The 57,228-nt window shown below is 71.0% G+C and carries 46 protein-coding genes and 4 pseudogenes (2 of these 50 only partly in view); 34 read left to right on the top strand and 16 right to left on the bottom strand.

What is annotated here, in order from left to right; genetic code table 11:
• Nucleotides 1-656, bottom strand: the 5' portion of a protein-coding gene (locus ACFWBD_RS08430) for a maleylpyruvate isomerase N-terminal domain-containing protein (protein WP_385664457.1). 118 nt of this gene lie to the left of the window's left edge; only the first 656 of its 774 coding nucleotides appear in the window; it begins with the start codon at nt 654-656; its stop codon lies off the left edge, out of view.
• A 349-nt stretch (nt 657-1,005) separates the two neighbouring features.
• Between ACFWBD_RS08430 and ACFWBD_RS08425 the strand changes: the two are divergent.
• Nucleotides 1,006-1,343: pseudogene (locus ACFWBD_RS08425) on the top strand (IS5 family transposase); the annotation flags it as partial.
• A gap of 36 nt (nt 1,344-1,379) precedes the next feature.
• On the opposite strand, the gene ACFWBD_RS08420 reads toward ACFWBD_RS08425, so the two are convergent.
• Nucleotides 1,380-2,144, bottom strand: a complete 765-nt coding sequence (locus tag ACFWBD_RS08420) for a hypothetical protein (protein WP_385664454.1) — start codon at nt 2,142-2,144, stop codon at nt 1,380-1,382.
• 279 nt (nt 2,145-2,423) lie between these two features.
• Between ACFWBD_RS08420 and ACFWBD_RS08415 the strand changes: the two genes are divergently transcribed.
• The 4 genes from ACFWBD_RS08415 to ACFWBD_RS08400 all read left to right on the top strand — a co-directional run bounded on the left by ACFWBD_RS08415 (nt 2,424) and on the right by ACFWBD_RS08400 (nt 7,660).
• Entirely contained in the window at nt 2,424-4,304 is a 1,881-nt protein-coding gene (locus tag ACFWBD_RS08415) for an ABC transporter transmembrane domain-containing protein (RefSeq protein WP_385664451.1), read from the top strand.
• Nucleotides 4,301-6,145, top strand: a complete 1,845-nt coding sequence (locus ACFWBD_RS08410) for an ABC transporter ATP-binding protein (RefSeq protein ID WP_385664448.1) — start codon at nt 4,301-4,303, stop codon at nt 6,143-6,145. Before ACFWBD_RS08415 ends, ACFWBD_RS08410 begins: the two co-directional genes overlap by 4 nt.
• Nucleotides 6,146-6,838: 693 nt before the next feature.
• Nucleotides 6,839-7,309 (top strand): DUF5709 domain-containing protein, encoded by a 471-nt coding sequence (locus ACFWBD_RS08405; protein ID WP_314219354.1) that lies wholly within the window; start codon nt 6,839-6,841, stop codon nt 7,307-7,309.
• A 93-nt stretch (nt 7,310-7,402) separates the two neighbouring features.
• Nucleotides 7,403-7,660 carry a type B 50S ribosomal protein L31 gene (locus ACFWBD_RS08400; RefSeq protein WP_351755266.1) on the top strand — a complete coding sequence of 86 codons (258 nt, stop codon included), beginning with the start codon at nt 7,403-7,405 and terminating at the stop codon, nt 7,658-7,660.
• Between the two features lie 44 nt (nt 7,661-7,704).
• Here the strand turns inward: ACFWBD_RS08400 and ACFWBD_RS08395 are convergent, their stop codons facing one another.
• Nucleotides 7,705-8,499, bottom strand: coding sequence for a metal-dependent hydrolase (locus ACFWBD_RS08395; protein WP_385664444.1), 795 nt, complete (start codon nt 8,497-8,499; stop codon nt 7,705-7,707).
• A 145-nt stretch (nt 8,500-8,644) separates the two neighbouring features.
• Between ACFWBD_RS08395 and ACFWBD_RS08390 the strand changes: the two genes are divergently transcribed.
• Both ACFWBD_RS08390 and ACFWBD_RS08385 read left to right on the top strand, forming a co-directional pair.
• A complete protein-coding gene (locus ACFWBD_RS08390) occupies nt 8,645-11,158 on the top strand; it encodes a DEAD/DEAH box helicase (protein WP_385664441.1) in 2,514 nt (837 codons plus the stop codon).
• Nucleotides 11,159-11,189: 31 nt separating this feature from the next.
• Nucleotides 11,190-12,056, top strand: a complete 867-nt coding sequence (locus ACFWBD_RS08385) for an acyl-CoA thioesterase (protein WP_385664438.1) — start codon at nt 11,190-11,192, stop codon at nt 12,054-12,056.
• Nucleotides 12,057-12,066: 10 nt separating this feature from the next.
• On the opposite strand, the gene ACFWBD_RS08380 is transcribed toward ACFWBD_RS08385, so the two are convergent.
• Nucleotides 12,067-12,957, bottom strand: a complete 891-nt coding sequence (locus ACFWBD_RS08380; protein WP_385664435.1) for a DUF6397 family protein — start codon at nt 12,955-12,957, stop codon at nt 12,067-12,069.
• A 138-nt stretch (nt 12,958-13,095) separates the two neighbouring features.
• Nucleotides 13,096-13,509, bottom strand: coding sequence for a roadblock/LC7 domain-containing protein (locus tag ACFWBD_RS08375; RefSeq protein WP_385664432.1), 414 nt, complete (start codon nt 13,507-13,509; stop codon nt 13,096-13,098).
• 105 nt (nt 13,510-13,614) lie between these two features.
• On the opposite strand from ACFWBD_RS08375, the gene ACFWBD_RS08370 reads away from it, so the two are divergent.
• Entirely contained in the window at nt 13,615-14,043 is a 429-nt protein-coding gene (locus tag ACFWBD_RS08370) for a PPOX class F420-dependent oxidoreductase (protein WP_385664430.1), read from the top strand.
• 20 nt (nt 14,044-14,063) lie between these two features.
• Here ACFWBD_RS08370 and ACFWBD_RS08365 read toward each other — a convergent pair whose 3' ends face one another.
• The 5 genes from ACFWBD_RS08365 to ACFWBD_RS08345 form a co-directional block, all read right to left on the bottom strand.
• Nucleotides 14,064-14,669, bottom strand: a complete 606-nt coding sequence (locus ACFWBD_RS08365; protein WP_385664427.1) for an ATP/GTP-binding protein — start codon at nt 14,667-14,669, stop codon at nt 14,064-14,066.
• A 249-nt stretch (nt 14,670-14,918) separates the two neighbouring features.
• Nucleotides 14,919-15,329 carry a DUF742 domain-containing protein gene (locus tag ACFWBD_RS08360; protein ID WP_385556561.1) on the bottom strand — a complete coding sequence of 137 codons (411 nt, stop codon included), beginning with the start codon at nt 15,327-15,329 and terminating at the stop codon, nt 14,919-14,921.
• A 22-nt stretch (nt 15,330-15,351) separates the two neighbouring features.
• A complete protein-coding gene (locus tag ACFWBD_RS08355; RefSeq protein WP_385664424.1) occupies nt 15,352-15,789 on the bottom strand; it encodes a roadblock/LC7 domain-containing protein in 438 nt (145 codons plus the stop codon).
• The gene (locus tag ACFWBD_RS08350; protein ID WP_385664421.1) at nt 15,786-18,371 is read right to left on the bottom strand and encodes a nitrate- and nitrite sensing domain-containing protein; all 2,586 of its coding nucleotides are present in this window, start codon (nt 18,369-18,371) and stop codon (nt 15,786-15,788) included. Before ACFWBD_RS08350 ends, ACFWBD_RS08355 begins: the two co-directional genes overlap by 4 nt.
• Before the next feature lie 42 nt (nt 18,372-18,413).
• Complete coding sequence (locus tag ACFWBD_RS08345) at nt 18,414-19,208, bottom strand: MHYT domain-containing protein (RefSeq protein WP_385664419.1); 795 nt, start codon at nt 19,206-19,208, stop codon at nt 18,414-18,416.
• A gap of 152 nt (nt 19,209-19,360) precedes the next feature.
• On the opposite strand from ACFWBD_RS08345, the gene ACFWBD_RS08340 reads away from it, so the two are divergent.
• The 4 genes and pseudogenes from ACFWBD_RS08340 to ACFWBD_RS08325 all read left to right on the top strand — a co-directional run bounded on the left by ACFWBD_RS08340 (nt 19,361) and on the right by ACFWBD_RS08325 (nt 22,334).
• Nucleotides 19,361-19,960: a class I SAM-dependent methyltransferase gene (locus ACFWBD_RS08340; protein ID WP_385664416.1), complete on the top strand. Its 600-nt coding sequence runs from the start codon at nt 19,361-19,363 to the stop codon at nt 19,958-19,960.
• A 166-nt stretch (nt 19,961-20,126) separates the two neighbouring features.
• Nucleotides 20,127-20,291: pseudogene (locus ACFWBD_RS08335) on the top strand (PadR family transcriptional regulator); the annotation flags it as partial.
• 296 nt (nt 20,292-20,587) lie between these two features.
• Nucleotides 20,588-21,175: a hypothetical protein gene (locus ACFWBD_RS08330; RefSeq protein WP_385664413.1), complete on the top strand. Its 588-nt coding sequence runs from the start codon at nt 20,588-20,590 to the stop codon at nt 21,173-21,175.
• Between the two features lie 316 nt (nt 21,176-21,491).
• On the top strand, nt 21,492-22,334 hold the full coding sequence (locus tag ACFWBD_RS08325; RefSeq protein WP_385664677.1) for a transposase: 843 nt from the start codon (nt 21,492-21,494) through the stop codon (nt 22,332-22,334).
• Here ACFWBD_RS08325 and ACFWBD_RS08320 read toward each other — a convergent pair.
• Nucleotides 22,283-22,399, bottom strand: a pseudogene (locus ACFWBD_RS08320) (DUF2236 domain-containing protein); the annotation flags it as partial. The gene ACFWBD_RS08325 and the pseudogene ACFWBD_RS08320 overlap by 52 nt on opposite strands.
• A 96-nt stretch (nt 22,400-22,495) precedes the next feature.
• On the opposite strand from ACFWBD_RS08320, the gene ACFWBD_RS08315 reads away from it, so the two are divergent.
• Nucleotides 22,496-22,822, top strand: a complete 327-nt coding sequence (locus tag ACFWBD_RS08315; RefSeq protein WP_385664410.1) for a hypothetical protein — start codon at nt 22,496-22,498, stop codon at nt 22,820-22,822.
• Nucleotides 22,823-22,961: 139 nt separating this feature from the next.
• Nucleotides 22,962-23,876, top strand: a complete 915-nt coding sequence (locus ACFWBD_RS08310) for a hypothetical protein (protein ID WP_385664407.1) — start codon at nt 22,962-22,964, stop codon at nt 23,874-23,876.
• A gap of 90 nt (nt 23,877-23,966) precedes the next feature.
• On the opposite strand, the gene ACFWBD_RS08305 is transcribed toward ACFWBD_RS08310, so the two are convergent.
• Complete coding sequence (locus ACFWBD_RS08305) at nt 23,967-24,149, bottom strand: hypothetical protein (RefSeq protein WP_385664405.1); 183 nt, start codon at nt 24,147-24,149, stop codon at nt 23,967-23,969.
• Nucleotides 24,150-24,389: 240 nt separating this feature from the next.
• Between ACFWBD_RS08305 and ACFWBD_RS08300 the strand changes: the two genes are divergently transcribed.
• The 3 genes from ACFWBD_RS08300 (at nt 24,390) to ACFWBD_RS08290 (ending at nt 30,068) form a co-directional block, all read left to right on the top strand.
• A complete protein-coding gene (locus tag ACFWBD_RS08300; RefSeq protein ID WP_385664403.1) occupies nt 24,390-27,278 on the top strand; it encodes a DEAD/DEAH box helicase in 2,889 nt (962 codons plus the stop codon).
• On the top strand, nt 27,275-28,564 hold the full coding sequence (locus tag ACFWBD_RS08295; protein WP_385664401.1) for an SWF or SNF family helicase: 1,290 nt from the start codon (nt 27,275-27,277) through the stop codon (nt 28,562-28,564). The genes ACFWBD_RS08300 and ACFWBD_RS08295 overlap by 4 nt, the downstream gene beginning before the upstream one ends.
• A 160-nt stretch (nt 28,565-28,724) precedes the next feature.
• Entirely contained in the window at nt 28,725-30,068 is a 1,344-nt protein-coding gene (locus ACFWBD_RS08290) for an esterase-like activity of phytase family protein (protein WP_385664398.1), read from the top strand.
• A 58-nt stretch (nt 30,069-30,126) separates the two neighbouring features.
• Here ACFWBD_RS08290 and ACFWBD_RS08285 read toward each other — a convergent pair whose 3' ends face one another.
• On the bottom strand, nt 30,127-30,591 hold the full coding sequence (locus ACFWBD_RS08285; protein WP_385664396.1) for a hypothetical protein: 465 nt from the start codon (nt 30,589-30,591) through the stop codon (nt 30,127-30,129).
• Nucleotides 30,592-30,820: 229 nt separating this feature from the next.
• Nucleotides 30,821-31,987, bottom strand: a complete 1,167-nt coding sequence (xylA, locus tag ACFWBD_RS08280) for a xylose isomerase (protein WP_385664393.1) — start codon at nt 31,985-31,987, stop codon at nt 30,821-30,823.
• Between the two features lie 129 nt (nt 31,988-32,116).
• On the opposite strand from xylA, the gene xylB reads away from it, so the two are divergent.
• The 7 genes from xylB to ACFWBD_RS08245 all read left to right on the top strand — a co-directional run bounded on the left by xylB (nt 32,117) and on the right by ACFWBD_RS08245 (nt 40,219).
• Nucleotides 32,117-33,562: a xylulokinase gene (xylB, locus tag ACFWBD_RS08275; RefSeq protein WP_385664391.1), complete on the top strand. Its 1,446-nt coding sequence runs from the start codon at nt 32,117-32,119 to the stop codon at nt 33,560-33,562.
• A 22-nt stretch (nt 33,563-33,584) separates the two neighbouring features.
• Nucleotides 33,585-34,793 carry an ROK family protein gene (locus ACFWBD_RS08270; protein ID WP_385664388.1) on the top strand — a complete coding sequence of 403 codons (1,209 nt, stop codon included), beginning with the start codon at nt 33,585-33,587 and terminating at the stop codon, nt 34,791-34,793.
• A 327-nt stretch (nt 34,794-35,120) separates the two neighbouring features.
• On the top strand, nt 35,121-35,720 hold the full coding sequence (locus ACFWBD_RS08265; protein ID WP_385664385.1) for an N-acetylmuramoyl-L-alanine amidase: 600 nt from the start codon (nt 35,121-35,123) through the stop codon (nt 35,718-35,720).
• 116 nt (nt 35,721-35,836) lie between these two features.
• On the top strand, nt 35,837-37,105 hold the full coding sequence (locus ACFWBD_RS08260) for a GAF domain-containing protein (RefSeq protein WP_385664382.1): 1,269 nt from the start codon (nt 35,837-35,839) through the stop codon (nt 37,103-37,105).
• Between the two features lie 294 nt (nt 37,106-37,399).
• Entirely contained in the window at nt 37,400-38,923 is a 1,524-nt protein-coding gene (locus tag ACFWBD_RS08255) for an aldehyde dehydrogenase family protein (protein WP_385664379.1), read from the top strand.
• Nucleotides 38,924-39,368: 445 nt separating this feature from the next.
• Nucleotides 39,369-39,971, top strand: coding sequence for a hypothetical protein (locus ACFWBD_RS08250; protein WP_385664376.1), 603 nt, complete (start codon nt 39,369-39,371; stop codon nt 39,969-39,971).
• A complete protein-coding gene (locus tag ACFWBD_RS08245; protein ID WP_385664374.1) occupies nt 39,944-40,219 on the top strand; it encodes a hypothetical protein in 276 nt (91 codons plus the stop codon). Before ACFWBD_RS08250 ends, ACFWBD_RS08245 begins: the two co-directional genes overlap by 28 nt.
• A 105-nt stretch (nt 40,220-40,324) precedes the next feature.
• On the opposite strand, the gene ACFWBD_RS08240 is transcribed toward ACFWBD_RS08245, so the two are convergent.
• The gene (locus ACFWBD_RS08240; RefSeq protein WP_385664371.1) at nt 40,325-43,684 is read right to left on the bottom strand and encodes a S8 family serine peptidase; all 3,360 of its coding nucleotides are present in this window, start codon (nt 43,682-43,684) and stop codon (nt 40,325-40,327) included.
• A gap of 912 nt (nt 43,685-44,596) precedes the next feature.
• Between ACFWBD_RS08240 and ACFWBD_RS08235 the strand changes: the two genes are divergently transcribed.
• From ACFWBD_RS08235 to ACFWBD_RS08205, 7 genes are all read left to right on the top strand, one after another.
• A complete protein-coding gene (locus ACFWBD_RS08235; RefSeq protein WP_385664368.1) occupies nt 44,597-45,496 on the top strand; it encodes a helix-turn-helix domain-containing protein in 900 nt (299 codons plus the stop codon).
• A gap of 215 nt (nt 45,497-45,711) precedes the next feature.
• Nucleotides 45,712-46,641 carry a hypothetical protein gene (locus ACFWBD_RS08230; protein WP_385664364.1) on the top strand — a complete coding sequence of 310 codons (930 nt, stop codon included), beginning with the start codon at nt 45,712-45,714 and terminating at the stop codon, nt 46,639-46,641.
• 84 nt (nt 46,642-46,725) lie between these two features.
• Entirely contained in the window at nt 46,726-47,625 is a 900-nt protein-coding gene (locus ACFWBD_RS08225; RefSeq protein WP_385664362.1) for an MBL fold metallo-hydrolase, read from the top strand.
• Nucleotides 47,626-47,748: 123 nt separating this feature from the next.
• A complete protein-coding gene (locus tag ACFWBD_RS08220) occupies nt 47,749-49,239 on the top strand; it encodes a carboxylesterase/lipase family protein (RefSeq protein WP_385664359.1) in 1,491 nt (496 codons plus the stop codon).
• A gap of 189 nt (nt 49,240-49,428) precedes the next feature.
• On the top strand, nt 49,429-50,262 hold the full coding sequence (locus ACFWBD_RS08215) for an alpha/beta fold hydrolase (protein ID WP_385664356.1): 834 nt from the start codon (nt 49,429-49,431) through the stop codon (nt 50,260-50,262).
• A 22-nt stretch (nt 50,263-50,284) separates the two neighbouring features.
• The gene (locus tag ACFWBD_RS08210) at nt 50,285-50,863 is read left to right on the top strand and encodes a TetR/AcrR family transcriptional regulator (protein WP_385664674.1); all 579 of its coding nucleotides are present in this window, start codon (nt 50,285-50,287) and stop codon (nt 50,861-50,863) included.
• An 82-nt stretch (nt 50,864-50,945) separates the two neighbouring features.
• Nucleotides 50,946-51,383: an SRPBCC family protein gene (locus ACFWBD_RS08205; protein WP_385664353.1), complete on the top strand. Its 438-nt coding sequence runs from the start codon at nt 50,946-50,948 to the stop codon at nt 51,381-51,383.
• A gap of 119 nt (nt 51,384-51,502) precedes the next feature.
• On the opposite strand, the gene ACFWBD_RS08200 is transcribed toward ACFWBD_RS08205, so the two are convergent.
• Nucleotides 51,503-51,727, bottom strand: a complete 225-nt coding sequence (locus tag ACFWBD_RS08200; protein WP_385664351.1) for a hypothetical protein — start codon at nt 51,725-51,727, stop codon at nt 51,503-51,505.
• A 395-nt stretch (nt 51,728-52,122) separates the two neighbouring features.
• Between ACFWBD_RS08200 and thpR the strand changes: the two are divergent.
• The 3 genes and pseudogenes from thpR to ACFWBD_RS08185 form a co-directional block, all read left to right on the top strand.
• Nucleotides 52,123-52,686: pseudogene (gene thpR / locus ACFWBD_RS08195) on the top strand (RNA 2',3'-cyclic phosphodiesterase); the annotation flags it as partial.
• Between the two features lie 1,767 nt (nt 52,687-54,453).
• Nucleotides 54,454-55,920, top strand: a complete 1,467-nt coding sequence (locus tag ACFWBD_RS08190) for a non-reducing end alpha-L-arabinofuranosidase family hydrolase (RefSeq protein ID WP_385664348.1) — start codon at nt 54,454-54,456, stop codon at nt 55,918-55,920.
• Between the two features lie 1,222 nt (nt 55,921-57,142).
• Nucleotides 57,143-57,228 carry the 5' portion of a sugar transferase gene (locus tag ACFWBD_RS08185; protein ID WP_385664345.1) on the top strand. It continues 1,393 nt past the right edge of the window, so 86 of the gene's 1,479 nt are visible here — the first part of the coding sequence; its start codon is at nt 57,143-57,145; its stop codon lies off the right edge, out of view.

The raw sequence follows: 57,228 nt of genomic DNA, 5'->3' as shown, positions 1-57,228 counted from the left end.
CGCATCGCCATGTCGCCCGGCTCCGCGTCGGCGGCGAGGTCGTCGCAGCGGACGCCGTCGGCGTTGAGGGTCAGGCGCCAGGAGCGGCCCTCGGTCGTGTGCAGGTCGATGGTTGCCGGCTTGAACGGCCAGGGGACGGTCGTCGCCGAGACGGTCGTCAGGAACTCGTCGACGCCCTCGACCGCGACGTCCGTCGGCAGCGGCTGTGCGGCGCCCTGGGTGAGCTGGGCGTCGTAGGTGTGGACGGCGATCTCCTGGATCTGGTGCCGGGCCACGGCTCCGCTGGTCTCCGGGGCCTGCGAGCGGCCCCACCAGGTCCAGCAGCCGCGGTCCGGGCCGGCCTCGCGCATCGCGTCGAGCATGAGCCCGGTCGACTCGGCGAGCCAGGCGTCCAGGGCTTCGTGGTCGCGGGGCGCGGTCGGGGCGCCCTTCGGGTCCGTCCTCGCCGGGGGCTCAGCGCCCGGGCCCGCCGCGACGATGGCGGCCTGACGGCGGCGGCCGTCACCGAGGTGCTGCGCCAGTTCGCGCAGCGTCCAGTCCGGGCAGGTCGGGACCTGGACGTCAAGGTCGGGGGCGGACGCGATCGCAGCGCGGAACGCGGCCGAGCGGTCTTCGATCAGCCGCAGGACCTCGGGGAACTCCAAGATGTTTTGCACGGCGGTTGTGTATCACGGCGCTCCGGCCGCCGGGTAGCGAATTTGTCGGACGAACGCGTCGACGGCCGGGCGGAGCGCCGGCGCCGAAGCCGTCCTGAAAATCCGCGCACTGCTCGCCAACGGCGACTTCGACCGCTACTGGGCCTACCATCTGGGCCAGGAGCACCAGCGCAGCCACCAGGCCCGCTACCAACTCGCTGCTTGACCTACGAAGTCACTCCCAGCAATCCGCACCCCTGGCCGATGTCAGCGGCCTGAGTAGCGTGTGCGGCCCGGCGGCGCCAGCGCCAGAGGAGTGAAACGAGAGCTAGGCCGTAGCCTGGCGATCAGGTGAGCCGTTGATAGGACTGTGGGGCACAGGGGTGATCTGACGGATGGTCAGTGGGAGGGGCTTACGCCGCTCCTCCCGGTGAGCAACGGGCGGTGTGGCCGGTGGCGGGATCACCGCCAGGTGTCGAACGGGGTGCTGTACCGGATCCGCACCGGTGTGCAGCGGCGTGACCCGCCGGAGCGCTACGGTCCCTGGAAGACCGTTCACGAGCGGCATCGGCGTTGGTCGGCGGATGGAACGTGGGAGCGGCTGCTCCAGCGGGTGCAGGCCGAGGCGGACGCGGCCGGGGACATCGACTGGGACGTGTCGTGGACTCCACCTCCGTGCGCGCTCACCAGCACGCGGCCGGTGCCCGACACTCGCCGCCCCCGCGCGTCAAAGGGGGCTCCTCCTCATGATCGCCAGGACGGCCCCCAGTCCTTCAGCGCGTCCCTGTCGCCCATGACCACTACGGGATGCCGATCCGGGTCGAGGGTGCGCAGCAGGTATTCCATCGCCGCCCGGGACAGGCTGACACAGGCCGACGTACCGCTGCCGTGGTCCATGTGCAGCCAGATCCAACCGCCCTTGTCCTCACCCTCGGGCCGCGCCGGGTCGTCGGGCGGGGCGCCCTTGACGCGGTTGTAGTCGATGGCGATGACGTAGTCGAAGTCGTGCCAGTGCGACCTCGCCCACCAGCGCGGCGCGGCGAAGGAGTCGGACCGGGTGTACGGCAGCCTGGTGCCGGGATCGGCCAGGACACCGCCCGCGTCGGTGAGCGTGAACACCCCGACGGGACTGCGGTTGTCACCGGCGTGGTGCTCGGCGGTCCAGCCCTTCTTGCCGTTGTGCCCCTGCCAGCTCCGGACCCGCTCCCAGGCCCTGCCCCTCCTGGAGTAGAGCACGACGGTGGCGTCCGCGGAGTCCTTCCCGTCGCCGTACACCGCCACAACCTGGCGTGAAACAGCGGGGATCCGCCGCAGCAGCCGGTCACCGACACCCGGGACTCCGGTCGCCGCGGCCACACCCGGGGAGGTCCCGCCCCTCCGGCCGGCCGCACCCGACGTACCGTCACTCCCGTGTTGCACGGCCGCACCACCGCACGCGGACAAGGCCGCGAGCAGGAGGCCGCAGATCACCGGCGCGGCTCCCGCGCGCCGCGCATAGTCCTGTCGCATCGGCCCATGCTCGCACCGCTTACCGTGCGTCAGCGCCAGGTTCCGGACGTCCGGGCCGTGTCGGACAGCTGCCGGATCCGGCCGCCGCCATGGAAAACCGGTTGATTTTGACCACGCTGCGACGCGAACCTTGCACGGTTTGTTGCCGCTCCCCGCGGACTTCCCGTTCGTCCGCCGCTCCCCCACCCACCCCGTCTCCTTCCGCCCCCGTCTCCTTCCGCCCCCTTCTCCGTCTCCCTCTTCCTCTCCCCTACCGCTGACTCGAGCCACTGGGACGTCATGCAGATCCAAGACCTTCCGTACCCCGACCCGGGCGTGCCGGACGCACGCTCGGGACCCCGCTTCCTGTGGTGGCTCGGACGCAACCAGCTGGGCGGCCAGTTCACGTCCCTGGCCTGGGGGCTGCTGCACTTCGTCGCCGTCTCGGCGCAGCCGTTCTGCGTCGGGTTCGCCATCGAGGCCGTCGTGGACCGTTCCGGTACCCGGCTGGCCCTCACCGGCGGCGTGATGGCCCTGTGCGGTGCCGCCACCGCGATCGGGGACACCTTCCTGCACCGCGCCGCCGTCACCAACTGGATCACCGCCGCCGCCCGGGTGCAGCAGCTGCTCGCCCGCAAGGCCTCGCAGCTCGGCTCCGCACTGACCCGGCGGGTCGCGGCCGGTGAGGTCGTGGCCGTCTCCACGGGCGACGTCGAGAAGATCGGCTGGTTCGTGGAGGCCGTGTCCCGTTTCACCGCCGCGGCCCTCACGGTCCTGCTGGTCTGCGTCGGCCTGGTCGTGTACCAGCCGGCCCTCGGCCTGGTGGTCGCCGTGGGCCTGCCCGTTCTCGCGCTCGCGGTGCTGCCCCTGCTGCCCCCGGCGACGCGACGGGCCGACTTCCAGCGCGAGAAGGCCGGACGCGCCACCGAACTCGCCTCGGACACCGTGGCCGGCCTGCGGGTGCTGCGCGGGATCGGCGGCGAGGAACTGTTCCTCGACCGCTACCGCAGCGCCTCGCAGGAGGTCCGGCACGCGGCCGTGCGCAGCGCCCGCATGTGGTCGCTGATCAGCGCCATCCAGGTGCTGCTGCCCGGCCTGCTGCTGATCACGGTCGTCTGCTACGGCGTTCATCTGGCGCGCGAGGGCCGCATCACCGTCGGCGAACTGGTCACGGTCTACAGCTCCGTCATGGTCCTGGCCTATCCCCTCAGGCACTTCGAGGAGATCGCCATGGCCTATTCCTTCTCGCGCCCGTCGGCCAAACGCGCCGCCCGTGTGCTGTCCCTGGAGCGGGTCACCGACATCGGCGGATCACGCCCGGCCGACGCTCCCAGGGGCGACCTGTACGACCCGGCCACCGGGTTGCTCGCCCCGGCCGCCCGGCTCACCGCCGTGGTGTGCGGCGATCCGGACGCCGCCGGAGAGCTGGCGGAACGGCTGGGCGGACATCCTCCGCAGGAGAGCCCTTCGGTACTGCTCGGCGGGGTCCCGCTGAACGAGCTGCCGCTGGACTCCGCACGCGCCTCGGTCCTCGTCCAGGACAAGGACCCGGTGCTGCTGTCCGGTTCCCTGCGCGACCTGCTCGACGTGCCCGCCTCGGGTGCGGTCGACGCGGGTGCGGCGCTGGCCGCCGCCCAGTGCGCGGACGTCCTCGACGCGCTCGTGCAGGGTTCGTTCGAAGCCGACGACCCGATGGACGCCCGCATCACCGAGCGCGGCCGGTCCCTCTCCGGCGGCCAGCGGCAGCGGCTCGCGCTGGCCCGCTCCCTGTACACGGACCCCGAGGTCCTCGTCCTGGACGAGCCCACCTCCGCCGTCGACTCGCACACCGAGGCACGGATCGCCGAGGGGCTGCGCGAACTGCGGGCGGGGCGCACCACGGTGGTGTTCACCTCGTCCCCCCTGCTGCTGGACCGCGCCGACCGGGTCGTGCTCGTGCACGAGGGCGAGGCCGTCGCGGTGGGCGGGCACCGCGAACTGCTGCGCTCCGAGCCCCGGTACCGGGCCGTGGTGACCAGGGAGACCGACGAGGAAGCCGCGCCGGACCACGCACTCAAGGACGAAGAGGCCTCCCTGAGCGGTGTGTTGAAGGACCGGGAAGACAACCGGCTCGCAGAGATCGAACGCAAAGAGATCGACCGCGAAGGCATCGAACGCGAAGAGATCGAGGAGACCGCATGATCGGCGTGGCGCCGCCCGCGTACGACCCGGCGGCACCGACGACGGCGAACACGCTGCCCGTCGGCGCCCCCGCGACCGTCCGTGCCTACGTGGCCGAACTCCTGCGCCGGCACCGCCGTGCCTTTCAGCTCCTCCTGCTCGTGAACACGGTCGCCACGGTCGCCTCGATGGTGGGTCCATGGCTGCTCGGCGACCTCGTGGAACGATTGTCGGAGGGCGCGCGCGAGCTCCACCTCGAGTTCATCGCCACGCTGTTCGTGCTCGCCCTGGTCGTCCAGGCCATCTTCGTACGGCAGGTGCGGCTGCGTGGCGCGATGCTCGGCGAGCGCATGCTGGCCGACCTGCGCGAGGACTTCCTCGTCCGCTCGGTGCGGCTGCCGCCTGGCGTGCTGGAGCGTGCCGGGACGGGCGATCTGCTGTCCCGCATCACCACGGACATCGACCGGCTGGCCAACGCGATGCGCGAGGCCGTGCCCCAGCTGACGATCGGCGTGATGTGGGCGCTGCTGCTGCTCGGCGGGCTGGTCGTCACGGCGCCGCCGCTGGCGCCGGCCGTCCTGGTCGCGGTGCCGCTGCTCGTGGCCGGGTGCCGCTGGTACTTCAGGCGGGCGCCGGCCGGCTACCGCTCGGAGGCCGCCGGCTACGCCTCCGTGGCCGCCGCCCTCGCCGAGACCGTGGACGCCGGCCGCACGGTGGAGGCCCACCGGCTGGGCGAGCGCCGTATCGCGCTCTCCGAGCAGCGCATCCAGCAGTGGACCGCCTGGGAGCGCTACACGCTGTGGCTGCGGTCGGTGCTGTTCCCGGTCATCAACTTGGTGCACGTCACGGTGCTCGGCTCGGTCCTCATGCTCGGCGGGGCCTTCGTGCTGAAGGGCTGGATCGGAGTCGGTCAGCTGACGACGGGCGCGCTGCTGGCGCAGATGCTCGTCGACCCGGTGAACCTCATCCTGCGCTGGTACGACGAGCTTCAGGTGGCCCAGGTGTCGCTGGCCCGCCTGGTCGGAGTGCGTGACATCGAGCCGGACGGCGGGGACTCCGGGCTCGTGCCGGACGGGCGCGACGTGCACGCCGACCGGGTCCATTTCGGCTACCGGGAGGGCGTCGACGTGCTGCGCAAGGTGACCTTGCAGGTCTCCCCCGGCACCCGGCTGGCCCTGGTCGGGCCCTCGGGCGCGGGGAAGTCCACGCTGGGGCGGCTGCTCGCCGGGATCTACGCGCCGCGCGACGGCCGGATCACCCTCGGTGGCGCCGAGCTGTCGCGGATGACGGCGGAACGCGTCCGCTCCCATGTGGCGCTCGTCAACCAGGAGCACCACGTCTTCGTGGGCTCCCTGCGCGACAACCTCCGGCTCGCCCTCCCGCACGCGCGACTCCGCTCGGGCGAGGAGACCTCGACGGCGTCGACGGCCTCGGATCATGCCGAAGACGCCGAGGACGCAGAGCTGTGGGCGGCCCTGGGGGCGGTCGACGCGGACGGCTGGGCCCGGGCCCTGGACGAGGGCCTCGACACCGAGGTCGGCTCCGGCGGTGTCGCGCTCACCCCGGCGCAGGCCCAGCAGATCGCCCTGGCCCGACTGGTCCTGGCCGACCCCCACACGCTGGTCCTGGACGAGGCGACCTCGCTGCTCGACCCGCGTGCCGCCCGCCACCTGGAGCGGTCCCTCGCCCGCGTCCTGGACGGCCGCACCGTGGTCGCCATCGCCCACCGCCTGCACACCGCCCACGACGCCGACGTCATCGCCGTCGTCGAGAACGGCCGCATCAGCGAGCTGGGCAGCCACACCGAGCTGGTCGCGGCGGACGGAGCGTACGCGGCGCTCTGGCGGTCGTGGCACGGCTGAGGACACGGCTGAGGACACGGCTGAGGAGTGCAACAGCGGCGGCAGCGGGCCGGCACCGGTGCGAGGCCTGACAGCGCCGGTGCCTGTGCCTCGGCCGGTACCTGGGGCAGCGCCGATGCCGGTGTCCGAGCCGGCGCCGGCGCCGACCCCGGCGCTCGGGCCGGTACCAGTGCTCGGGCCGACCCCGGTGCTCGGGCCGACCCCGGTGCTCGGGTCGACCCCGGTGCTCGGGTCGACCCCGGTACCTGGTCCGGTACCGGTACCGGTACCGGCGCTAGGGCCGGTACCAGTGCTCGGGCCGGTACCAGTGCTCGGGCCGACCCCGGTGCTCGGGCCGGTACCAGTGCTCGGGCCGACCCCGGTGCTCGGGCCGGTACCAGTGCTCGGGCCGGTACCAGTGCCTGGTCCGGCGCCTGCTGCTGCCCCCTCACCGGGCGGCGACCCGCGTGCCCCGGGGACGGGAGCGGCCTCGGGTAGCGGCCGCCGCGCCCGGGTGGAGGCGGCCCGGCCCGGCCCTCGCGCGTCCTCTGGCGTTGCGCGCTCCCGAAGCGGGGTGGAACGCTGGATAGCGGCACCCGCGCGGAAGACAGTCGGGATCCCTCCTGAACACACCGCGCCCGACCGGTGCCCCGTGCGGCGGCACCCCGCCGCCGACCGCGAAGAGTACGGGGCCGTCACCCCCTGGAGGTACCCGTGAACAGTGCCGACGGATGGGGGGACGACGTCTACCAGCCCGACGCGTCCGACATCCAGGAAGACTCGGGACTGCTCGACGCCGAGGACACGCTGGAGAACGACGGCGTCGAGGACCCCCTCGACCGCGGCTGGTCCCCTCCGGACCGACCCTGGGCGGTGGAACACGACGGTGTGACCGCTGCGGAGCGCCGACAGGGCGAGAGCCTGGACCAGCGGCTCGCGGAAGAGGTCCCGGAGCCCGATGCGCCGGACGGCGACGGCCTCGGCGATTGCGACGGCACCGACGGGGAACTCCTCGACAACGAGGTCGGCTCCGCACGCTCCGGCAGGCTCGTGGCGCCGGACGAGGGAGCACACGAGGACGAGGAGAGCGCACTGATCGCCACGGACGTGGGCATCGACGGCGCGGCAGCCTCCGCGGAGGAGGCCGCGATGCACATCGTCGACGAGGACGCCCTGTCCGGCTGACCCGTCCACGGCCGCCCCGGCCGTTCCGGGTCGGCGGCCGCCGCCCTCTCCATCGCCATGGCGTCCGCCGTAGCCATCGCACGAGGAGCTCTCATGCAGCAGGACAAGCAGCCCGACTACCACGCGGTCGTGTTCCGCGACCGGACCGCCGGTTACGCCTTCCTGACCCGGTCCACCGCCACCAGCGAACAGACCATCGAGTGGGACGACGGCGAGACCTACCCGGTCGTGGACGTGGAGATCTCCTCCGAGAGCCACCCCTTCTTCACCGGCAAGGCGCGCACCGTGGACACGGAGGGCCGGGTCGCCCGCTTCGAGCGGCGCTACGGCGACGGCGGGGCGATGACCTGAACCGGTGCCGTCGCCACCGCCGACGGCAACCGTCGGGTCGCTCGTCAGATGTAGTTGAGAGCGGCCGCGCCGCCCACTCCCCCGAGCAGCATGAACACGGGCATCAGCACCTTCAGCTCGACCCAGCTGCCGGCCCGGAACCGCATCACCTTGGGCGGACCGATCGGGTACCAGCGCTTGCGCCCGATCGGGATGGGCCACAGGACCGGGCAGCCCGAGACGGTCAGCGCGTCGCCGATGTCGTGCACCAGGGCGCCCAGCACGATCGGCAGCCCCAGCCACAGGTACTGCTGGCCCGGTTCCGTGAACAGCCAGTCCGAGCCGTTGCCAGGCTTGTCCAGGACACCGGCGAGGATCCAGGCGCTGGTGGCGGCCAGCAGCCACACCAGCACGTCGCTGCTGGATCCCCGGGCCGCCCGCCACAGCAGCCCCTCGATCGCCAGCACCATGTGCACGAAGAGCAGCGCCAGGACCGCCCAGCGGCCACCGGTGATCGCCAGCGCCGAGGCGCCTCCGCCGATCATGACGGCCCACAGCCAGGTGTGCGTCAGGGTCCGGTGACCTCCGGAGCGGCGCGGGTCGCCCTGCTTCCTGGTGCCCTTGTAGACGGCGTAGGAAAGCTTGTCGACGATCTCGCACAGCCAGCGCGAGACGGGTCCGAAGGCCCGCGAGATGGTGGCTGCCTTGTGGTCGAGGTCCGGGGCGAGCGCGGCTCCGGCGCAGATCAGCGCACCTGCGAGCAGGACCGGCCAGGGCATCGTGTGCCCGGCCGCGGCGGCGGCCGCACCGACGCCGAGCCAGGCGGCCGCGCCCGACAGTGAGTGTGCTGGTCCCATCATGGCCGGTGCCCGCCCTATTCCTCGAAAGTCGCTGTCCAGTTGACCGGGTGCGTTGACGCTCCGTCGGCGACACAGCGTAGCGGTCGTGATCTTCGGGCCGGCATCCGATTCCCCCATCAGGGCCGAGGGCAGGCAAGATGGGGTCGTGACCCTCATCGATCAGCTGCCGCCGACCGCAGATCCCGACGCCCTGTACGAAGCCTTCGAGTCCTGGGCGCAGGAGCGTGGTCTGACGCTCTACCCCCACCAGGAGGAGGCGCTGATCGAGGTGGTCTCCGGGGCGAACGTGATCGTGTCGACGCCCACCGGCTCCGGCAAGAGCATGATCGCGGCGGCCGCGCACTTCGCGGCTCTCGCCCGCGACGAGGTCACCTTCTACACGGCTCCGATCAAGGCGCTGGTGTCGGAGAAGTTCTTCGAGCTGTGCAAGATCTTCGGCACGGAGAACGTCGGCATGCTGACCGGCGACGCGTCCGTGAACTCCGACGCCCCGGTCATCTGCTGCACCGCCGAGGTGCTCGCCTCGATCGCGTTGCGCGACGGCAAGAACGCCGATGTCGGACAGGTCGTCATGGACGAGTTCCACTTCTACGCGGAGGGCGACCGCGGCTGGGCGTGGCAGATCCCCATCCTGGAGCTGCCCCAGGCGCAGTTCGTGCTCATGTCGGCCACGCTCGGCGACGTGTCCTTCTTCGAGAAGGACCTCGCCCGGCGCACCGGCCGCCCCACGTCGGTGGTCCGCTCGGCGATCCGACCGGTGCCGCTGTCGTACGAGTACCGGTACACCCCGATGACGGAGACGCTCAGCGACCTGCTGGTGACGAAGCAGGCGCCCGTCTACATCGTGCACTTCACGCAGGCGCAGGCGGTGGAGCGGGCTCAGGCGCTGATGAGCATCAACATGTGCTCGCGCGAGGAGAAGGAACGGATCGCCGACCTGATCGGCAAATTCCGCTTCAGCACGAAGTTCGGCCAGAACCTCTCGCGCTACGTGCGGCACGGTATCGGCGTCCACCACGCCGGCATGCTGCCCAAGTACCGGCGCCTGGTGGAGAAGCTCGCCCAGGCCGGCCTGTTGAAGGTGATCTGCGGTACGGACACCCTCGGCGTCGGCGTCAACGTGCCCATCCGCACCGTGCTGTTCACGGCGCTGACCAAGTACGACGGCAACCGGGTGCGCACCCTGCGGGCCCGTGAGTTCCACCAGATCGCGGGCCGGGCCGGGCGGGCCGGCTTCGACACGGCGGGTCTGGTGGTCGCGCAGGCTCCCGAGCACGTCATCGAGAACGAGAAGGCCCTCAACAAGGCCGGCGACGACCCGAAGAAGCGTCGCAAGGTGGTGCGCAAGAAGGCGCCGGAAGGATTCGTGGGCTGGACGGAGAACACCTTCGACAAGCTCATCGAGTCCGATCCGGAGCCGCTGGCGTCCCGCTTCCGGGTCACGCACACGATGCTGCTGTCGGTGATCGCCCGGCCCGGCAACGCCTTCGAGGCGATGCGGCATCTGCTCGAGGACAACCACGAGCCGCGCAAGCAGCAGCTTCGGCACATCCGGCGCGCGATCGCGATCTACCGCTCGCTGCTTGACGGCGGGGTGGTCGAGAGGCTCGACGAACCGGACGCCACGGGCCGCATCGTCCGTCTCACCGTGGACCTCCAGCAGGACTTCGCGCTGAACCAGCCGCTGTCCACCTTCGCGCTGGCCGCGTTCGAACTCCTCGACCCGGAGTCGCCTTCGTACGCGCTCGACATGGTCTCCGTCGTGGAATCCACGTTGGACGACCCGCGTCAGATCCTGGCCGCCCAGCAGAACAAGGCGCGCGGTGAGGCGGTGGCCGCGATGAAGGCGGACGGCGTCGAGTACGAGGAGCGGATGGAGCGCCTCCAGGACATCTCGTACCCGAAGCCCATGGAGGAGCTGCTCTTCCACGCGTACGACACCTACCGCAAGAGTCACCCGTGGGTCGGCGACCACCCGTTGTCGCCCAAGTCCGTCATCCGCGACATGTACGAGCGGGCGATGTCCTTCACCGAGCTGGTCTCCCACTACGAGCTGGCCCGCACCGAGGGCATCGTGCTGCGCTACCTGGCCGGCGCCTACAAGGCCCTCGACCACACCGTCCCGGACGACCTCAAGTCGGAGGACCTCCAGGACCTGGTGGAGTGGCTGGGCGAGATGGTGCGCCAGGTGGACTCGAGCCTGCTGGACGAGTGGGAGCAGCTCGCCAACCCGGCGGAGATGACCGCCGAGGAGGCTCAGGAGAAGGCCGACGAGGTCAAGCCGGTCACGGCCAACGCGCGTGCCTTCCGGGTCCTGGTCCGCAACGCGATGTTCCGCCGTGTCGAGCTCGCCGCTCTCGACCACGTCGGCGAACTCGGCGAGCTGGACGGCGAGTCCGGTTGGGACGCCGACGCGTGGGGCGATGCGATGGACAAGTACTGGGACGAGTACGACGACCTCAGCACGGGCCCGGACGCCCGGGGCCCCAAGTTGCTCATCATCCAGGAGGAGCCGCAGAACGCCCTGTGGCGGGTCCGCCAGATCTTCGACGACCCGAACGACGACCACGACTGGGGCATCAGCGCGGAGGTCGACCTCACGGCCTCCGACGCCGAGGGCCGCGCTGTCGTCCGCGTCACCGCCGTCGGCCAGTTGTGAGTAACGAAGAAGGCACAGGAGAAGCGCACCGATGACGAATCCGGCCGAGAGGCTCGTCGACCTGCTCGACCTCGAGCAGATCGAGGTCAACATCTTCCGCGGCCGCAGCCCGCAGGAGTCCCTGCAGCGGGTCTTCGGTGGGCAGGTGGCGGGCCAGGCGCTGGTCGCGGCCGGCCGGACCACCGATGGCGACCGGCCCGTGCACTCGCTGCACGCGTACTTCCTGCGTCCGGGCCGGCCGGGTGTGCCGATCGTGTACCAGGTCGAACGGGTGCGGGACGGGCGGTCCTTCACGACCCGCCGGGTCACCGCCGTGCAGCAGGGGCGCACGATCTTCAATCTCACCGCCTCCTTTCACAAGCCTGAGGAAGGTCCCTTCGAGCACCAGCTGCCGCCGGCTCGCGAGGTCCCGGACCCGGAGTCCCTGCCGACGGTCGTCGAGGAGATCCGGAAGCATCTGGGCGAGTTGCCCGAGCAGTTGGAGCGGATGGCGCGCCGTCAGCCCTTCGACATCCGGTACGCGGACCCCTTGCGCTGGAGCGCCGAGGACGTCGAGGAAGCCGAGCCGCGCAGCGCGGTGTGGATGCGTGCGGTCGGGCCGCTCGGCGACGACCCGCTCGTCCACACCTGCGCGCTCACGTACGCCAGCGACATGACTCTCCTGGACGCCGTCCGCCTCCCGGTCGAGCCCCTGTGGGGTCCGCGGAACTTCGACATGGCGTCGCTGGACCACGCGATGTGGTTCCATCGGCCGTTCCGCGCGGACGAGTGGTTCCTGTACGACCAGGAGTCGCCGATCGCCACCGGCGGACGCGGGCTGGCCCGTGGGCGGATCTACGACCTGGAGGGGCGCCTGCTGGTGTCCGTCGTCCAGGAGGGCCTGTTCCGGGCGCTGTAGATCCGGCGCGTCACCCGCTCCGGCGGCGTAGCCGGTTCAGCAGACCGCGGGCCGGCCGGCCGGGCTCGTCGGGCGGGCCCGGCGGCGCGGCCGGGGGCGTCGGGACCGGCTTCGGGAAGGGCCGTGGCGCGGGCTGCTCGGCGCGTGCCTCGTCCAGGGTGCGAGCGAGGTCGTACCCGAGCCAGTCGATCTCGTCGGGGTCGTCGGCCGTCATGATCTTCTCCACGAGGTGCGCGGCCGGTGTGCCGGGCGTGCCGTGGGCCGGCGGTCCCGGCCGGAACCTGTTCAGGTGGGAGCGTTCGTAGGGGTCCTTGACGATCTCCGCGACCTGGAGAGGGTCGAGGAACCCGGCCAGGACTCCGGCGCGTTGCCAGGGGCCGTCGGCCTGCCGGTGCAGGAAGCCCAGGTGACGGCCTCGCCAGTTCCGGGGACGAAGGTCGACGCCCGCGGCCAGTTGGCTCCTCAGCACCGCGGGTGTGCGGCCGGTCAGCAGGAAGGCGTTGGTCCCGTCAGCGGCGAACTGCTCGAGTTCGTCGGCGAGATAGAGCCAGACGACGACCCGATAGCGATTCAGGTAGAACCTGACCGGCACCACCAGTCCCAGCCGCGCGAGGCGGGTGAACCGGGCCGGGGGCACGCCCATCACGTCGGCGCCTTCGCTGGTCCCCACGGCCCGCACGCTCGCGCGCAGCGTCTCGGGGAAGCGGGGGTCCGAGCGCAGACGTTCGATCTCCGCCCGGGCCACCCGACGGCCCCCGCCGCCGCCTTCGTCGGGCACGGTCCTGATGCGCCCGAGGTGCACGGCGAGGTCGAACTCGCTTCGCTTCAGATCCAGTTCCCGCGCTGCCCGGCTCGGCGCGCAGGAAGCGGAGTGTGGTCGCGTGACGGTGTTGCCGGACATGGTCGTCTCCCCCGTGGAGTGAAGTGGAGTGAGGCAGGCCCGCACGGTCCGCGATGGCCTCGGAAAAAACCGTAGCCGGAATCGCCGACATCGGGGCGAGCCTGTGGATAACTCCAAGGAGGAAGGTAAAACTGCAGGTCAGATGTCTTCCAGTGGTGCGCGGTCGGGCTGCCGGGCGTCCACGGTGAGGTGTTCTCCGACCCGGTTGACGAGCAGCGTCATCTCGTAGGCGATCTGGCCCATGTCGGCCTCCGCCCCGCTGAGCACGCACAGACAACTGCCGGTGCCCGCGGCGGTGACGAACAGCACCGCGTCATCGAACTCGATCATCGTCTGGCGCACGCGGCCCGCGCTGAAGTGACGCCCCGAGCCCTTGGCCAGGCTGTGCAGTCCGGACGAGACGGCGGCGAGGTGCTCCGCGTCCTCCCGGGGCAGTCCCGCGCTCGCACCCGCCACCAGCCCGTCGTTGGACAGGACGAGTGCGTGCCGTACATGGTCGACGCGCTCGGTCAGGTCGTCCAACAGCCAGCCCAGCCCCTGGTTCTGCGCCATGTCCCGCTCCCCGTGTGACATTCCCCGTGTGACCCTCCGCGTCGTCGGAGAATCTGCCCGCCAGCCTTCCCCAGGAGCGGCCGCCGGAGCAAGGAGGATGGCGGCATGGCACAGAAGATGACCGATGAGGAATGGCGGGCCTTCGTCGCGGACGGAACCCGCACCGGAAAGCTGTCCACCGTACGGGCCGACGGAAGTCCGCATGTGGCGCCGATCTGGTTCCTGCTCGACGGGGACGAGGTGGTGTTCAACACCGGCAAGGACACGGTGAAGGGGCGCAATCTCGCGCGGGACGGCCGGGTCGCCCTGTGTGTGGACGACGACCGGCCGCCCTTCGAGTACGTGGTGCTGCGGGGCCGGGCCCGCATCTCGGAGGACCTCGACGAGGTCCGGCACTGGGCGGCTCGTATCGCGGCGCGGTACATGGGTGAGGAGCGCGCCGAGGAGTTCGCCGCCCGCAACGGGGTTCCGGGCGAACTGCTCGTGCGTGTCGCCATCGACAAGGTCCTGGCGCAGAAGGCCGTCGCGGACTGACCGGGCCGAGGCGGGCGTGATCAGCTCACGGAGTCGAGCAGCCGGGCGGTGTGCATCCGCCCGGCGTACTCGACCAGCCGGATCAGCACCTCCTTCCCCGAGTCGCGGTCACGTGCGTCGCACAGGACGACGGGGGTGCCGCCGTCGAGGTCGAGGGCGCGCGAGACGTCCTGGGCGCCGTATGTGCGCGTGCCCACGAAGCAGTTGACGGCCACCACGAACGGGATGTGCCGGTGCTCGAAGTAGTCGACCGCGGGGAAACAGTCCTCCAGGCGCCGTGTGTCGGCGAGGACCACCGCGCCCAGGGCTCCCTGGGACAGTTCGTCCCACAGGAACCAGAAGCGGTCCTGCCCGGGAGTGCCGAACAGATAGAGGGAGAGGCCGGAACGGATGGTGATCCGGCCGAAGTCCATGGCGACGGTCGTCGTGACCTTCTGGTCCACGCCGTCGGTGTCGTCCACCGACTGTCCGGCTTCGCTGAGCAGTTCCTCGGTGCGCAGCGGCTTGATCTCGCTGACCGCGCCCACCATGGTGGTCTTGCCCACGCCGAACCCGCCGGCGACCAGTATCTTCAACGCCAGGGGGGTGGTGTCGCCGCCCGTGGTGTCGGAGTCTTCGGTGACCATGGATCACTTCTCTCGGGAGTGTCGGCAACGGTCGAGGTCGGTACGGGGGTGCCGTGGCTCGGCGCGGCGGTAGCGCGGGGTCTCGGCACCGGAGTGCGAAGTCAGCATCATGACAACCACGGCCCCTTTCCGAGGGGTTCGACCGCTATCTGCCCGATGTGACCGACTCTTGCGTGTTCGGTGTCCGAAGGCGCGCACGAGTCGGTACGCGGTGGTTCCGTACGCGTCCGGGTCCGTCTGAAGGTTCATCTACAGCGCTCGCAACCCCTCGATCACCTCGCGCAGGATCCGTTCGTCGGGCAACTGCGCGGGCGGGACCGGGCGGCTGACGGTGACGCAGCCGAGTTCCAGCAGGTCTCCGAGGAGCACTCGGACCACGCCCACGGGAAGGTCCGCACCCGCCGAGAGTTCGGCGACGGACTGGGTCTCCGTGCGGCAGAGTCCGATGAGGGCACGGTGTTCCGGTCCGAGCGCCATGCCGTCCGTGCCCGGCGCGCCCGGATCCAGGGTGACCAGGGCGATCAGGTCGAAGCGCACTCCGGTGGGTCCCGGTTTCGTGCGCCCGCCCGTCATGGCGTACGGGCGGACGAGCGGTCCGGCCTCGTTGTCGTACCACTGGCTGCCCAGCTCGCGCGGGGTGCCGGTCATGTCCTCGGTCATCTGCGTGGGTCGCTCTCTGGCCTCATCCGGCGGCGGGCGGGCGCGCGGAGAGCCGTGGCGCGCTGTACAGGTGCTCTCCGACCCGCTTGACCAGCCGCGCCATCTCGTAGGCGACGAGGCCGATGTCGGCGGTCACGGCGGTGAGGACGGCCAGGCAGGAGCCGTCGCCGGCGGCGGCCACGAACAGGAAGCCCTCGTCCATCTCCACCATGGTCTGGCGCACTCCGCCGGCGCCGAAGTGCCGGCCCGCGCCCTTGGCGAGGCTGTGGAAGCCGGAGGCGACGGCGGCGAGGTGCTCGGCGTCCTCCCTCCTGAGGTCGGTCGAGGCACCGACGGCGAGTCCGTCGTTGGACAGCACCACGGCGTGCCGTACCTCGCTCACGCGCATCACCAAGTCGTCCAGCAGCCAGTCGAGTTCGCCGGACCGCTGGCCCGACCCCGTGCTCGGGTCCTGGATCATCTGGGGTCTCCTTCGCTGCTGTCACTGCCCGGTTCGGGTTCGGGGGCGGCTCCGTGGCCGGGCTGTCGGCCGCCGCCCCGTGCCCAGCCCTTCCGGTAGGCGGACATCCGGTCCCGTACGAGCTCGGGGGTGCGCTCTTCGTCTCCGCGCGGGCCAGGTGGCTGGGCCGGTTCCTCGGCGAGTGGCCTGCGCAGTTGGGGGGCGAGGTTGGCCTGCCGTACCCGGCGCGGGAGGTCGTCCGATCCTTCGGCGTCGTCCGGGGGACGGTGCAGGCGCAAGGCGGTGACTCCGGGAGGCGGGGGGTCGGCTGCCGCCGGTTCGGCGGCCTCTACAGGGGCGGCGGCTCGTACGGGGGCGGCGGCTCGTACGGGGGCGGCTCGTACGGGGGCCACCAGCGCGGGGCGGTCGGCGGAGGCGGGGACGGCTTCCTGGCGCCGGTCGGCGGTGTGCCGGTCCGCGGCGGACACGCGCGCGTACACGCGTTCCGCGGGCTGCGGCTCGGCCTCCGCCACCTCACGGGCGGAACGCTCCGGCTTGCCGCTGTGCAGCAGCGCCGTCGGCAGCAGGACCACCGCGGTGGTGCCCCCGTAGGGCGAGCTCCGCAGATGGACCTTGACGCCGTGGCGGGCCGCGAGCCTGCTGACCACGAACAGGCCGAGCTGGTCGCTGTCGAACAGGTCGAGCGCCTCGGACTGCGCGATGCGCCGGTTGGCCTCGGTGAAGGTCTCCTTGCCCATGCCCAGGCCCCGGTCCTCGACCTCCACGGCGTAGCCGTTGCCCACAGGTTCGCCGGTGACCCGCACACGCGTGTGCGGGGGCGAGAACTGGGCCGCGTTCTCAACGAGTTCGGCGAGCAGGTGGGTGAGGTCGGCGACGGCGGTGCCGATGACGGCTGCCTCCGGGAGCTGCCGTACCTCCACGCGCGCGTAGTCCTCGACCTCGGAGACGGCGGCACGGACCACGTTGGTGAGGGACACCGGCATGCGCCAGGCCCGGCCGGGCGCCGCCCCGGAGAGGATGATCAGGCTCTCCGCGTGGCGCCGCATGCGGGTGGTGAGGTGGTCGAGCCGGAAAAGGTCGCTCAGCTCGTTCGGGTCGTCGGAGCGGCGCTCCATGCTGTCCAGGAGGCTCAGCTGACGGTGGACGAGGACCTGGCTGCGGCGGGCCAGGTTGACGAACACCCCGGAGATGCCGCTGGCGAGTTCGGCGCGTTCCACGGCGGCCCGCAGCGCCGCGCGGTGCACGGTGCCCAGGGCCTCGGCGACCTGGCCGGTCTCGTCCTCGGAAGGAGGCCCCGGCGGCGCTTCGGCGCGGACGTCGATCTCCTCCCCCGCGCGTAGCTTCCGCATGGCCTCCGGGAGTTTGCGCCGGGCGATCTCCAGGGCGCTGTTGCGCAGGCTGACCAGTTCGACGACGAGTCCGCGGCCGATGCGCACGGAGATGACGAGCGAGGCGACGACGGCGGCGAGGCCCAGCAGGACAGCGGCGCCGGCCGAGGTGAGCAGACCGCGGGTGAACGGGTCGGCGCGGTCGGCGACACCACGTCCGGCGTCCGCCTCGATCGTCCGCATCGCGTTCTGCACGCGCGCGTGCGCCTTGTCCCAGATGCCCGCGGGTGCGGCGGCGATCGCCTTCACACCGGGCCCGTTGGCGAGCGCCTTGTCCTCGGCGGCGTACAGGTCCGCGTAGGCGCTGCCGGCGGCGAGGCGCTGCCAGGCGGTGCGTTCGGGCCCGCGCAGGTCCGCGACGGCCGATTCCGTCAGGGTGCGGCGGGTGTCGACAGCGCCGGTGAAGAGCCGCAGGCGCTCTCCGTCGAGGCGTCCGGCGAGGCGCGCACCGGCGAGCACGACGCCCTCCTGGGCCAGCGCCTCGCCCGCGCGGGAGAACTCGAGCAGCACGCGCGCTTCCGAGCCGAGTTCGGCGTCCTGGACGCCGGAGAGGGCGCCGCCGACCGAGAAGGCCGCCGAGATCGTGCTCGTGTACCGGCCGTACGTCTCCTCCCAGCCGGCGCTGCCGTCGAGGACCGCGGTCCGCAGCGAGGGGAGTCCCTCGGCCCCGGAGACGAACGCCTCCAGCCGCTGGGCCACTCCCGTGGGCAGTTCCTGACCGTCGGCGACGGTGCTGTCGTCGCCGAGGCGCAGCCGGCCCACCGCGCGGTCCGTGCGTTCCGCGAGCGCCTTCAGGTCGCCGCCCTGCCCGGGAGCGGAGTCGGTCGCGTACCGCACGGCGGCCGCACGCTCGGTCTGGAGAGCGGCCACCGCGGCAGCCACGGGGGCACGGACCTGGGAGTCCACGCGCTGCAACTGGCGCAGCCCGGACACGTCCTGGGCGGTGCTGACGGTGGCGTACGCCCACAGGGCGAGCAGGGAGACGACCGGCACCATCAGCAGGCAGACGATCTTGGCGCGCACCGTGCGCGGCCTGATGCGCCAGCGCTCCGCGCGCGGGGGTATCGCGTCCGCCGACGTGTCGATCTGCTCGTCCGGGCCCTCATCGGCTGGGGGTCCGGCGTGGGCGCGGCGCCCGCGTGTGGGGGGCGGCGCGTCGGCGCCTGCCGTGGGGGTCCTACGGGGTGTACGCATGGCCTCCTCGATCGGAAGGGGATGGGGGGCGGGCCGGTCGCGTCAGGCGGGCCGGGCTTGCTGTCGGACGGTGAGGCCGTCCTCCGGTTGCTGGGCCGAGGCGGACGCCTCGCGCTCCCCCGTGGTGGGCGACAGCGCGACGAAGGCCGAGGTCAGGAAGAGATAGGAGCCGAGGCCGACCGCGAGGGGGAAGATGAACTGCATCGCCGTGGCCCCGGGCAGCGCCTCACCGGAGGGTGTGACGTGGACGCTCACGGCGAACATCGCGGTGTAGTGCATGCTGCTCACCGCCGCGCCCATGACGAGGGAGGCGAGGGTGACCGCGATGGGCGAGCTGATGTTGAGCGCCGCCCAGAGGGCCGCGGTCGCCGCGACGACGGCGATCACGACGGACAGCCCGACGCGCAGTGGGTCGTAGGTCACGTCGGCGTGCAGCCGGACGGCGGCCATGCCCAGGTAGTGCATGCTGGCCACTCCCAGGCCGGTGGTGAGTCCGCCGATCAGCAACGCGCGCGTGCGGTCGCGGCTGTAGCCGACGGCGAAGACGCCGGCGCAGACGACGACCATGGCGACGAGAAGGCTGAGCACGGTCAGCGGAACGTCGTAGCGGATGTCGGTGCCGCTGACGGCGAAGCCGAGCATGGCCACGAAGTGCATGGTCCAGATTCCGGTGCCGATCGCCGAGGCAGCGGTGATCAGCCAGTTGCGGCGCGAGCGTCCGGTGGCGCCGAGCGCGCGCACGGTGCAGCGCAGCCCGAGGGCGGCGCCGAGGCAGGCCATCAGGTACGACAGCGCGGGGGTCAGCCAGCCGAAGGCGGCGTGGTCCAGGTGTCCCATGGCCACGGGAGGCTAGTCGGGGCACAGGAGCACAAAGGGGGCGCATTTCGAAAGGTGTTGAAATGTGGCGCAGTAGTGCACCGGAACGATCGGGTCAGGCTCGAACATGTGCACCGAGGCGTCGTCCGTGTCGGTGAGGGATCATGCGGAGCATGAGCGACGACCACACACACGTTCAGGAGTTCTTCGGCGCGCGGGCCGCGGGCTGGGACAGCCGCTTCCCGGACGACGGTCCCGCCTACGCCGCCGCGGTCGGCCACCTCGGCCTGCGTGCGGGAGACCGTGTGCTGGACGCGGGCTGCGGCACCGGGAGGGCCCTGACGCCGCTGCGTGCGGCCGTGGGGCCGTCGGGAGTGGTCGTCGGGGCGGATCTGACCCCCGACATGCTCACGGCCGCCGTACGGGCCGGACGCGACGGTGCCGGGCGACTGATGCTCGCCGACGTGACCGCGCTTCCCTTTCGCTCCGCGTCGCTGGACGCCGTGTTCGCGGCGGGCCTCATCGCCCATCTGCCCCGGCCGGCGGAGAACCTGCGGGAACTGGCACGGGTGGTGCGCCCGGGCGGCACGCTGGCGCTGTTCCACCCGATCGGCAGGGCGGCACTCGCTGCCCGCCAGGGACGGCAGCTCACCCCGGAGGACCTGCGCGCGGAACCCAACCTCCGCCCGATGCTGGCCGGTTCTGGCTGGCGCCTGACCTCCTACACCGACGAGGACGCCCGCTTCCTGGCCCTCGCCGTCCGCGAGACCTGAGGGCGCACGCCTCCCCGGCGACCGCCCGCACGAAGGCGTCGGGATTGTCGGACATGGCGTTGCGGCCGGCGCCCGGCACCGTCACCACCCGCCCACCCGCACACCCGCACACCCGCACACCCGCCAGACCGTCCGCTCCGTCGAGCTCACCGGTCAGCTCGCCCTGGACGAGGACGCCCAAGCGACCGTACTGCACCGCCGACTGGCCTTCCTGGAGGAGCCGGCGAGCTTCTTCTACGAAGGTGACCGCCTGCTGCGGGCGGAGGAGCTGGAGGACCCGTTCCGGCGCGGTGTCCTGACCATCGCGCGAGCGACGTCCCGGGCCGAGATCACCCTGGCTGTGTACGGCCGCCCGCGAGGCGGGCCGGCACCTGGCGTGGGACACGAAGACGGAGAGAGGGGGCGGACGCTTCATGCTCGCGCCGGCGTTCATGAAGCCGCGCGACGCCTGGGATTACTACCGCGGTCGGGAGACCGCAGAGGTGGCCTTCCAGGCCTTCGAGCAGGTCTCTCCGCACTTCGGACCCGCCTGTGGCTGCGGCCTGCTGGGCAAGACCATCTGCCGCTGGTGCAGTCAGGAGTACGAACGCCACTGCCCCCTCCATGACGAGGGGGGCAGGTACACCGGTGCAAGACCTCCGGGACCGGGTCTTCTGGCGCTGGGTGTGGGAGCTGCAAGACCTCGGCGTCTTCGTCGCCGTGGTGGACAAGAACATCGACAACACCACCGAAGACGGCGAAGCGGCAATGCGCGAGGAGGCGAACTATGCCTTCAAGGAGTACACGCGCATCCGTGTCCGGACACAGTCCGGCATCCAGGAGAAGGCGGAGGAGGGCGGCCACCCCGGCGGCACGGCGCCGTACGGGTGGCGAATCCAGGACCAGGGCAAGCGCGGGGAGTCCCGCCTGACGCTGGACGTCTGCCCCTCTGACGGGCACTGCACAGTCATCCATGAGACGGACGTCCTGGAGCGCGCCTGGCACCTGGTCGTCATCGAGTCCAAGAACTGCCGCAAGACGGCCATGGCCCTGAACGCCGAAGGTATGCGCACGCGTACCGGCAGGCTCTGGACCGCCGGAAACCTCCGGCGCCGCATGCAGTCCAAGGCCATCCAGGAAGCGCGGATGGTCTACCGCAACCCTGAGACCGCGGGCCGCAAGAACGGCACGAAACTCGGCCTGGACGGCTCGCCGCGGCCAACGGGGCCAGCGTGACCATCGACCTTCCCCGCCTCTTCTCCGAGGCGGAGGTCGAGCGCCTGAACAAGGCGCTGGAGCGCAACGCCCGCACCCGAAAGGGTGAGAGCGGCATCCATCCGCTGTCCCGGCGGGTCTACGGCTCGTGCGGGAAGTACTACACGGGCCTTGACCGCTGCGACCGCCCCGGTCGCATGTACCGCTGCTCTGCAAGATCGAGGCCCACCCGGGCGCCAAGGTGTGCACCTGCTCGCAGGTGGACGCCGACGCCCTGGAAGGGCGCGTGTGGGGCGAGGTCTGCGCCCTGCTCCAGGATCCCGACAGGCTCACGCTGATGGCCATGGACTGGCTGGACATGGCCACGGGCCAGCAGGGAGACCACGCCCAGCGCGTGGCCGAGCTGGACCAGAAGATCGAGGCCCAGGACGAAGCGATCACCAACATGATGATCGTGGCTGCCAAGAGCTGGTCCCCCCAGGCTGCCGCCAAGGCGACCAAGGCCCTTGAAGACGAGCGCGAGGAGCTGGTGAAGCTCCGGGAAGAGGCGCTCGCCTGGCAGGCGGAGGGCGAGCTGGCCCAGCAGAGGGCCCATGATCTCCAGGCCCTGGCCGAGGTGGCCAAGACCCGCATGAAGGACATGACCGCGGCCGAGAAGGCCGAGGTGTGCGACCTCCTGGATCTCAAGGTCACGCTCGCCGGCCCGGTACCGAAGAAAGTCCGGGCGGACGACACGCTCACCGCGTGGTTCCACTCGCGGGACCGCGGCGTACCCGTCCTGGACGACAGCACCTGGGCCCTTGTGGAGCCCCTCTTCACGGCCTCTGAGCGCCGTTCACGGGCCGACCGCATTCCGCACCGCCAGGTGCTCGAAGCGGTCCTGACGAAGGCGCGTACGGGCGTCACCTGGAAGGAGCTTCCCGAGCGCTACGGGAAGACGGCCGGGCTCACCACCCGCTATCAGCGGTGGGTCGCCTCCGGCCTCTTCGAGCAGGCGATGGACGCCTTGGCGGAGTGCGAGAGCACTCCCCTGCCGGACCTGTACCCGCTGCCTCCGCTGCTGGTGGAGGGCAAGATTGATCCCCGGTTGCTCATCCGAGTTCCGGAGGCACCCGAGCAGACGGTCACGAGAGCGCGGGTGACGTCCCAGGGGAACTCGTACGCCGCGGTGAGTCGGTAGATCTCGTACGCGTCCTCGTACGGGTCCATCCGCCGGATCTGCCTGAGCCGTTCGAAGCGCTTCACCGCACCGTCCCCCTTCTGCCGCCGGAACTCCAACTCTAGGTTGAACAGCAGAAGATGAACGATCGGTCGGGGCGATGCAGGGGGAAGGCGGTCGGCATGTTCGGCAAGGCTTACGGGAGATTCCGCGACGCGATGCGCGCGTGGTCGCGTCCGGGCGGGGAGAGGCGTTCCGACAAGGAGTCGCGTGACGGTGGGAAACGGAAACGCACCCACAATCTGTTCGAGGCGGCCGCCGCGTACGTCTCGGCGTGCGCGGAGGACGATCAGGAGAGGATCGACGAGGCGGCGGGCTGGGTGTCGCCGGAGGCCCTGTCCTTCGGGGTCAACGAACTGGCCTGTCGCGCGGTCATCGCGCTCGCCCGGGAGCGCGACGAGTCGCCCCGTACCGTGGCTCGCGCGCTCCTCGGACTGCCGCCGGCGTGACGCATCCAACGGCCGGGAGTGGTCGATTCGCCCCGTCCGACCGGAAAGCCGCAGCTCCGGGTGTGTCGGGGAGTCGTGACAAGCGCCTTCCCGCCGCACTAGGGTGCGCGCCGTTGGACAAACCTATGGGGAGGCTGGGATGGCTGGGACGGACGAGGACGCCGTCGCCGCCGCGGACGATGCGCTCTATGTGCTCACGGCGGTGCTGCTGACGCCGGCGAAGTTCCCGAGCGCGCTGGGCGACGACTACCCGGAGGCCTGTGCGGCGCTCGGCCTCCCGCCGCTCGCCGACGGGTACGGATTGGTGCTGGGCCAGGACGGCGAGGGCGCGCGGTGGACTGTCGTCATCGACGACGTGTCGCTGGTGGCCGTGGCCATCGCGTCGTGGGACTGCGGTATGGAGTACGACCTGTCGCCCGGCGAGCGGACGGTCGTCGCCGCCCTGCCAGGCTGGCCGCTGGCGGTCGCCGTGGCGGCGCCCGGCGTGCCCGCGCCGCACGATCCCGCCGCCGACGTCGCGGACGGCCCCGCGCTGTCGCCCCCGGACACGACCACCTGGGGTCCGGCCCAGCGGCGGCTGGGGGCCGACGAGATCGCGCTCCAGTGGGCCCTGTGGCGCGAGCAGATCGACGACGCGGAGTTCGCGCGCCCTCAGGAGGGCGCCGCTGCGGATGCGGGAGGCGGCGCCGGCGCCGGCCAGGACGGCCGGGACGACGCGCCGGGCGGGTCCGACACCGCCGACCGGGCCGACTCGGCCGGCGAGGCCGAGAAGGGCACGGCGAAGGGCCACAGCGGCATCCGACGCGTCCTCGCCGAGGTGCGCGCCTACGTGGACGCCCCGCCTCCGCTCGGCCGCGTCCGTTCGTCGTTCGCTCCCGGTGACGCGCGCACCCTGCGCGCCGACGGCCCCGGCTGGTCGCTGGTGGCCAGGACCGACGACATCGCGTTCGTCCTGCTCGACGACGAGCCCGGCGAGGTGCTGCCGGTCGGCCGCGGACCCGAACTGCCCGGGCTCCTCGACGCGCTCGACAAGATGGCCGTACGGCCGCTCTGAGGGCTCGCGGCGATCCCCTGCGAGTTCGTTCACGGGCCCGGGCGGCTCGGAGGTGCGGGAGGACGGGGACCGTGACGCGGTCCCCGTCACTCAGCGGCCGAGCTCCTTGCGTGTGACACGGCGCAGCCTGCGCCGCTGAGCGGGATCCAGCGTGAGGTAGGCCACCGCCGGAACCCCCAGCACGATCAGCAGGGCAGCCCACCAGGGCAGCCAGATCAACAACAGCAGTCCGACCGCCACACCCCCTGCGGCGATCTTCGCGTTCTTCGACATGAGCGTCGCCTCCTTCGCGGCCACTGCCGCTCTCTGTCATGAAAACGGCTTCGCGCCGCCCGCGGTTCCGGATTCGACCCTGAGACGTCCCTGAGGTACGGCCCCGAGACGCCCCTGAGGACGCGTACCCCAGGTCGGCGGACCGGACCGGATCCAGACCGGTGCGCGTTTCCCGTCGAAGTGTTGTACCCTCGGCGACCCCGCCCCTGGTAGTCAAGTTTGAGGAGTAGTTTCATCGCCGTGCAGAGGGTTCCCGTGGAGACACCGTTCGAGATCTCCGAACTGGCACGTTGCTCTGCCGTGTTCGTGCCCGGTACCCCGTCACGGACCGGCGGCGTCGCCTTCTGGAGACCCGACGACGACGCGCTTCCCGCCACAGCGGGCCGGCGGACGGAGGAGCTGCCTGTCGTCCGGCCTGCCGGCGCCGGTGTGGCACTCGCGCGCGTAGCCGCCGTCCTGCTGCCGGTGGAGGAGGCCCTGCCCGTCCTCACACACGCGCGTGCCGTGCCGGACGGACACCGGGCCGCCGCCTTCTGGGGTGCGGCCGCTCTGCTGGCCCTGCGGTGCGTGGCGCGCGGTCTCCTGCTGCCCGGTCTGTCGCCGGAGGACCACGACGCGTGGCGGCTCGGCCCGCCGGCCCCGGAAGACGTCGAGCAGGTGCGCCGACTGGCCGCCTCGATGCCGCCCGAGGCACACGCCGTGCCGGTGGACGAAACCGCCCCGCTGCGTCTTCCCGACCCCGAGCGTCTGCTGCGCGCCTTCCTGGACGCCGTGGCGGACGCACTGCCCCGCACGCCCGCCGCGTCGCTCCTGACGGGAGGTCCGGCCTACTCGGCCCCGCAGCCCCGGCACCTGCCGGAGCTGCGCGCGTGGGCGGCCGACGTCGCCGCGGGCCACGACGCCGGCGTACGGATCTCGCTGCGGATCGAGGTCTGCGGACTCGGCGTGCCCGAGGTCGACGCACCCGCGGTCGGCCCCGCGGCACCCGGGTTCCGGGCTGTGCCGCAGGTGCACAGTGTGAGCGACCCCGCGCTCGTCGCGGACGCCACCGCCGTCTGGACGGACTCCGGTGTCACGCGCGGGGCGTTCGGTCCCCGCGCGCGGGTGGACGCCCTGCTCGCCCTGCGCCGTGCGGCCCGTGCCTGGCCGGCGCTGACACCCCTGCTGTCGGCCACCGTGCCGGACGCCGTCGAGCTCGTCGACGAGGAGGTGTCCGAGCTCCTGGGCGAAGGCTCGCGGGCACTGGCGGGCGCGGGGATCGAGGTGCACTGGCCGAGGGGGCTGGCCCGCACCCTGACCGCCCGCGCGGTCGTGGGGCCGCCGGAGCCGCCGGAGGGAGAACGGGGGCCCGACCGGCTCGGCGCGGACACGCCGTCCTTCCTGTCGGCGGACTCGCTCCTGACGTTCACCTGGTGGTTCGGGCTGGGCGACCAGCAGCTGACGCGCGAGGAGCTGGACCGGCTGGCCGAGGCCAACCGGCCGCTGGTGCGGCTGCGCGACCAATGGGTGCTGATCGACCCACGGGAACTGCGCAGGGCCCGCGCTCAGCAGGACCGCAAGATGACGCCCGTGGACGCGCTGGGCGCGGCTCTGACGGGCTCGACGGAGGTGGACGGCCGACGGGTCGACGTACGGCCCACCGGGTGGCTGGCGGCCCTGCGGGAGCGGCTGACGCGTCCCGGGACGCAGGAGCCGGTGGAGCAGCCCGCGGCCCTCGACGCCACGCTGCGCGACTACCAGCGGCGCGGCCTGGACTGGCTGGCCCGGACCACGGCCCTGGGACTGGGGTGCTGTCTGGCGGACGACATGGGGCTCGGCAAGACCGTCACACTGATCGCCCTGCACCTGCACCGCCAGACGGACGCCTCGGCGGCGGGTCCCACCCTCGTGGTCTGTCCGACGTCCCTGATGGGCAACTGGCAGCGGGAGATCGAGAGGTTCGCGCCGGGCACGCCGGTGCGCCGCTTCCATGGGCCGCGACGCGATCTGGAGGAGCTGTCCGACGGGGAGTTCGTCCTCACCACCTACGGCACGCTGCGCCTGGACGCAGGGCGGCTCGGCGAGGTGCCGTGGGGGCTGGTCGTGGCGGACGAGGCGCAGCATGTGAAGAACCCCTACTCGGCGACCGCGCGGGCGCTGCGCACCATCGGCGCACGCGCGCGTGTGGCGCTCACCGGCACCCCGGTGGAGAACAACCTGTCGGAGCTGTGGGCGATCCTGGACTGGACGACACCCGGCCTGCTGGGCCGGCTCGGCGCCTTCCGTACGCGGTACGCGCGAGCCGTCGAGAGCGGCGGAGACCCGGCCGCGGCGGAGCGGCTCGGCCGGCTCGTGGGACCGTTCCTGCTGCGCCGCCGCAAGTCGGACCCGGGGATCGCCCCCGAGCTGCCGCCCAAGACCGAGACCGATCGGCCCGTGGCCCTCACGAAGGAGCAGACCGGCCTGTACGAGGCCGTGGTGCGCGAGACGCTCGCGGCGATCGCCGAAGCCGGCCACATGGCGCGCCGCGGGCTGATCGTGAAGCTCCTGACCGGCCTCAAGCAGATCTGCAACCACCCGGCGCAGTACCTGAAGGAGGAACGGCCGAGGACCACCGGACGCTCCGGGAAACTCGAGCTCCTGGACGAGCTGCTCGACACCCTCCTCGCCGAGGGGGCGAGCGTGCTGGTCTTCACGCAGTACGTGCGCCTGGCTCGGATCCTGGAACAGCACTTGGCTGCGCGGGGCGTACCCACTCAGTTCCTGCACGGCGGTACGCCCGTCGCCGAGCGGGAGGACATGGTCCGGCGTTTCCAGGACGGTGAGGTCCCCGTGTTCCTGTTGTCGCTCAGGGCGGCGGGCACGGGCCTCAACCTCACGCGCGCGGAGCACGTCGTGCACTACGACCGCTGGTGGAACCCCGCGGTCGAGGCGCAGGCCACGGACCGGGCGTACCGCATCGGCCAGACCCGGCCCGTGCAGGTGCACCGGCTGATCGCCGAGGGCACGATCGAGGACCGCATCGCCGACATGCTGCGCCGCAAGCAGGATCTCGCGGACGCCGTTCTCGGGGCCGGCGAGGCGGCGCTCACGGAACTGACGGACGCCGAGCTGGCGGATCTGGTGCAGCTGCGAGGGGATACGCGATGAACCGGCACGACAACGTCGAGGAACGGACCTTCGCCGCGTTGTCACCCGCGCAAGGGAGGGGCTTCGCTCAGACGTGGTGGGGGCGCGCGTGGCTGGCCGCGCTCGAGGACGGCGCGCTGGACGGGGAACAGGTGAGGACGGGCCGCCGCCTCTCGCGCGCGGGCGCCGTGGGCGCGGTGTCGGTGCGACCGGGGCGCGTCACGGCCGTCGTCCAGGACCGCGATCACACGCGGCACCGGGCCGACGTGCTGCTCGACAGGCTCTCGGACGACCAATGGGAGCGTCTTGTGGACCTCGCGGTGGAACGGGCGGGGCACGTCGCCGCGCTGCTCGACCGGGAGATGCCGCCCCATCTGGTCGAGGACGCCGCATCGGCGGGCATCGACCTGCTACCGGGGCTCGGCGACCTGGAGGCGCAGTGCGACTGCGGCGCCTGGGACCACTGCGGTCACACGGCGGCGGTCTGCTACCAGGTGGCGAGGCTGCTCGACCAGGATCCCTTCGTGCTCCTGCTGCTTCGGGGACGTGCCGAACAGAGCCTGCTGGACGATCTCCAGGCGCGCGGCTCCGCCGCTCGGTCCGCTGCGGAGCCGCTGCGGACCGAAGGGGTGGACGCGGCGGAGGCGTACGCGGCAGGGAACATCCTGCCTCCGCTGCCCGCCGTGCCCGAACTCCCGCCGGAGCCGGGTGTGCCGCCTTCGTTGGACACGGACGCCCCGCCCCCGGCCGGGCTGGAACCGGCGGCGCTGGAGATCCTGGCCGCCCGGACGGCCGCCGCGGCGCACCGGACGCTCGCGGAGGCGCTCCGCGAAGGGGCGGGGCGGCGCACGCCGTCGGCCCGGCTGACCGTGGGCCAGGACGCCGTACGGCTGGCGGAGGGCGTCCTCGACGTGCCCGGGACGGTGGATCGCGCCGGCGAGGCCGCGGTGGGCCGCCTCGCCGCCGGATCGGGGCGCGACCGGGCGGAACTGGCGGCTGCCGTCCGGGCCTGGCGACACGGCGGGGTGGCTGCCCTGTCCGTGTTCGAGGAGGAGTGGACCGTGGAGGGCGAAGCGCTCGCACGCGCGCGTGCCGCGCTGGACTCGGCCTGGGAGCAGGACGAGCGGCCGGTGCTGCGGGCACGGGGGAACAGGTGGACGGTCGTCGGGACGGCCTGCCAACTGCGGCTGGGGCGGGACGGCAGATGGTGGCCGTACCGCAAGGAGGGCGGCCGCTGGACGCCGGCCGGGGAGGCGGCCCAGGACCCGGCGACGGCTCTGGCCGTGGCCCGGCACGTCGAGGAGTAAGCGCTTTCCCAGGCCCGGGCTCCGTAGGGTGCCGCGCGGGGTGCCGGTCCGACGGGCGGCCGACGCCGCGTGTTCACCCGGAGGTCGTACGGCGTTCGGCGCGAGCCCCAACTCTGGCCGCTGTCATCGAACTTGCCGCATCCTCTCCTCAGGAGGCCTGATGTCCCCGCACGCCACCGGTCGGCGCCGCGTCCACCGTTCCGTCGCGGCGGGCGTACCGCTCGCCGTACTGGCCGCGCTCGCCACCGCCGGACCGGCCGCCGCGGGCACGCCGCCCCAGGAGACGCACGTCACGCGGACCGCGACGCTCGGCGACATCCCGCTCGGGACGTTCAGCAACGCGCTGCTGCCCGGCACGGTGGCCGGCGACCGGGGCGTGGACCTCGGCGGCATCGGCAGCGACATCTTTCCGGCGGGCCGCAAGGGCGAGTTCTGGACGGTCACGGACCGCGGGCCCAACGGGCAGATCAAGGTGGGCAGCACCAAGCGCCGTACGTTCGCCGTGCCCGGGTTCGACCCGGCGATCGTGCGGATCCGGGTGTCCGGGGACACGGTGAAGGTGCTCCGGGCGATCCCGGTCACCACGAAGTCGGGGAAGCCCGTGACGGGCCTGTCGAACCAGGCGGGACGCGACGAGGCGCCGTACTCCTACGACGCGCAGACGCCGCTGGCGCACAACCCGAACGGGCTGGACACCGAGGGCATCGTGCGGGCGGCGGACGGGAGTTTCTGGCTCGTCGACGAGTACGGGCCCTCGCTGGTGCACGTCTCCGCGCGCGGGCAGGTCCTGACGCGTTACGTGCCCCAGGGGCTGAAGCTCACGGGCACGGACTACCCGGTGGTGGAGACACTGCCGGCGGTCCTGCTGCACCGGAAGACCAACCGCGGCTTCGAGGGCCTGGCCCAACTCCCGGGGGGCGACCTCGTCCTGGCGGTGCAGAGCCCGCTGTCGCTTCCGGACACGGCCGCGGGAGAGGGTTCGAGGACCGCGCGCCTGCTGCGCTTCTCGCCGAAGAAGAAGGCCGTCACCGCCGAGTACGCGTACCGCTTCGACCCGGTCGACGTGGTCGACCCGAGCGAGGACGACACCTCCGAGCTCAAGATCTCCTCGGTGGTCGCCGTGGGCGGCGACCGGCTGCTCGTGGAGGAGCGCACGGACAAGGCCGCACGACTGCACCTCGTACGACTGAGCCGGGCGGCGAACATCCTGGACAGCCGCTGGGACGACGACGCGACGTCCCCGTCACTGGAGCAGCTGGACGACCCCGCGGCCTCGGGAGTTCCCGTGCTGGCGAAGCGCCTGGCCGTCGATCTCGGCACGGTCGCCGGGGTGCCGGGGAAGATCGAGGGCGTCGCGCTCGTGGACCACTCGACGCTGGCCCTCATCAACGACAACGACTTCGGGATGACGGACGGTGCCGGCGCGTTCGACGCGCAGGGCCGGCTCGTCGACAGCGGCATCGAGACGACGGTCACCTACGTGCGGCTGCCGCGGGGCGTGTGAGAGACGGCGCCTCGGCACGCGCGCGTGGCGGTGCGCGGCGGCCACGCGCGCGTGGCCGCTAGGGCAGCAGCTCCTCCAGGGACGGCAGCAGTGACTCGAGATCGCTCGGCAGATCGCTCGGCAACGCGGTCGGCAGTTGGCTCGGCAGACGGGTGGGGAGCTGCGACGGCAGTTCGGTCGGCAAGCCGCTGGGCAGCTCGGCCGGAAGGCTGAAGGAAGGGGCGGGAGAGGCGCCGCTGCCGGTGCTGTTGCCGGCGTTCGGCTCGTCGGCCGGCGAATCGTCGCCTCTCATCAGCACGACGGCGACCACGGCTCCGGCCGTGACGAGCAGAGCGAGGACGACGAAGAGGGGGTTCCTGCGCCTTCCGGACCCGCCCGGCGGACCCGACGGCGGCGGCGACCAACCGCCCCCGCCCGTCCCGTCGTCGGGTCCGTAGCCGGAGCGGGGCGGTCCGAAGCCGCCCGGAGGCGGCATGTCGCCCGGCGGTCCGGGCGGTTGGGGCGGTACGGGCGGCATGACCATACCGACCAGCGTCGCGGTGAACCGCTCGCAGCGCGAGCCCCGCACGGAAGTTGGTACCGACCCATGTCATGGACCGCATGATTCCGGCGTATTCCGAGCGGAGACCGTGCGGAGAGCGTGCGGAGACCGTGCGGAGAGCGGGCCGAGGCCGAGCCAATCCGAGCGAGGACCGATCGTTCGACGGCACGCGTGTGTGCACGCTCACCGGCACACACGCGTGCGTGCCGGTTCAGCCCCTGGCGCCCAGGAGGTGGTCCATGGCGAGCTGGTCGAGGTGCTCGAAGGCCATGCCACGAGCGGCGGCCGCCTCGGGATCGAACTCCTCGAAGGCGGTGCGGTCGGCCAGCAGGCTCTCCAGGCCGTCCGCGGCGGTGGCCTGGGCGAGCTCGTCCAGGCGGGAGGCGCGCAGGGCCTCCTGGACCTCCGGGTCGCTGCGGAACGCGAGCGCACGCTCCTTGAGGATCAGGTAGTTGCGCATGCAGCCGGCGGCCGAAGCCCACACGCCGTCGAGGTCCTCGGTACGCGGCGGCTTGAAGTCGAAGTGCTTCGGGCCCGCGTAGCCGGCGCTCTCCAGCAGGTCGACCAGCCAGAACGCGGAGCGCAGATCGCCGGCACCGAAGCGCAGGTCCTGGTCGTACTTGATGCCGGACTGACCGTTGAGGTCGATGTGGAAGAGCTTGTCCGCCCACAGCGCCTGGGCGATGCCGTGCGGGAAGTTCAGCCCGGCCATCTGCTCGTGGCCGACCTCGGGGTTCACGCCGTACAGCTCCGGACGCTCCAGGCGCTCGATGAAGGCCAGGGCGTGGCCGACGGTGGGGAGCAGGATGTCGCCGCGCGGCTCGTTCGGCTTGGGCTCGATGGCGAACTTCAGGTCGTAGCCCTGGGAGGTCACGTACTCACCGAGGAGGTCGAAGGCCTCCTTCATGCGGTCGAGGGCCACGCGTACGTCCTTGGCGGCACCGGATTCCGCGCCCTCACGGCCGCCCCAGGCGACGTAGATCTTCGCACCGAGCTCGACGGCCAGGTCGACGTTGCGGATCGTCTTGCGCAGGGCGTAGCGACGTACGTCACGGTCGTTCGCCGTGAACGCGCCGTCCTTGAAGACGGGGTGCGTGAAGAGGTTGGTGGTGGCCATCGGCACGGTCATGCCGGTGGTGTCCAGGGCCTGGCGGAAGCGCTTGATGTGCTCCTCGCGCTCGCTCTCGGAGGACCCGAAGGGGATCAGGTCGTCGTCGTGGAAGGTCACGCCGTAGGCGCCCAGCTCGGCCAGGCGCTGCACCGACTCGACCGGGTCCAGGGCACGCCGGGTGGCGTCACCGAACGGGTCCCTTCCCTGCCAGCCGACGGTCCAAAGGCCGAAGGTGAACCTGTCATCGGGGGTGGGCTGGTAGCTCATGCCGCGGCTCCTTGCTTGAAGACTGTGTCGCCGACTATTTCGTCATGGCAGTTTACAAATTAGTATGCGGACGCATCTCGTGGGAAGACAGATCCCGCAGAGCCGCGGAAAAACTTGAGGGAGAACCCGATGTCAGCAGCCGAGGGTCCGCTCGTCGTCGGCGTGGACACGTCCACCCAGTCCACCAAGGCCCTGGTCGTGGACGCGGCCACCGGAGAGGTCGTCGCGAGCGGCCAGGCGCCGCACACGGTGACCTCCGGGGCCGGCCGCGAGAGCGACCCCCGCCAGTGGTGGGACGCCTTGCGAGAGGCTCTGCACCAGTGCGGTGACGCGGCCCGCGAGGCCGCCGCGGTGTCGGTCGGCGGGCAGCAGCACGGGCTCGTCACCCTGGACGAGCGCGGCGAGCCGGTGCGCCCGGCGCTGCTGTGGAACGACGTGCGCTCGGCCCCACAGGCCCGTCGGCTGACCGAGGAACTGGGCGGAGCGAAGTTCTGGGCGGAGCGCACCGGGTCCGTCCCGGCCGCTTCGTTCACGGTCACGAAGTGGGCCTGGCTGGCGGAGCACGAGCCGGAGGCCCTGCGCGCCACGAAGGCCGTGCGCCTGCCCCACGACTACCTCACCGAGCGCCTCACGGGTGAGGGCACCACCGACCGCGGCGATGCCTCGGGCACCGGCTGGTGGGCGTCCGCGACCGAGTCGTACGACGCGGAGATCCTCGCCCACGTCGGACTCGACCCGGCGCTGCTGCCCCGCGTGGTGCGGCCCGGGGAAGTGGCGGGCACCGTACGCGACAGTCACGACCTGCCCTTCGCCAAGGGCACCCTGGTCGCCCCGGGCACCGGGGACAACGCCGCGGCGGCGCTCGGCCTCGGGCTGCGCCCCGGCACGCCCGTGCTGAGCCTCGGCACCTCGGGCACGGTGTACGCGGTGGCCAGGCGCCGCCCCACCGACCCCACCGGCACCGTGGCCGGCTTCGCCGACGCGCACGGCGCCTGGCTGCCCCTGGCCTGCACCCTGAACTGCACGCTCGCCGTCGATCGCGTGGCAGCCCTGCTGGGCCTGGACCGCGAGGCCGTGGAGCCCACCTCGGAGCTCACGCTGCTGCCCTACCTGGACGGCGAGCGCACCCCGAACCTGCCGAACGCCTCGGGCCTCCTGCACGGTCTGCGCCACGACACGACCGCCGGCCAGCTGCTCCAGGCCGCCTACGACGGCGCCGTGCACTCCCTGCTCGGCGCGCTCGACCTGGTTCTCGACGAGGACGCGGACCGCTCGGCCCCCCTGCTGCTGATCGGCGGTGGCGCCCGGGGCGCGGCCTGGCAGCAGACCGTGCGCCGGCTGTCCGGGCGGCCGGTCCAGGTGCCCGAGGCCAAGGAACTCGTCGCGCTGGGCGCCGCGGCACAGGCGGCGGGCCTGCTGACCGGCGAGGACCCGGCCGCCGTCGCCCGCCGCTGGAACACCACCCGGGGTCCGGTGCTGGACGCCGTCGAGCGGGACGAGGCGACGCTGGCCAGGATCGCCGGGGTACTCTCCGACGCGGCCCCGCTGCTGGACCGGAGCACGGACGCCCACTGAGCATCGACGAATCGACGGAGGCATGACCGCACCGCTGCACGAGGCCCGGCCGACCGGCCCGGGGCGCGCACTGCCCGACACCCAGCAGGGCATGCGCCGCCGCAACCTGGCCCGGGTGATGCACGCCGTCAGCGCCGAGGGACCGCTCTCGCGCGCGGCGGTCGCCTCACGCATCGGCCTGACCCGGGCAGCGGTCTCGACCCTCGTCGACGAACTCATACGCACCGGACTGCTCGATGAACTGGGCCCCGAGCGGCCGGGCCGGGTGGGCCGCCCCGGTTCGGCGCTGGCGGTGAGCGGGCGCGGTCCGTCGGGCATAGGCGCCGAGATCGGCGTCGACCACCTGGCGGCCTGCGTCGTCGACCTGCGCGGTGAGGTGCGGGCGCGCGCCGTGCGGCACGGCACGAACCGGGGCCGCTCCCCCGGGCCGGTGGTCGAGGAACTGACCGGGCTCGTGCGCCAGGTGGTCGCCGAGGCCGAGCGCGAGGGGTTGTGGCCGGCCGGACTCGCCGTGGCCGTCCCCGGCCTGGTCGCCCGCGACGCCCGTACGGTCGTCCGCGCACCCAACCTCGACTGGCAGGACGTCGACCTCGGCGCGCTGCTGCCCGGGGAGTTCCCGCTGACCGTGGACAACGAGGCCAACTTCGGCGGACTGGCCGAACTCTGGCTCGGCGCGGACACTCCGGGGAACTTCCTGCACGTCTCGGCGGAGATCGGCATCGGCGCCGCGCTGGTCGTGGACGGCAGCCTGCTGCGCGGCACCCGCGGCTTCGCCGGTGAGCTGGGGCATGTGCCGGTGCACCCCGACGGACCGGAGTGCGTGTGCGGCGGGCGCGGATGCCTGGAGCAGTACGCCGGCGAGGAGGCGGTGCTGCGCGCCGCCGGGCTGGAACCGGGCGAGGACCGCGTCGGACTCCTCGCGGGACGCGCCGCGGACGGCGACCCGGACGTACGGCGGGCGCTGCGCGAGGCGGGAACGGCCCTCGGCATCGCTCTCACCGGGGCGCTCAATCTTCTGGACCCGGAGGGTGTCGTGCTCGGCGGAGCCCTGGCCGGGCTCGCGCCGTGGCTGCTGCCGTCCCTCGAGACCGAACTCTCCCGGCGCACGGCGGGCCCCGCCCGTCCCGTGTCCGTCTCCCGGCTCGGTCCCGAGGGCCCGTTGCTGGGGGCCGCGCACTCGGTGGTGCGCGCCGTGCTGGACGATCCCGCGGCGGTGGCGGAGCGGGCCTGAGCGGACGGGGCGGTGGACCGGTCGTGTCACCGGCCGACGTCAGTCCTCGTGTCGGCCGAGGTGCCGATCGGGCTTGGAACTCCCCGTTCGGGTGAGCGAGTTGTCCACAGTTCCGCGCTCGTCCACCGACCCCCGGCATGTCCTCCTGCCTGACCGGCCGGTGTCGTAACGTCATGCGTGCGGACGCAGCCGCCGAGGACGACGGCAGTGGCCGGCCGGTACGGGATCACGGGTCCGGCGAGCCGGACGTGTACCGGATCGACCGACGCCCCGCACACGGCCGGTGCCGCCTGCCGGACGTCCGAGACCCCGAGAGGCAACACCCCTGTGGAACGAGCACGAACCCTCCCCGGCCGACGACGGATCCTGAAGGGCGCCGCCCTCGCCGCCGTCCCGTACGTACTGCTGCCCGACGCGCCGGCGGGCGCCGAGCCCCGGACCGTCGACTACCCGCTCGCCGAGTGGCAGCCCGCGACCGCCGCCAACCGCACGGCGGCGAACCGCCCCGCCACCCATCCCGTCGACCGCGTCGTCATCCATGTCACACAGACCCTGTACGCCAAGGCCCTGACCGTCTTCCGGAATCCGCGCAAGAGGGTGTCCGCCCACTACGTCGTGCGCTCCGTGGACGGTCATGTGGCGCAGTGCGTGCGTGAGTCGGACATCGCCTGGCACGCGGGGAACTGGGACTTCAACACCCGCAGCATCGGTATCGAGCACGAAGGGTGGGTGGACAGACCGGCCTACTTCACCGACGCCCTCTACGAGGGATCCGCCCGGCTGGCGGCGTCGGTCTGTGACCGGTACGGCATCCCGAGGGACCGGGCGCACATCATCGGCCACTACGAGGTGCCGGGCAGCGATCACACCGATCCCGGTCCGAACTGGGACTGGGTCCGCTACCTGAGGCTCGTGGGCAGCTCCTGACCCGAACCGGACCGAAAGCGGATGGCCGGCTTCGGGGCGACGTCGTCCAAACGGTTGTCGGTCCGCGCACCCGGGGTGACGATGTCTCCAGCCGTAACGCCTTCCGGGAGGACGAGTTGACCGATCCCTGGGTGGCCCTGGAACCGGGTGCCGACCCTGCCGAGCGGGTGCGCATCCTGCGGCGCGCCCATGAGACGTTCACCGAGGCGGGCACCGTACCGCGTCCGGTGCGTGCCGTCGTGGCCGACTCCTGGCGGCGTTCCGCGCGGGCCGGCGTCGGTCCCGACGGCACGGCGAGCATCGAGCTGACCGACGGCGATCTCGGCGCCTACCGGTCCGAGCATCCGCTGGCGCGGGTGATGCCGCTGTTCCGTGAGCTGATGGGCACGTTCGCCGCCGACGGAAAGCACCTGCTGGCGGTGTGCGACGCGCACGGACGGCTGTTGTGGGTCGAGGGCCACGCGGCGACCCGGCGGCAGGCGGGGCGGATGAACTTCGTGCCGGGCGCGCGTTGGGCGGAGAGCGCGGTCGGGACGAACGCGCCGGGCACCGCGGTCGCCCTGGACCGGCCGGTGCAGGTGTTCGCGGCCGAGCACTTCATCCGGCGGGTGCAGCCATGGACGTGCGCCGCGGCTCCGATACACGATCCGCGGACCGGGCGGGTGTTGGGCGCCGTGGACATCACGGGCGGGGACGGGCTGGCGCATCCGCACAGCCTGGGCTTCGTGCAGGCCGTCGCGCGGGCCGCGGAAACGCACCTGGCACTGCTCGCCCCGGAGCGGACCGCCGTAGACGCACCGCGGCTGACCGTGCTGGGCCGGGACGAGGCCCGTCTGATCACCGGCGGCCGTGACATCAGGTTGAGCCGCCGGCACAGCGAGATCCTGGTGCTGCTGGCCCGCCGTCCCGAGGGCCTGACGGGCGACGAGCTGCTGTGCGCGCTGTACGAGGACGAGTCGGTGCCCCCCGTGACACTGCGGGCCGAACTCGCCAGGCTGCGTGGGGTGCTCGGCCCCGGGCTGCTCGCCTCGCGCCCCTACCGGCTCACCGTCGCGTGCGAGTCGGACGTCGCGGTCGTCGAGCGAAGGCTGGCGGCCGGCGCGGTCACGGCGGCCGTGGGCGCGTACACCGGGCCACCGCTCCCGTCGTCCCAGGCGCCGGCGGTGGCACGGCTCAGACGCCTGCTCGCCGAGGGCCTGCGCGCCGCGCTGATCGCCTGCGGCGACCCCGATCTGCTGGCGGACTGGGCGCACGCGCCGTGGGGCGAGGACGACCTCGGCGTCTGGCGGGCGCTCGCGGCGGCCCGCCCGACGGCCGCGATACGGGCTCGCCTCGCGTCCCTCGAGTCGGAGCTGACGGCGCCGACCGGATGGCCGCACCTGTAGGGCGGGCGCCGCGTCCACAGGTGGAACGCCGGGAAGCGAGACGTCGCCAAGCGAGACGTCGCCAGGCGAGGCGTCGCCAGGCGAGGCGTCGGAAAGCGAGACGTCGCCAGGCGAGGCGTCGGAAAGCGAGGTGTCGGATGACGAGACGTCGACGGGCGAGGCGTCGGGAAGCGGGGCGCCCGCTGACCAAGGCGTCCCGGCGGGCGGCGCAACGTGGATGCAACGTCCGCCTCCCTAGCCTCCCGCGGAGAGCTGCCCAACGGCGGGCAGCGCTGCTGAGGGAGGCAGAGCAGGATGACCCGTTACGCGGCGCCCGGCACCGAGGGCGCGATCGTCTCCTACCAGACGCGTTACGACCACTACATCGGCGGCGAATACGTGCCCCCGGCGCGGGGGCAGTACTTCGACAACCCGTCTCCGGTGAACGGCGAGACGTTCACCGAGGTGGCGCGCGGTACGGCGGAGGACGTGGAGCGGGCACTCGACGCGGCGCACGCGGCCGCGCCGGGCTGGGGCCGCGCCTCGGCGACCGAGCGCTCCGGCATCCTGCTGAAGATCGCCGACCGGATGGAGGCGCATCTGGAGCCCCTGGCGGTCGCGGAGAGCTGGGAGAACGGCAAACCCGTCCGAGAGACGCTGGCCGCGGACATCCCGCTGGCCATCGACCACTTCCGCTACTTCGCCGGGGCGGTCCGCGCCCAGGAGGGTTCGCTCAGCGAGGTCGACGACGACACGGTGGCGTACCACTTCCACGAGCCGCTCGGCGTCGTCGCGCAGATCATCCCGTGGAACTTCCCGATCCTGATGGCGACATGGAAGCTCGCGCCGGCGCTCGCCGCGGGCAACACGGTCGTCCTCAAGCCCGCCGAGCAGACGCCGGTGTCCATTCACTACTGGATGAGCCTGGTCGCCGATCTGCTGCCCCCGGGTGTGGTGAACATCGTCAACGGCTTCGGCGAGGAGGCGGGCAAGCCGCTCGCGTCCAGCCCGCGGGTGGCGAAGATCGCCTTCACGGGCGAGACGTCCACGGGGCGGCTGATCATGCAGTACGCCTCACAGAACCTCAAGCCCGTCACGCTGGAACTGGGCGGCAAGTCGCCGAACATCTTCTTCGACGACGTGTGGGAGAAGGACGACGACCTGCGCGACAAGGCCCTCGAAGGCTTCACCATGTTCGCGCTGAACCAGGGCGAGGTCTGCACCTGCCCGTCGCGTGGACTGATCCAGCGCGGCAACTACGGCGACTTCATCGAGGCGGCCGTCACCCGTACCGAGCTGATCAAGCCCGGCCATCCGCTGGACACCGACACGATGATCGGCGCCCAGGCGTCCAGCGACCAGCTCGCCAAGATCCTCTCGTACATCGACATCGGCCGGGAGGAGGGCGCCAAGATCCTCACCGGTGGCGAACGCGTCGAGTACGACGGTGACTTGAAGGGGGGCTACTACGTCCGCCCGACGATCTTCGAGGGCGACAACCGGATGCGGGTCTTCCAGGAGGAGATCTTCGGACCGGTGGTCTCGGTGGCCTCGTTCGACGACTTCGACGACGCCATCAAGATCGCGAACGACACGCTGTACGGCCTCGGCGCGGGCGTGTGGACGCGCGACATCAACACGGCGTACCGCGCGGGCCGGGCGATCCAGGCGGGTCGCGTCTGGACGAACTGCTACCACGCGTACCCGGCCCACGCCGCCTTCGGCGGCTACAAGCAGTCGGGCATCGGCCGCGAGACGCACAAGATGATGCTGGAGCACTACCAGCAGACGAAGAACGTTTTGGTTTCATACAGCCCGAAGAAACTTGGGTTCTTCTAGAGTCTCAAGTCGGTTGCCTGGAGGCGCCGTTACGCTCCAGGCAGTCCGACACCGGAGTCACTCTGGGTAAGCAACAGGCTGCCTCAGGTCGATGGTCGACCTGCACGAGGACTGTCCCCTGACCAGTCACGGACCAGACTCCCGCCCGGGGTGAGGCAGGCGACACCCCTCTGACACGTGTGGTGGCACGACCCAGAAGGGCTCCAGCCGGACTTCGATGTTTTGCCAGGCCAAAGGCCGCGCGGTGAGTGTAGTGGGCTGACGATGCACCAGAGGTGGTCTTCCTGGCCCTCAGGCGAGGGAGACCCGGGTGCGACCGATTCAGGCGTCCCCGGGCACGCCCGGTCCGACGAGCCACACTGCGTAGCGCAACCACCCCGAGTGAAGCAGGATCTGACGGAACATCAGTCGCCAAGCTGACTGTGTTTTCGACCGAAGGGTCCGCATGGGCGGCAATGGCACCAGACTCATGGCGGTGGCCGTCACTACCGTGGCCGTCGGCTTGTTCACGAACTGGGCCTCGCAGGACAGTCCGGCCTGGTGGTGGGTGGTCGCGGCGCTCGGCGCGGCACTGCTGCTCGGCACGGCGACCACGCCCGGGCTGTTCCGGTGGCGGCCGCATATGCACGTTGGTCTGCCGCAGCTCTCGGCGGTCGAGCGAGGCGGCTCCCACTGGGCGCTACCAGGGCCGCTGCTCCCGGCAGAGCTGGCCCGGGCGATCCGCGCACCCCGGGCCTGGGATGTCGACCGGAAGCTCACCCGATGGGTCCACCGGCAGGGCGGCGCGGAGGTCGGGGTCAGCCCGCGCCGCATCACTTTCCAGGGCGTCGACCGGACCATCACCATCACCGGCATGCGGGCGGTCGTGCTGGAGCGCGGCCCGGTACTGGACGGCACCTTCGTCAATACCGGCCTCGGCGGGGCCGAGCCGCCGCTCGTAGTAGACATCGACCTCGATAGCGATCGTCCGGAAGCGGCGTTCTTCACAGACCAGGTGATCACCGCAGCGTCGGCGAGAACGTGGCGGTCGACCTGCGGCCCACCGTGAACCGGCCCACCGTGAACCGGTCCACCGTGACCTGGGATCTGGAGATCGACTTCGTGACGGCCGGGAAGCTGCGGACCGTCACACTGTCCGGAAAGGACCACTTCCTGCGTACCACCGGCCTGAACGGCGCCCCGGCCGCGCTGCGGGCGCCCGGCGGCTACCGCTCCGCGGAGCATTACCGGACGAGGGCGTACATCGGTATGCACCAGCTGCACTTCCATGGGGAGCAGCCAGCGGTCGGCCCGTAGCCGCAGCCACCACGGGCCGACCGGACACGCCTGGCGGGCCATCAGCCCACTAACCTCGCCCCACTCGCCTCCGACCAGGACAAATACAGAAGTACTGCTGGAGTATCAGTGTGTCAGGCGGTACGCGTCGGTGATCGTCACCGTGTGTGTGTTCCCGCCCGTGTCCGTCAGACGGGCTCGGAAGGAGACGGACCCGGCGTCCGCGGGGTGGGTCAGCGTCACCTGGCGCGTGCTCCCGGAGGAACGGACGTCCGTCTTCCGCCAGGTGGCCCCCGCGTCGTACGAGACCTCGACCGTGAGCGCCTTCACTCCCCGCGTGGCCGCCGCGCCCTCGACGACGAGCGGCACCGTCAGACGGGTGCCCGCCTTCGCCGTGCTGGCTGACGTCAGTTCGGGGGCGAAGCGGACCGAGGACAGCGGCAGTACGGCTTCACGCGTGCCGGACACACGGCCGGAGACGAACGTCCAGGAGGCGCTGACCCGGGTGCTGACCCCGGAGACCTCGGCAGGCCGGGAGAACTCCGAGGTGAGGCGGTAGGACTGCCGTGCCGCGGGGAGCGTGGTGACGGGCCGGCAGCGCAGGTACTTCCTCTCCAGTGCGCTCGATGTGCGGTACAGGTAGGGGACGCCGCCCGAGGTGAGGGTGACCAGGGCCGTCCCGGTCACGGAGTCGCCGACATGGCCGGAGCCGTCGGTGAACTGCGGCACACATATCTTCAGGTCGTCACCGGTACGCGACACGCCTCCGCCACCCGGTCCTTCGGCCAGGCTGGGCCCGAACACTCCGGTGTTGAAGGTCTCCGAGTAGCTCCGTCCGGCCCGGTACGTCCGGCCCGCGCTGCTCTGGTACGTCTCGTGGCCGTCGTCCGCGCCCTGCTGCAGGAAGTCGAAGCCCCAGGTGTAGTTCTTGGGCACGGTGACGTAGTGCCGCTGACGCCCCGGGAGGGCGAAGTCGGGGGCGGCGACGCTGTAGCCCTCGTCGAACGGTGAGTACCAGGTGGCCCCGACACTGCCCGTCTTGCCCGCCGCGGGAGCGCCCGCGCTGATGTCCGCGCGCGCGAGTTCGCTCGTACGTGTCGTGTGTGAGAATCCGTCGAAGAACGAGCCGGATCTGGTGTACAGCAGGTCGTACGCGGTGTCGGTGCCCTTGCTGAAGGTGGCGCCGACCTGGGCCTCGAAACCGTCGTCGGGTGTTGCCGAGGCGCCGGACCGGGCGATCCTGAGCCGCGAGAAGTCACTGCCGGTCAGAATGCCCACGGCGAGACCCGACCCGGCCGCGCGCATCACGTACGAGGCGTAGGCGCCGTTGGACGTGGCGTCAGGGTCCGGTGGGGTGAGCGAGACCGGCTTGGCCTCACGGGCGTCCAGGACCGTGCGGGTGTCCGCGGTCAGCGACAGCCGCGGCTGCACCAGTTCCGCCGTCCCCGCGCTCGCACCACTCCAGGTGGTGACAAGGGCGAAGACGTTGTACGCCCCCTTCGGCGCGCGGAACCGCGCGATGCCGTCGGTGTCCCGCTGGTTCCACAGCAGGGCCGGGCTGTCCAGGCCGTAGAGGATGATGAACGGGAAGTACGCCGGGTCGCCGTTGCCGTCGAGGACGTTCATCGTCAGGTCGTACGACTCCACCTCGACGTCGGCCGCCAGGGCGGTGCGTACACTCTGGCCGCCGCCGGTGGCGATCAGAGCGCCCGAGTAGTCGCCTCCCGCCGGTACGGTGCGGGTGTCGGCGGTCACGTCCACGGAGGCGGTGCCGCCCGCGGGCACGGTGACGCGCTTCGGCGAAGGGGTGAACAGCCCCCGGGGAGCGGGCTTTCCGTCGGCGTCGGTCGCCTGGACGGCCAGGCGGAGGGTGACCGCCGAGGTGCCGGTGTTGCGGTACGTGATCTTCTTGGTCAGCGGAGTGTCGTCGGTGTGCGGCCACTGCTGTGCACCGAAGCCGACGGACGACGCCTCACTGCTCACCGTCTGTCCGACGGCTTTCGCGACGTCCACCCGCCCGGTGCCCTGCTGCTGCGCGGTCAGGCCGGCCGTGGGCTTCGTGGAGGAGACGAGGGCCTGCTTGAGCTGTTGCCCGGTCCAGTCGGGGTGCCGCTGGGCGAGGATGGCCGCGGCGCCCGCGACATGCGGGGTGGCCATCGAGGTGCCGTTGAGGGAGACGTATCCGTCGCCGGCGGGGGCGCCTATCGTGCCCTCGGCCGCCTTGGCTGCGACGATGAACCGGCCCGGCGCGGTGAGGTCGGGCTTCAGGGAGCCGTCCTGGGTGGGGCCCACGCTGGAGAAGGTGGCGATCCGGTCCTGCTTGTCCACCGCGCCGACGGTGAGCGCGGCGGCCGCGCTGCCGGGAGAGCCGACGGTGCCGGCGAGGGGCCCCGCGTTGCCGGCGGCTACCACGAACAGTGTTCCGGTCGTGGCGGACAGGGTGTTGACGGCCTCTTCCAGCGGGTCGGTGCCCGCGGTGTCGGTGCCGCCCAGGGAGAGGTTGACAACGTTGGCATTCTGGTCGACGGCCCACTGCATACCGGCGATGATGTCCGACTCGGAGCCCGAACCGCTGTCGCCCAGGACCTTGGCGTCGAGGATCTTCGCGCCGGGGGCGACACCCTTGTAGCGGCCGCCGGACTTGACGCCGGAACCGGCCGCGGTGGAGGCGACATGGGTGCCGTGGCCGACCCGGTCCACGTTGTCCGGCGAGGAGCCGAAGTTCTTCTCGGCGATCTCCTGCTCAGCCAGATCCGGGTGGGTCTGGTCCACGCCCGTGTCCAGTACGGCGATGGTGACGCCCTTGCCGTCGTAGCCGGAGGCCCATGCCGTGGGCGCGCCGATCTGTGGCACGCTCTGGTCCAGGCTCGCCGTCCGGGCGGCGTCCAGCCACACCTTTTCGATGCCGGAGGCGATCCGGGTGGCACCCGCTCTGGCGCCGGTACCGGCGTCCGTGAGCGCGTTCCACACCTGCGAGGCGTCGGACCCGGACACCTCGACCGCCTGGCCGTTGATCACCGGCAGGTTCCGCTCGACGTCCGCGTCGGCGGCTGCGAGTTCCCGTTTCGCCGATGCCTCACCGGCCGTACGGTAGGTCACGATCAGCGGCGTCGAATTCCGCTGTGTGTCGCCGTTGTCCGAGGCGAGCAGCTCCGTCACATCGAACAGCCGCCGGTCCACGGTGCCCTCGGCCAGCGGCCGCACCGCGTCCCCGGGAATCACGTAGCTGCGGTCCTGGTAGCGGTGGACCGAGATCGCGATGTCCTCGCGTCCCTCACCCGCCCGGACCCCGGTGACCCGCCCCGCACCGTCGGTCGTCACCGTGTCCCCGGTGATCAGGGTGACAGTGCGGCCGCCACTGTGCGCCGTACCTCCCGGCGGTGCGGTCCCCGCCGCGGCCGACAGGCCGGGTCTGATCCCGGGCGCCATGCCCAGGGCCAGCGCGGCGGTAACCGCCACGGTCCCCGAGCGCATCCACAGCCTCATACAAACTCCCTTGTAGCCAAATGAGTTGAGCAGTATTCAGGTGCTGCCTTCGCGGGCGGCGGCCTCATGATCCCCATTGCGGTACCTCCGCACAAGGCCTCCCTGTTCGGGGTCCCGTTGCCACACCACCAGCCGCCGCAGCTCCCAGCGGCCCGCTCCTACGACTCATTCGTCCGATCAATTACGTCTGAAGACTTGACGACGACGTTCCATGTCACTGATTCCGCGAGTCGTCCAACGTATCGGCGCGAGGAGGCGACGCACGCCCGGATCATCCTCGTCCAGACGCATATTCCTCGGACCTCTGACGGCGAGACAGTCATCGATGGTGCCGGGAGCCCTCGGGAGGCCGACGTCATGACCCCGATCTCCGGCGAGCCTTCGTCGTGGGCAGCTCAGGAGCCGCGCTCGCAGTCGGCTCCCCGGTGGCCTGGGCAGACCGCTCGCGCCACCGCGACGTGCACGGGGGCCTGCTCGACGACGCCGCGATGGTCTGGAAACGCCTCCCCGCCAGCCGGCAGGTCGCCGGTGCCGAGCAGGTCAAGGGGGAGCCGCCCTCGCAGAACAGCCAGAGACTCGCCGGCCACATGACCCTGATCGGTGCGGACACTGCCGACTTCGACGCCGCCGGGATGCCCACGATGCAATGCGTACCGACCAAGGACAAACCGCCGGGCCGCGCCTTGTCCCCGGGAGGCGGTAGTTTCGAACAACGCCCCCCGATCAGCCTCAACACCACAATCACCCATCACCTCATGGGTTGTGGCGCTCATGGGCTCTCCCGAAGATGAGGACGGCACAGGGGCATACGGCTCATCGGGGGGACCGGCACCGGGGTGGCAGCCAGACCCTGCGGATCCGCACCCCAGCAGGGTGAGGCGCGGCGCGGCGGTGCTGCGCATACTCGGTGTCATGAACAAGCACGGGCAACTCGCCGACTTCCTCCAGGCACGCCGGGGCCTTCTGCACCCCGAGGATGTCGGGTTGCAGATGTACGGCGAGCGGCGCCGGGTGCCGGGGCTGCGGCGGGAGGAGCTGGCGCTGCTCGCAGGCATCAGCGCGCCCTATTACGCCCGGCTTGAGCAGGGTCAGTCGCGCAACGCCTCGCGCGAGGTGCTCGACGCGATCGCGACCGCCCTGCGGCTGGATGAGTCCGAGCGGGCCCATCTGCACGAACTCGCCCGTGCGCCAAAGCGGGGCAAAGCTGTGCCGCGTCCCCGTCCCGAGCGTGTCCCCCCTGCTACCAGCGCGTTGTTGTCAGCTCTCGAAGGCACACCCGCCCTCGTCATGGGCCTCCGTAGTGACGTCCTGGCGTGGAACAGGCAGGGGCACGCGTTGTTCGCCGGCCATGTCGACCGGGACAGCCCCGCCGAACCGGGCCGTCGGCCGAACATGGCGAAGCTGGTGTTCCTCGACGCGCACACCCGGGAGCTCTATACCGATTGGCCCGCCAAGGCCAGGGCCGTGGTCGGCAACCTGCGCCTCACCGCCGGCCGGTATCCGGAGGACCCTCTGCTGGCCGGACTCGTCGGTGAACTGAGCATGCGCAGCCCGGAATTCGCGGCCATGTGGGCCGATCACCGGATCCTGGCGTGCGATGTCGCCGATTACGAGATGCACCATCCGACGGTCGGGACCCTGACCGTCACTCAACAGACACTGCAGAGTCCGCAGGGAAACGGGCCGGCCGTGGTGATCGCCACGGCAACTGCGGGATCCCCCTCCGCGACAGCCCTCAGCCTCCTCACCCACACCAGCGGGCCGAGCGAGACAGCCCAGCCCCGCAAGAGCGCCGAATCCCACTCTTCCTGACCTCCTCAACAACCCTCTCTCCAAGCCCCTTTCACAGTCGAGGACGCCCGAAGCGTACGTAAACGGCGCCGCGTCCCGACTCCGTCTGTCGGGCTTCACACACCCCCGACCCACCCCCTGGCCGCGGCATGCCCGTATGCCCGTATGCCCGTATCCGGAAAACAAAGAAGGAACCCATGTACAAGCGAAGCAGCTTTGTTGCAACAGCCGTGGCGATGGCGGCAGCGGCCCTCGCAGTGGCCCTCCCGGCCGACGCCACCCCGGCGGCCCCGAAGCCCCTGAGCCACGTTCGGATCACCAACCACTTCGACCTGGCCGCTGGCCAGATGCCAGAGAACATCGCGCTGATGCCCGACGGCAAGGCCAACGTGACCTTCGCCGGCAGCCGCCAGATCGCCCAGATCACTCCCGGGGGCAGCACCCGCATCCTGGCGACCCTGCCCTTGCCCGCCGACGGCGGAGTCAAGACCCCCGCCCTCGGATTCCCCCTCACCACCGGCATCGTCCAGGCCGACGGAAGCACGTACGCGCTGTACGCGACCGGCACCGCCGACCTGACGGGCCTGTGGCGGCTGACCCCCGGCAAGGCGCCGAAGCGCATCGCCGCGCTGCCCGCGAACGGCTTGCCCAACGGTCTGGCGCTCGACCCGCACAGCAAGCGCCTCTACATCACCGACTCGGCGCTCGGCACCGTATGGACCGTCCCCCTTTCCGGGGGCCGACCCACCGCCTGGTCCACCGCGCCCGAGCTCGCTGCGACCGATTTCCTCGGAGCCAACGGCGCGAAGGTGCACGACGGCGCGCTCTGGGTCACCAACCTCGACAAGGGCACCCTCGTGCGCATCCCGATCCGTCACGGAAACCGGGCGGGCGTCCCGCAGGTGAAGGCGACCGGCCTCACCGGTATCGACGACTTCGCCTTCACCGGCCGCGGCAACGAGGTGCTCGCCACCCTCGACGCCCCCAACAAGGTCGTGCTCGTCCAGCCCGACGGGACCAGCACCACCGTTCTGGACAGCAGCGACGGACTGCAGAACCCCACCTCCGTGGCACTACGCGGCAAGGAGGTGTACGTCCTCAACGCCGCCTACACCACGGCAAAGGACCCCAACCTCCTGCTCGCCCGCCTGAACGGCCACAGCTAAATCCACATCGGCCCCGAGCCGCCCGGCACGACTGCACGACTGCACGACTGCACGAGAAGAATGACAGAAATGGGGAGCAGCACTATGAGCGACATCACTCTCGGCGACGTCGAGGTGACACGGGTCGAGGAGATGCACGGACCCGTCGGGATGACCCCTGACGTGTTCTTTCCCGGATCGCCGAAGCATGAGTGGGACGCACACCGTTCCGTCGTCGTCCCGGATTTCCTCGATGAGGAGACCGATATCTGCAATGTCGCCGTGCAGACCTGGGTGCTGCGCAGCGAAGGCAGGACCATCCTCATCGACACCGGCGTCGGCAACCACAAGGAACGCCCTTACGTACCGTCCTGGGGCCACCTGGAGCTGGACTTCCTCGGCAATCTGGAGCGGGCGGGCGTACACCCCGACGACGTCGACATCGTCGTCAACACACACCTGCACGTCGATCACGTCGGCTGGAACACCCGCCTGGAGGGCCAGTCCTGGGTTCCCACGTTCCGTAACGCCTCATATCTGATGCCCAAGGCGGACTTCGAGTTCTGGAACCCGGCCAACAATCCGAAGATCGCCGGCGGGGTCAACCAGAACGTCTTCGAAGACAGCATCGCGCCGGTGCACGCCGCCGGCCAGGTCACGCTCTGGGAAACAAGCCACACCATCGACGCCAATCTCCGCTTGCAGGCCGCGCCCGGCCACACCCCGGGAACAAGCGTGGTCATGCTGGCTTCCGGCACCGAGCGCGCGGTCTTCTCGGGCGACCTGCTGCACTCCCCCTTCCAGATCATGCAGCCACAACACAACAGCTGCTTCTGCGAGGACCCCCACGCCGCCCGCGAGAGCCGGCAGGAGATCCTCGGCTGGGCTGCGGACGCCAACGCGCTTGTCCTGCCCGCCCACTTCGCCGGGCACGGCGCCCTGGAAGTGGAACGCAGTGGCAGCGCGTTCGCCATCAAGCGGTGGGCCTCGCTCGACCGCCTCTGACCCGCAGGCAGGATCCACAGCCACATCCACAGCCGAAACCCCGGCCGCCACCGCGGGGCCGGGGCTTCGGGCGGACTTCATCCCGTTTCCGACGCCCACCTGGGCCCACGGAGAGGAACCATCGTGAGCCACGACACCGATCCCGTTCTCACGACTACTCAGGGAGCGGTCCGAGGGCTGCGCCAGGACACCACCGCCGCCTTCTTCACCATCCCCTACGCCGCTGCGCCCCTGGGCGCCGGTCGCTTCGCCCCGCCGCAGCCGCACGAACCATGGGACGGTGTACGGGACGCCACGGTGCCGGGCCCCAACGCCCCTCAGTCCGAACGCAAGCTCGGCACGGTGGACATGTCTCCCTACTTCGGTGCCGGCTGGAGCCGCGGGGATGACTACCTCACCGTCAACATCTGGAAGCCTGCCGCCCCAGGGGAAAGCCTGCCCGTCATGGTCTTTGTCCACGGTGGCGGGTTCGTCGCCGGATCGACGCGGTCGGCGCTGTACGACGGCTCCGGCTTCGCTCGCCACGGCGTCGTCCTCGTCACCCTCAACTACCGGCTCGGCATCCCAGGATTCCTCGACCTCCCCGGAGCGCCGGCCAACCGCGGCCTGCTCGACGTAATAGCCGCACTGCGTTGGGTGCGGGAGAACATCGCCGTTTTCGGCGGTGATCCTCACAACGTCACACTCTTCGGTCAGTCGGCCGGCGCCACCATCGTCGGCGGCGTCCTCGCCACGCCCCAGGCCACCGGCCTCGTCCGCCGGGCGATCGTGCAAAGCGGCAGCGGCACGGGGGCGTTCACCCCGCAGCAGGCCGCCCGCGTCACCCGGGCAGCAGCCCAGGCACTGGGGGTCGAGCCGCACGCCGACGCCTTCGCGGACATCTCCGACGAGCACCTGCTCGAGGCCGCCGGCCAAGTCGCCGGGATCGACCTGCAGACCCAGACCCACTTCGACCCTCTGGTCGGGCTCAGCCCCTTCAGCCTGGTCCTGGACATGCAGCCCGCAAAATCCGTCGCCACCGGCCTGGGAGCCGCCGTCGACCTGCTCATCGGAACCACCTCCGAGGAGGGCAACCTCTATCTCGTCCCCACAGGCGCATACACCACCTCGACCGCGGCCGACGTCGACGCCGCGGCGACCCGCTCCCACCCACAACCGGTGCGGCTCATCGAGGCCTATCGCACAGCACGGCCCGACGCATCCTTCGGCGAACTGCGGGCCGCCATCATGGGCGATGCCGCGTTCGGCGCGGGCAGCCGGGCGCTGGCCGACGCGCACGCCGCCCACCCCCGGTCCCGCACCTACAGCTACGAGTTCGCGTGGCGCTCACAGGCCGTGGGAGGAGATCTCGGCGCCTCCCACACGATGGAGCTTCCCTTCGTCTTCGACCGCACCCATCTCCCCCAACTGCATGGCCGGCACGGCCTGCTCGGCCCCAAGCGACCTCCCGCCGATCTCGCTTCCCGTATGCACGGGGCATGGGTCCGGTTCGCCCGGACCGGCGACCCCGGCTGGGAGCCATACACCGACGAGCGCCGAACCACCATGCGCATCGACGACGAGTGGAACCAGGTCGACGACCCCCACAGCCAGGAACAACAAGCCTGGAACTGAGGACGAACAGCTGACTGACGCTCAGCAGTCCGACCAAGAGGTCGCGGGGGGACTCAAAACCGGCTGTGCGGCACAGCCTTGCCCGCAGCTTCATCAACGGTATCGACGGCATCGACTTTCAAAGCTAAAGCTGATAGCTTTCAGTTAATGCAGTTAGCCACCGGGCTAGCAGGCCGCATGGAGGTAGTCGTGACCGAGTTCCTGAACGTCAACGGTGGGACCATCGCGTACGAGGTCAGCGGCGTCGACGGACCGCTGGTGGTGGTCGCCCACGGCATGGGCGACAGTCGCGAGGCCTACCGGTTCTTCACCCCCGCCCTGGTGGAAGCCGGGTACCGGGTCGCCGCGGTGGACCTGCGCGGACACGGTGAGTCCAGCGTCGGGTGGGCGTCCTACACCCGCACCGACCTCGCGGGGGACCTGATCGCCCTGGTGAAGCACCTCGGCGGACCGGCGGTACTCGTCGGCCACTCCATCGCCGGCGGTGCGGTCACGATCGCCGCGGCCAAGGCCCCGGAGCTCGTCACCGCGGTGGTCGAGCTCGCGCCCTTCACCCGCAAGCAGCAGGTCCGGCTCGGTGACCTGCGAGTGGCCGGCTACCGCCGGGGCGTGACCCATCTCATGGGCACCACCATCCTCGGCAGCACCCGGCAGTGGGCCAAGTACCTGGACGTCGCCTACCCCGGCTCCAAGCCCGCGGACTTCGACACACGCATGGGGCAGATCACCGCGATGCTGGAAGAGCCCGGCCGTATGAAGGTCCTGCAGGCGATGGGCAAGATCTCCCCCGCCGACGCCGGTGAGCAGCTGGGCAACGTCACCTGCCCGGTCCTCATCGTGCAGGGCACCCTCGACCCCGACTGGGCCTCCCCGCAGGCCGAGGGCGAGGCGATCGTCGCCGACCTGCCGACCGGCCTGGGCCGGCTGGAGATGATCGAGGGGGCCGGTCACTACCCGCACGTCCAGTTCCCCCAGCAGACCCTCACCGCGATCCTGACCTTCCTGGCCGGCGTACGTGCCTAGGGCAGGTCTGGACGCGGCCACGATCGTCGTCGCCGCCGCCGAGCTCGCCGACGAGATCGGCTTCAGCGAGCTGACCATGGGCCGGCTGGCCGAGCGGCTCGGAGTGCGCGCCCCCTCGCTCTACAAGCACATCGCCAGTCAGGAAGACCTCCACCGGCGCATCGCGGCGCTCGCCCTCGACGAAGCCGGTGTCGCGATCGGCACGGCCATCCAGGGCCGCGCCGGGCGCGACGCCCTCGCCGCCGCGGCCGGCGCGCTCCGCGACTTCGTACTCACCCACCCCGGCCGCTACGCGGCCACCCTCGGCCTCACGCCAACCGGTCCCGACGACCCGATCATGCTCGCCGGCCGACGAGGGATCGGCCCCTTCGAAGCGGTGCTGCGGGGATACGACATCCCCCCGCAGGACATGACCCACGCGCTGCGGGCAGTGCGCAGCGTCTTCCACGGCTTCGCCAACCTGCAGGCATCCGGCGGATTCCAGTGGTCCGCCGATGTCGGCGAGAGCTTCGAATATCTCATCGACCTCGTCGACAGGGGCCTTCGCTCCGTCGCGGACACAGACTCCGCCGTCGCAGACCCCGCCGATCATCACCGGTAGACCACACGCTCGCCGGACCGCCAACCTCTCCTCCCCGAGCCCGCCCCGCCCGCCCGCCCGCCCGCCAGAAATGGAAGCCGTCATGGACGCAGTGCTCACCGCCGTCATAGACATCGACGCCACCCCGGAAGCGGTGTGGAACGTCCTCACCGACTTCGCCACCTACGGCGAGTGGAGCAACTTCACCGCAGCCGAGGGAACCGCTCAGGTGGGAAGCAAGCTCACCATGCGCATGCCTGGCATGACCTTCAGGCCCACGGTCACCGTCGCGACACCCGGCCAGGAGCTCCGGTGGGCCGGCACGCTCGGCACGAAGCGGCTCTTCCACGGCCAGCACTCCTTCGTCCTCTCCCTCAACCACGACGGCTCCACCCGCCTGACCAACCGCGAGGAATTCTCCGGCGCCCTGACCACCCTGACCCGACGTTTTCTCAAGACGCCCAAGCACGACGGGTACGCCGCGTTCAACACGGGCCTCAAGCGGCGGGTGGAAGGTCTCACCGAGCACAGAACACGCTGACCATGCCCTCATCTGCCGGCACGAAGCGATCTTGCCCCTGCGATCGCCGTCCCGGCCGCCCAAGGCCGCAACCACCACCCTGCTCGCGCCCGGAGACAGCAGACGCCGAGCCCTTGGGCCTACAGCACGAAGACGCGGCAGGCGTTGCCGGCCAGGAACAACTCGCCTGCTTCCTCGTCGAGTTCCAGCCGGTCCAGGTGCTCCAGGGCTTGGGCCGGGGTGACCATCGGGTAATTGGCACCGAAGAGGACTTTGCGACGGCCCCGGCCGCACAGATAGTCCACCAGTTCGACCGGGCCGCCGGCGAGAGGTGCAGGCGCTGATGTCGATGCAGACGTTCTCATGCTTGTCCGCTCTGTCCGTGACCGCGATCATCTCCGTCGTCCACGGGTAGCCGATGCGCCCGCAGACAATGGCCGACTACGTCGGATGCCGCATCCACGCGTCAAAGCCACCCGCGACGACCTCCCGACTGTTGGCGCGGTTCCGCGCCGACGTCAGTCATCGTGCAGTTGCGCAGCAAGGAACCGCGAGCCCATGTCAGGGGAACGGTCCGGCTGTCGTCGCCCGGTCAGCGACCGGACGTTCTCCGGCAAGGCGTGCAGGAGGAATGGCGGCTCCGTGGCGACCGTTCGGGTCGTCTCCAGACATGTTGCCGCGTTCTTCCCGTCGACGCCCTCGTCGGCACGACAGACAGTCGGGCTTCGGCCCTGCGGACGCATGGGGTAGGAAGACATCCGTGACCGAACCGCCCCAGACCGCCACCCAGCACGCGCTTATCGCCCTCGCGCCGCCCGACGATGCGAAGGACGAGCTGGCGCACGCTCTGAGCCCGGCCTACGCCGCCTGTCCCGACCTGCGCTGGAACCGCATCGAGGACTGGCACATCACCCTGGCCTTCCTGGGCGAGCTGCCGGTGCAGGCCGTCCAGCGGCTTCGTTCGCCCCTCGCCGACCTGGCGGCTGCCCGCCCCGCTCTCGAACTGGCACTGCTCGGTGGCGGACACTTCGACGAGCGAGTGCTGTGGAGCGGCATCGGGGGCGATCTCGACGGACTGCACGAGCTGGCCGAGGCAGTACGGGCGCGGGTCAGGGAGTGCGACATCACCTTCACCGAACGTCCTCTGCGTCCCCACCTCACGCTGGCCCGCGCCCGCCGCTACGACAACGCGTCCGTGACGGCGGCGGCCGCCTGCCTCGACGGCTTCACCGGACGCCCTTGGCAGACCGAACGCCTCCACCTGGTCGGCAGCACGGTAGGCGGCCACCCAGGTCCGCGGCGCTATCAGGACATCGACGCATGGGCCCTGGTCGCTGGCCATAGGCATCCCGATCCGGAACCGCCACGCACGCCAACGCCACAGGCCGGACCGGAATCCGGACCAGGCACGGACCAACTCGGCTCAGCCGCAGTCACTTACACCCACAGCCACAGCCACAGGTCAGAGGCTACGGCGAGCCGGTACCAGCAGCAGACGAAGAACCTGCTGGTGTCGTACTCGCCGAAGAAGCTCGGCTTCTTCTAGAGCGTGAAGTCGGCTGCCCGGAGGCATCGTTGCATGCCAGGCCGAATTCGCCCCGGGCCAACCACGGGCCACACACGGCGCCCCTGTGGAAGCACTGTCGAGGGCTGCGTCCGGTGCCGTCACAGGTCGGCCCTCGGGCTGCGCGCCTCCCGGCGCGGACCTTGGCGTTCTTCAAGGACGGTGGGGCCAGTGCTGCCGATTCGACGTGCCCGGCCGCACGAAGCCGGTCCCACCAAGGTACTCGCCAGCATGCACCCACTGCTTTCGCCGGCCGCGCCCAGTCCGAAGGCGTGGAAGCTCTCCTGAAAAGACCTCGCCGTCCTTCAATCTGGAACAGACGTCGACTGAGTGGAGCCAGGATCATCCTGGCTCCACTCAGTGGTGCGGGCGTGTCACCGGAACGGTGCGAAGAAATTCCAGATCTCTGCTTTGGTCCAGGTGGCGACACCGCTTTCGCCGGGGGAGCCGTCGACCGGACCGGGTATGTGGCCTCCGTCGAACGCGGCCCATTGGACCGGCTATCCGGCACGGCAGCCCGAGTAGGCGGTGGTGATGTGCGTTCGGCTGACCGGCGCGGGCTCCCGCGGGCTCTGGGGGGTGCAGCCGTTGTTGCTGACGAATCTGTCGCGCAGGGACCGTCCTTGCGCGATGTTGAGGACGGAGTCGCTGACGCCGTGGATCCCGAAGTAGGCGATGGGCTGGGTGCCGCAGCTGCACCGCTGATCTGGGCGCCGGACATGACCGCGACGGCCCTGAAGACGTTCGCCCGGCTGCATGCGAGTGCGTAGCTCGTGCCGCCGCCCCAGCTGGATCCCGTGGCGAAACGCTGTGCCGGGCTGGCACAGAGGCCGCCCTCGATTCGCCTGGTCATGTCGTCGACGAAGGTGATGTCCGCACCGCCCGAGTTGGCCCGGCCGTTGCCGAGGCCCTGGGGGCGACGAGGATCGCGCCGTTGTTCGACTGTTCCTGTTCCCGTTGGCCGCAGTAGGACCAGGCGTTCCCGCTCGTGCCGCCCGAGGCGACGTCGCCGGCGGTTCCGCCCCGTCAGTGGAACGCGAAGATCAGCCGGTAGCGGTGGCTGTTGTCGTAGTCGGCGGGATGATTGAGGTATTGACGATGGATCGTCAATACTCCCCGCAGAAGAAGTTTCGGCTCCCCGTCCGAAACTTTCTGGAATCCCGGCGAGCCGGACGGCGAACCCCCCGGCACCGCCGTCGGCGGATGCCGTAGGGCCGGGCCCGGACGAGTGCGCGGACGCCGCTTGCTCGACTTCTTCCCTCCGCGCGGACGGCTCGGACCGGCGAGCCGTATCGCAGACTCCGGAGTGTTTCCGGTCGGTGCGACAGCTTGTCAAGCCCAAAGGGGAGGCACTGTTTGTGGACAGATCGGCGACAGGCCTTGACCAGAGGGCCCCACATTCCTAGCTTGTGGCGTCGAAGCATCCGGGAATTCCTCGAAACTTTCGAAACTGTCCCCGTCCCCCGGCACGTCCACTCCGCGGTTCATCGGGGTCACCTCACCCCCGCCCCCAAAGGAGGCCCTCTGATGTGGTTTCGCCACTCGTCCCGGGTCCGTCCAGGACGCCTACTCGCCGTTCTCGCGCCCTTGCTGCTCGTGGCTACCTTCCTCGGTGCCCAGCCCGCCGGCGCGGCGACCGTGGACCCCAACGCCTCGTATGTGCTGGTCAACCGCAACAGCGGCAAGGCCCTGGATGTCTACAACATGGCGACCGACGACGGCGCCCGCATCACCCAGTGGACCAGGAACGATCAGAACCAGCAGCAGTGGCAGTTCGTCGATTCCGGGGGCGGCTACTACCGCATCAAGTCCCGCCACTCGGGCAAGGTGCTGGACGTCTACGACTGGTCCACCGCGAACGGCGGCTCGATCAGCCAGTGGGCCGACCTGAACGGCACCAACCAACAGTGGCGGCTGGCCGACAGCTCGGACGGCTACGTGAGGTTCATCTCGCGCCACAGCAACAAGGCCCTCGAGGTACAAGGCGCCTCCACCGCCGACAACGCGAACATCGTCCAGTACGACGACTGGGGCGGCACCAACCAGCAGTGGCAGCTCGTCAAGGCCGGCGGCGACAGCCCCGGTCCGTGCGATCTTCCGTCGACATACCGCTGGACATCAACGGGCGCGCTGGCGCAGCCCAAGCCGGGGTGGGTCTCGCTCAAGGACTTCACCGTCGTCCCCTACAACGGCAGGCAACTCGTCTATGCGACGACGCACGACACGGGGACGAGTTGGGGTTCGATGAACTTCGGCCTGTTCACCAATTGGTCGGAGATGGCCTCGGCCGGCCAGAACACGATGTCAGCTTCCACCGTCGCGCCCACGCTCTTCTACTTCGCGCCGAAGAACATCTGGGTGCTCGCCTACCAGTGGGGCGGGACCGCCTTCTCCTACCGGACGTCGAGCGACCCCACCAACCCAAATGGATGGTCCTCCCAGCAGGTGCTCTTCTCCGGAAGCATCCCAGGCTCCGGAACAGGACCCATCGACCAGACGCTCATCGGTGACGGGACGAACATGTACCTGTTCTTCGCCGGTGACAACGGCAAGATCTACCGGGCCAGTATGCCGATCGGAAACTTCCCGGGCAGCTTCGGCGCGACCTCGACAGTGATCATGAGCGATACGACGAACAACCTGTTCGAAGCCCCGCAGGTCTACAAGCTACAGGGCCAGAACCGCTACCTCATGATCGTCGAGGCGATCGGCTCGCAGGGCCGCTACTTCCGCTCGTTCACGGCCACCAGTCTGAACGGCTCATGGACACCCCAGGCCGCGACCGAGAGCAATCCCTTCGCCGGCAAGGCCAACAGTGGCGCCATCTGGACCAACGACATCAGCCATGGCGAACTGATCCGCACCAGCGCCGATCAGACCATGACCGTCGATCCCTGCAATCTGCAGTTGCTCTACCAGGGGCGCAGCCCCAACTCCGGTGGCGACTACGGCCTCCTGCCCTACCGTCCGGGTCTGCTGACACTGCAGCGCTGACGGCGTGACACGAGTCGGGCTCCGGTATGGAGCCGGCGTGGCGGGCTCGACGGAAGGCGAGCCCGCCCCCGGGTCACGCGACCACGTCGGCGCTCATACGGCGACGGAGCGCGGGGCGGGCAACGCTCACAGCCCGAGGGCCATCCCGTAACGCGGTGCCGCCGCCGGTGGCGCTTGCCAACGGTCCAGGCACACCGGGTCGCCTGGTGCGCTGCGGCGGACGAGCCAGGCTTCGGTGATGTGAGTTCCCACCCAACACGTCGTCGCGGACCAGCCAGGAGGCCACCGTTGTCGGTGTCGCACGCCGGGGAACCGATACCGATCGTGACGCCGAGCTGGAGCATCCGGCGAGGCAGGGTGCCCGTCAGGCGCCCTCACGCCAGCCGAAAACCGTCGTCTGCCGGCAGTTGAACCCCACATGCGGCGCGGGCACCCTCGGCGGGACGGCCGACTCAAGATCGCCCCCACCCCCGTACGACCACCACTCGTCGCACCCCTCACCGCCAAGCCGTTGATCAGGAGAGACGTCCGGCTGGAGTACTTACCGCTCAAGAAGCATGTGCCGCGCGAGCCCCGGCCCGGCTCAGCGCCGTCTGCTCTCCGCGCCCCGTCGATATTCGCCCCCCCCGACCGGCTTTGACCTGTGCAGCAAGGCGCCTGACACTCCGCCAGGTCGAGCGTCGACGGAGCTCATTACCACGCAGCAGCCCCGCCCGGGAGCCGGGTGAGCAACTGGAGCGTGCGGTGGCCAGAAGGCGCCTATCGGCGTCACGGATCGGTCGATCCAGCCCCAAAAAGCTTGAGCACAAATTACACACAACCCTCTCTTCATACTGGCCCCGATGGTCTAGATTGACCATGCTTCAGCTGTTCGAACACCAGGCGTCCAATAATGATCTTTTGGTCCGGCGCTACGGAAAGCCAGCAGTCGCGGCCCCGGCGCCGGACGTGGGGGTGATCAGTTCTTGGAGCCCGAGAGGGGCGTTGGGTGCGGGGAGCACCCAAGGTTTCGACGGGTTCCCGTACACCTCGAGAGTCCGGCAGGACATACAAGTCCACTGCCGCCAGGGTGGGTTGCTCAAGTAGCTCTGTGATGGCGGAGCTGTCATGCGCGGGAGGCGGGGGTCTCCCGAGGGGGGAACAGTGCGGGGGGCGGGGGCCTCCCGGGGGGAGGAACAGTGTTGGGCGAACACGTCGAGCCACTGGGGACCTGGGGGGTTCTGTGCGGCAAGGGGGATTAGTCAGCCCGTTTCCGTCAGCGCGCGAGCGTCTGGCGAACGGCGCGATCAGACAGCCCGCGATCGAGTG

Source organism: Streptomyces sp. NPDC060002, from assembly GCF_042737245.1.
GTDB lineage: Bacteria > Actinomycetota > Actinomycetes > Streptomycetales > Streptomycetaceae > Streptomyces.
The sequence above is the reverse complement of the archived record's forward strand: the minus strand, read 5'-3'. Positions and strand labels throughout refer to the sequence as shown.

Excerpts from the sequence above, each read along its gene's own strand:
- ACFWBD_RS08420 (WP_385664454.1), bottom strand. The coding sequence starts at position 2,144 with ATGCGACAGGACTATGCGCGGCGCGCGGGAGCCGCGCCGGTGATCTGC.
- ACFWBD_RS08415 (WP_385664451.1), top strand. The coding sequence starts at position 2,424 with ATGCAGATCCAAGACCTTCCGTACCCCGACCCGGGCGTGCCGGACGCA.
- ACFWBD_RS08410 (WP_385664448.1), top strand. The coding sequence starts at position 4,301 with ATGATCGGCGTGGCGCCGCCCGCGTACGACCCGGCGGCACCGACGACG.
- ACFWBD_RS08400 (WP_351755266.1), top strand. The coding sequence starts at position 7,403 with ATGCAGCAGGACAAGCAGCCCGACTACCACGCGGTCGTGTTCCGCGAC.
- ACFWBD_RS08395 (WP_385664444.1), bottom strand. The coding sequence starts at position 8,499 with ATGATGGGACCAGCACACTCACTGTCGGGCGCGGCCGCCTGGCTCGGC.
- ACFWBD_RS08385 (WP_385664438.1), top strand. The coding sequence starts at position 11,190 with ATGACGAATCCGGCCGAGAGGCTCGTCGACCTGCTCGACCTCGAGCAG.
- ACFWBD_RS08380 (WP_385664435.1), bottom strand. The coding sequence starts at position 12,957 with ATGTCCGGCAACACCGTCACGCGACCACACTCCGCTTCCTGCGCGCCG.
- ACFWBD_RS08375 (WP_385664432.1), bottom strand. The coding sequence starts at position 13,509 with ATGGCGCAGAACCAGGGGCTGGGCTGGCTGTTGGACGACCTGACCGAG.
- ACFWBD_RS08370 (WP_385664430.1), top strand. The coding sequence starts at position 13,615 with ATGGCACAGAAGATGACCGATGAGGAATGGCGGGCCTTCGTCGCGGAC.
- ACFWBD_RS08365 (WP_385664427.1), bottom strand. The coding sequence starts at position 14,669 with ATGGTCACCGAAGACTCCGACACCACGGGCGGCGACACCACCCCCCTG.
- ACFWBD_RS08360 (WP_385556561.1), bottom strand. The coding sequence starts at position 15,329 with ATGACCGAGGACATGACCGGCACCCCGCGCGAGCTGGGCAGCCAGTGG.
- ACFWBD_RS08355 (WP_385664424.1), bottom strand. The coding sequence starts at position 15,789 with ATGATCCAGGACCCGAGCACGGGGTCGGGCCAGCGGTCCGGCGAACTC.
- ACFWBD_RS08350 (WP_385664421.1), bottom strand. The coding sequence starts at position 18,371 with ATGCGTACACCCCGTAGGACCCCCACGGCAGGCGCCGACGCGCCGCCC.
- ACFWBD_RS08345 (WP_385664419.1), bottom strand. The coding sequence starts at position 19,208 with ATGGGACACCTGGACCACGCCGCCTTCGGCTGGCTGACCCCCGCGCTG.
- ACFWBD_RS08340 (WP_385664416.1), top strand. The coding sequence starts at position 19,361 with ATGAGCGACGACCACACACACGTTCAGGAGTTCTTCGGCGCGCGGGCC.
- ACFWBD_RS08325 (WP_385664677.1), top strand. The coding sequence starts at position 21,492 with ATGGCCATGGACTGGCTGGACATGGCCACGGGCCAGCAGGGAGACCAC.
- ACFWBD_RS08315 (WP_385664410.1), top strand. The coding sequence starts at position 22,496 with ATGTTCGGCAAGGCTTACGGGAGATTCCGCGACGCGATGCGCGCGTGG.
- ACFWBD_RS08310 (WP_385664407.1), top strand. The coding sequence starts at position 22,962 with ATGGCTGGGACGGACGAGGACGCCGTCGCCGCCGCGGACGATGCGCTC.
- ACFWBD_RS08305 (WP_385664405.1), bottom strand. The coding sequence starts at position 24,149 with ATGTCGAAGAACGCGAAGATCGCCGCAGGGGGTGTGGCGGTCGGACTG.
- ACFWBD_RS08295 (WP_385664401.1), top strand. The coding sequence starts at position 27,275 with ATGAACCGGCACGACAACGTCGAGGAACGGACCTTCGCCGCGTTGTCA.
- ACFWBD_RS08290 (WP_385664398.1), top strand. The coding sequence starts at position 28,725 with ATGTCCCCGCACGCCACCGGTCGGCGCCGCGTCCACCGTTCCGTCGCG.
- ACFWBD_RS08285 (WP_385664396.1), bottom strand. The coding sequence starts at position 30,591 with ATGGTCATGCCGCCCGTACCGCCCCAACCGCCCGGACCGCCGGGCGAC.
- xylA (WP_385664393.1), bottom strand. The coding sequence starts at position 31,987 with ATGAGCTACCAGCCCACCCCCGATGACAGGTTCACCTTCGGCCTTTGG.
- xylB (WP_385664391.1), top strand. The coding sequence starts at position 32,117 with ATGTCAGCAGCCGAGGGTCCGCTCGTCGTCGGCGTGGACACGTCCACC.
- ACFWBD_RS08270 (WP_385664388.1), top strand. The coding sequence starts at position 33,585 with ATGACCGCACCGCTGCACGAGGCCCGGCCGACCGGCCCGGGGCGCGCA.
- ACFWBD_RS08255 (WP_385664379.1), top strand. The coding sequence starts at position 37,400 with ATGACCCGTTACGCGGCGCCCGGCACCGAGGGCGCGATCGTCTCCTAC.
- ACFWBD_RS08250 (WP_385664376.1), top strand. The coding sequence starts at position 39,369 with ATGGGCGGCAATGGCACCAGACTCATGGCGGTGGCCGTCACTACCGTG.
- ACFWBD_RS08240 (WP_385664371.1), bottom strand. The coding sequence starts at position 43,684 with ATGAGGCTGTGGATGCGCTCGGGGACCGTGGCGGTTACCGCCGCGCTG.
- ACFWBD_RS08235 (WP_385664368.1), top strand. The coding sequence starts at position 44,597 with ATGAACAAGCACGGGCAACTCGCCGACTTCCTCCAGGCACGCCGGGGC.
- ACFWBD_RS08230 (WP_385664364.1), top strand. The coding sequence starts at position 45,712 with ATGGCGGCAGCGGCCCTCGCAGTGGCCCTCCCGGCCGACGCCACCCCG.
- ACFWBD_RS08225 (WP_385664362.1), top strand. The coding sequence starts at position 46,726 with ATGAGCGACATCACTCTCGGCGACGTCGAGGTGACACGGGTCGAGGAG.
- ACFWBD_RS08205 (WP_385664353.1), top strand. The coding sequence starts at position 50,946 with ATGGACGCAGTGCTCACCGCCGTCATAGACATCGACGCCACCCCGGAA.
- ACFWBD_RS08200 (WP_385664351.1), bottom strand. The coding sequence starts at position 51,727 with ATGAGAACGTCTGCATCGACATCAGCGCCTGCACCTCTCGCCGGCGGC.
- ACFWBD_RS08190 (WP_385664348.1), top strand. The coding sequence starts at position 54,454 with ATGTGGTTTCGCCACTCGTCCCGGGTCCGTCCAGGACGCCTACTCGCC.